Consider the following 57,671-nt stretch of genomic DNA (forward strand, 5'->3'; position numbering starts at 1 on the left):
TTTTTAGCGGTTTTTAATTTTGTTTAAATGAAGCATCTAGAGTGAATCAGCTTTAGCTACAAGTGTTTTAGCAAAGGCTTCAAGATTTTCAATGTCTTCTTCTTCGGCATTCAAGTCAACTTTAACATTTTCTGCCCCTTTTGTTGCGCCTGTTTTGGCAAAGACAGCATCAAAGTCATCGACGGATTTACAAAATTCATCATAGAATGTATCACCAGAACCACAAACACCATAAACTTTTCCTTCAAGATCAACATCTTCTAAATCTTCATAAAAATCAACGATCTCATCTGGTAGTTCACCATCACCATATGTATAGGTTGCGACAACACAAATGTCTGCATCTTCAAATTCATCTGCATCGACTTGTGTACATTCATTAATTTCTACATCAATATCTAAATTTTCAAAAGCTTCTGCTACAATATCAGCAATTTCTTCCGTATTGCCGGTCATGCTAGCATAAACGATTTTTGCTAAAGCCATGATTTGCCTCCTAATTTATCAACGATTTTAACTTAATACGTAAGAATTATACCAAACGATGATAAAAAAAGGAAATGGAACTCGATAAAATGATTACTGCAATTTGGCTAAACGTTGATAACTATGGTAAAATGAGAACGATTTGTAAAAAGGAGACGAGAGAATGATCACATTAAAATCAGCACGTGAAATTGAAACAATGGCAGAGTCTGGCGCCTTATTGGCAGACGTGCATAAAAACTTACGCAACTTTATCAAACCTGGTGTTACAAGCTGGGACATTGAAGTTTTTGTCAGAAATTATATTGAAAGTCATGGCGGAATTGCTGCCCAAATCGGTTTTGAAGGTTATGAATATGCAACTTGTATTAGTATCAACGATGAAATTTGTCATGGATTTCCTCGGAAAAAACCGCTAAAAAGCGGTGATTTAGTTAAAGTCGATATGTGTATCGATTTAAAAGGTGGCATTTCTGATTCTTGTTGGGCTTATGTTGTTGGGGAATCAACACCCGAAATCGATCGTTTAATGGAAGTAACGAAAAAAGCATTGTATCTTGGGATTGAACAAGCGAAAGTTGGCAATCGCATTGGAGATATTGGTCATGCAATCCAAACTTACGTTGAATCTGAAAACTTATCTGTCGTACGCGATTTTATCGGCCATGGTGTTGGCCCAACTATTCATGAAGAGCCAGCTGTCCCTCATTATGGTGAAGCAGGCAAAGGTCTTCGATTGAAAGAAGGCATGGTTATTACAATTGAACCAATGGTCAATACGGGAACTTGGAAGATGAAAATGGATCCAAATGGTTGGACTGCGTATACACGTGATGGCGGGCTATCTTGTCAATATGAACATACTTTAGCTATTACGAAAGAGGGTCCGAAAATTTTAACTTCACAAGGTGAAGAAGGCACATACTAATAATAAGAGTATAGGGGAAGTAAATGGGGATTTGGCAGAAAATTAAAGAAAATAAGGAATTGATGCGATTTATCGAAACAACTCAAAATCGAATGAATGATTCTGAAATTGGGACAACTTCTGTTGTTGTTGCTTATTATTTATTGTTATCGTTGTTTCCGCTGATTATTGCATTTGGCAATGTATTGCCTTTTTTGAATATTGATCCAAATACAGTGTTAACTTATGTTCGAGAGGTTATGCCTGAAACGATTTACCAATTTATTGGCCCTGCAGTCAAAGATCTGCTGACTGAAAGTTCTGGCAGCTTGCTTTCAATTTCTGCTTTAGCTGCACTTTGGTCAGCAAGTCAAAGTATCAATGCATTACAAATTGCAATGAATAAAGCCTATGGTGTGGACAATCGAAAGAATTTTTTGATTGTCCGCCTTGTTTCATTAGTTGTTATTGTCTTATTTATGGTCGCAATAGGTGGAGTGACCATTGTCTTAGGATTAGGTAACCTGATTCTGGAAGCAATTCAACCGATTTTTCAGTTTCCACTACAGTTGATCGATCAGTTTCAAGCGTTGAAGTGGCCTGTCACATTAGTTGCTTTATTCGTTATTTTGTTCTTGATTTACTTGATCGTGCCAAATGCTCAATTGAAATTAAAAACGATTTTGCCAGGGACGATCTTTGCTACAGTGGGCTGGATGTTGTTGTCGCAAGTTTTTGGAATTTATGCGAAATACTTTGCTTCACGCGTCAGCGGGTATCAAATTATCGGAAGTTTCATCGTTTTGATGCTGTGGTTGAATTTTGCTGCAACCATTGTCATTCTTGGTGGAATCATCAACGCTGTGGTCCAAGAATATGTATTGGGCAGTCAGGCAATACGTCGAAAAGGACCACTCAATCGTTGGGTTGAAAAAATAAAAAATAAAATTTCTAATAAAAAAGCGTAAAATTTTACGTTCTTTTACTCGACTTATTGTAAACTAATGATAGTGTTTTATAATAACGGGAAAACTCTCAAGTTAAAGTAGGTGTCCAGATGCTTGTTTCGTTTAGTATGGTCGTTAGATTTTTCCTAACGATAGTATTATCGTTGATTTTAACACCGATATTTAAAATAATTTCCGTCCAAACAGGAATGGTTGATAAACCGAACGCGCGAAGAATCAATAAAGTACCGATGCCAAGTGCGGGAGGGTTGCCGATTTTCATATCTTTTGTTATTTCAACGTTGATTTTGTTTCATGATATTATTCCAAGATTTTATATTGTACCTATTTTGTTAGCAGCGTTGATCATTATTATTACAGGAGTGCTAGATGATCGCTTCGAGCTAACGCCGAAGCAAAAAAGCATCGGAATTTTACTAGCCTCACTTGTCATCTACTTTCTAGCAGATATTCACATCGATTCGTTCACTTTACCCTTTTTTGGTCATTTTGAACTAGGATGGTTAAGCTTTCCAGTAACGATTTTTTGGATTTTCGGTATCACAAATGCGGTGAATTTGATTGATGGATTGGACGGTTTAGCTGCAGGAGTATCACTGATTGGATTGATTACAATTGGAATCATTGGGTATTTCTTTCTTCACTCATCCACTGTGTACATTCCTATCGTTATTTTCTGTTTAGTAGCAAGCATCATCGGCTTCTTTCCGTATAATTTTTATCCCGCCAAGATTTATTTGGGGGATACGGGTGCATTATTTTTAGGGTTTATGTTGGCTGTTTTATCTTTACAAGGGTTAAAAAATGTAACGTTTGTTTCATCAATTTCTTTATTGATTGTTTTAGGTGTTCCAGTGACGGATACTTTTTTTGCAATCGTTCGTCGAAAAGCAAATCGGGTATCTTTTTCGACTGCGGATAAAAAACATTTGCATCACCGCTTGTTGAGTCTAGGCTTCACACACAAAGGAGCAGTCTTGGCGATTTATGCGATGGCGTTAATGTTTTCTTTCACAGCAATGATCATGAATTATGCTGGTCAAGTCGGGACAATTGTTCTGGTACTGGTAATGTTATTTGCGATTATTTTGTTACTGGAGTTAATTGGATTGATTGGTGAAAAGCACCAATTTATTTTGAAAACTTTACGATTTTTGGGAAATAAAGAATATCGTACGCAAGTACTGCAGAAATATTTGAAGAAATGGGACCATCATTAGATGAATAAAAAATTAGAACAGCCGGTCCTAATCAGTATAGTGACCGCAAATAGTCAGAAGATTTTTCGTACATTAGATACCTTGATTGCAACGATTGGTGAAAAACCAGCAATTGAGATCGTTATTTTTGATAATAATTCCTTACCTGAATATCAGGCGAAATTGAAGGAGTATTTACAATATCCATATCTACACATTAACTTCCATCAGGAAAACAGTGGATTTGGTTATGGACATAATCAAAACTTATTGAATAGTAACTATCGTTATGCAGTTATTTTTAATCCTGATATTTTGGTAGACGAGCAAACAATCGTGGAAGTTGTTGAATTACTAATGGAACATCCCGAATGCGCGATGCTAGCCCCTAAGATTTTAAATGAGGATGGTTCTGCTCAATATTTGATTCGTGAACACCTAGACGTTTTTGATTATATGTTGCGATTCATTCCTTTTAAATGGGTGAAAAAAATGTTTGATAAACGCTTGGCTAAGTTTGAGTGTCGTGATCTTCCACTTGATAAAAATAGTTATGTTCGAATGATATCAGGGAGTTTTATGGTAATCGATACAGAAAAGTTTACTGAGGTCGCAGGTTTTGATTCTCGCTACTTTATGTACTTTGAGGACAATGATTTGTGTTTGAAGTTTGAACAAGCTGGATACAAATTGCTGTATACCCCAACTCATTCAGTCGTTCATTTATATGGGAAAGGCGCACATCGTAACTTTAAATTATTTCGAATTTTCATGTCTTCCATGGCAAAATTTTTCCATAAGTGGGGGTGGAGTTTCTTCTAATGAAGCCAACTAGTTTAGTTGTTGTTGTATTGTATCAGCAATCAATAGAAAAAACACCTTCTTTTGCTCTGTTATCACAAGCTGTGGTGGATCAAAAAATCCAACTCGTTATTTTTGATAACAGTCTAACAGAGCAATATCATTTATTGTTTGAAAATAGGTTAGTGAATTATTATCATGACGCGCAAAATCCGGGATTGGCGGCGGCCTACAATTATGCACTGTCGCAAGCTCTCCCCACGGTTCAGCAACTGATTACATTGGATCAAGACACTGTTTTAAATGAAAGTTATTTAGAACGAGTTCGTCAGCTTGAATTTTCAGATGACTGCGTTGTCGCTGTACCGATGATCTTTGATCAAGGAAAGCAAATCTCACCTGTCTATGCTGATCAGTATGTTAATCGTACCTATCAAGCAGTTTCTGAGGTAGGGATGACGGAGCAGCGAGTGATGGCAATCAATTCGGGAACAGTTTTTTCAATTTCATTTTTACAAACAATTGGCGGGTTTGATCCTGCTTTTTCTTTAGATTTTTTAGATCATTGGTTTTTTTGGAAAGTTCATCAGCTGCACAAAAAAATTGAAGTGTTGCCTATTCGTTTGGAGCATGACTTATCTGTGCTCAATTATGAAAAAGTGTCGACAACCAGATATGAGTCGATTTTAGCTGCTGAAACAAAATTTTATCGTGAGTATGATCGGATTCACTGGAAAAAGCATCGTAAACAATTACTTTTGAGAAGCGTTAAACAATTTTTGACAGTGAAAAATCGAAAAATTTGGCGTTTAACTTTACGCGCTTATGTTGAGATGGGGAAGGTGTAAATTTTTGCGATCTGTTTGCATGGCCACATTTAATGGCGAAAGATATCTTAGAGAACAATTAAATAGCATTCTACGACAGCTTTCTACAACAGATGAGCTAGTTATTTCTGATGATGGATCAGTTGACAACACTTGGAATATTTTGATGGAATATGCACAACAAGATTCACGTATCAAACTATTAAAGGGACCTCAACGTGGACTGATTCAAAATTTTTCCCATGCTATTGAAAAAGCAAATGGTGAAATCATTTTTTTGGCTGATCAAGATGATGTTTGGTTAGACAACAAGGTAAAAAGGATAACGGCTGATTTTGCAGCTCATCCGGAAAGACAAGTTGTCGTTTCGGACTTGGTGATCGTGGATGAGAATCTCGAAACGATTTATCCTTCCTATTTTACTTATCGTCATTCGAAAGAAGGATGGTTGAATAATTTTATTCGTAGTCATTACATTGGAGCTGGTATGGCTTTTCGTTCAAACCTGAAGCCAAAAATCTTACCCATTCCAGAAGATGTGCCTATGCATGACATGTGGATTGGTTTATTGGGTGGAAATCAGGTTGGATTTATCCGTGAACCGTTAACGTTATATCGGCGTCACGACTTGAATGCGAGCGAAATTCAAACACATTCTAATTTTCAACAAAAATTGACATGGCGATACCACCTATTAGTATCCTATTTAAAAAGAAAGTGGCGTCGACGCCAAGTTTAATAAAAAAGTATTAAATGCTAAATAGCTCATGACAAATCTCTAGATTGATGAGATAATAACAAAGTGAAATTTGAAAAAAGGAGCGCTTAAAAGCCATGAAGGGAATTATTCTTGCAGGGGGAAGCGGAACACGCTTGTACCCATTGACAAAGGCAACTTCAAAACAGTTGATGCCGATTTACGACAAACCAATGATTTACTATCCAATGTCAACTTTGATGTTGGCTGGAATCAAAGAGATCTTGATTATTTCAACACCACAAGATACACCTCGTTTCGAAGAACTATTTGGGGACGGCCATGACTTGGGAATCCATATTGAGTATGCTGTTCAAGAAAGTCCTGATGGTTTAGCACAAGCTTTTATCATTGGTGAAGAATTTATTGGTGATGACAGTGTCTGCTTAGTTTTAGGTGACAATATTTACTACGGTGGCGGTCTATCTAAAATGTTGCAACGCGCTGCAGCAAAAGAAAGTGGCGCAACTGTGTTCGGGTATCACGTAAATGACCCTGAACGTTTTGGTGTGGTTGAATTTGATGAGAACATGAATGCTTTATCCATCGAGGAAAAACCGGCTCAACCAAAATCAAACTATGCTGTTACAGGTCTTTATTTCTACGATAACGATGTCATCTCAATTGCAAAAGACATCAAGCCATCTGAACGTGGAGAATTAGAAATCACGGATGTCAATAAAGCATATTTAGAAAAAGGAAATTTATCTGTTGAATTGATGGGGCGCGGATTTGCTTGGTTAGATACAGGCACACATGAATCTCTGCTTGAAGCTTCAACTTTTATTGAAACAATTGAGAAACGTCAAAATTTAAAAGTAGCTTGTTTAGAAGAAATTGCTTATCGTATGGGTTACATTACGAAAGAACAATTGCTTGCATTAGCGCAACCATTGAAAAAAAATCAATACGGTCAATATTTATTAGCTTTGGCCGCTGAATAGGGAGTCTGACAAAATGAAAGTAACTGATACAAAATTAACAGATGTCAAGATTATCGAAATGGATGTTTTTGGTGATCACCGTGGTTTTTTTACTGAAAGCTATTCAAAAGCAAAATTTGAAGAACATGGTTTGACTTATGACTTTGTTCAAGATAATCACTCTTTATCTGCAGAAGCCGGGGTGTTACGAGGCTTACACTTCCAAAAAGGTAAATCTGCACAAACAAAATTGATTCGTGTAGTCACTGGAGCAGTACTAGATGTAGTTGTTGACATTCGTAAGGGTAGTCCAACTTATGGTCAATGGGATGGATTTATTTTATCTGAACATAATCATCGTCAATTACTTGTTCCTAAAGGATATGCACACGGATTCGTCACTTTGACGCCAAATGTTAACTTCCTTTACAAATGTGACAACTATTATGATGCTGCTGCAGATGGCGGGATCGCTTTTGATGATCCTGATTTAGCTATTGAATGGCCAATTGACATCAGTAAAGCAATCATGTCAGAAAAAGATCATAATCATCCAACGTTAAAAGAGTTTGAAGCAGAAAATCCATTCGTTTATGGCGAAATTTAAACTTTAAAGGAGAACCATTTTAATGAAAAATATCATTGTAACAGGTGGTGCCGGATTTATTGGTTCCAATTTTGTACATTATATCGTACAGAACCATCCGGAAGTCCATGTAACTGTTTTAGACAAACTAACTTATGCAGGAAACAAAGAAAATTTGGCGGGATTACCAAGTGATCGGGTAGAACTTGTAGTGGGCGATATTGCGGATGCACCATTAGTTGATCGTTTAGTTAAAGAAGCAGATGCAGTTGTTCATTATGCAGCTGAATCGCATAACGACAATTCACTTAAAGATCCATTTCCATTTGTTCAAACAAACATTATTGGTACGTATACATTATTAGAAGCTTGTCGGAAATATGATGTACGTTATCACCATGTGTCCACAGATGAAGTTTATGGTGATTTACCATTAGTTGAAGATCTTCCAGGTCATGGTGAGGGTCCAGGAGAAAAATTTACGGCTGAAACACCTTATAACCCTTCAAGTCCTTATTCTTCAACTAAAGCAGGTTCTGATTTATTAGTTAGAGCATGGGTACGTTCATTTGGTTTACGTGCAACTATTTCTAACTGTTCAAATAACTATGGTCCTTATCAACATATCGAAAAATTTATTCCACGCCAAATCACAAATGTTTTAAGTGGCATTCGTCCTAAATTATACGGTGATGGAAAGAACGTTCGTGACTGGATTCATACAAATGATCATTCTTCTGCTGTGTGGTTGGTTTTGACAAAAGGTAGAATTGGTGAAACTTATTTGATTGGTGCCGACGGCGAAGAAGATAATAAAACAGTAATGGAATTGATTTTAGAGATGATGGGTCAACCAAAAGACGCCTATGATCATGTGAAAGACCGTGCAGGCCATGATTTACGTTATGCTATTGATTCAACAAAATTACGTGAAGAACTTGGCTGGAAGCCAGAATTTACGAATTTCCGTGATGGATTAGCTGACACAATCAAGTGGTATGAAGAACATGAAGATTGGTGGAAAAAAGAAAAAGAAGCCGTTGAAGCAGCATACGCCCAAAATGGTCAATAATAATTATTGATGAGATAAAAGTGTGAGGCAGGCGCTAGCCTGTCTCTTTTTTCAAACAAAATTAAAGGAGCGATAATAATGTTTTTATTAACTGGAGGAAATGGTCAATTAGGTACAGAATTGCGCCATCTACTAGATGAAAAAAATCTGCCTTATGTTTCGACAGATGCCAAGGAATTAGATATTACAGATGAAAAAGGAACAATGGAATATATTACGGAATTAAAACCGGATGTGATTTTTCATTGTGCAGCCTATACTGCAGTTGATAAAGCAGAAGATGAGGGCAAAGAATTAGATGAAAAAATCAACGTCGATGGTACACGAAATGTTGCTCTCGCTGCCAAAGCTGTTCATGCGAAGCTTGTTTACATCAGTACGGATTATGTATTTGATGGAAAGAAAAAAGATGAAGAATATCAAGTGGATGATGAAACAAATCCATTAAATGAGTACGGTCGCACAAAACTTTTAGGTGAACAGGCTGTTCAAGAAATCTTGGAAGATTACTATATTATTCGGACTTCTTGGGTGTTCGGTATTTATGGCCATAATTTTGTGTTTACTATGCAACGTCTGGCAGAGACACATGACCGTTTGACAATCGTTAACGATCAATTTGGTCGTCCAACATGGACACGTACCTTAGCTGAATTCATGGTGTATGTTATCAATGAAAAAGCACCTTATGGCATTTATCAACTATCAAATGAAAATAGTTGTTCTTGGTATGAATTCGCAAAAGAAATTTTAAAAAATTCTGATGTAGAAGTGGCACCAGTTACATCAGCAGAATTCCCACAAAAAGCCTTACGGCCACAGTATGCTGTGATGAGTTTAGAAAAAGCAGAAAGTTTAGGTTTTTCTATTCCAACTTGGCAAGAAGCTTTGGCGCAGATGCTACTTGCTGCTGAAAACGCAAAAGCATAATTTATTTCTGCCATTTGAGAAACAAAAGAGAAATTGGGGAATTTTATGGAAAAACAAACACGAAGTGTACGACATGGTAATCATAAAACAAGTCATGCACCTCAGACAATTTTTGACTCATTACTTCGGCTCCGCTATTTGTTTGGCTTACTGGCAATCATCATAGTTGTCACACTTAATTTAAATGGTAGCTCAATTGGCATGTGGGATAAATACGTTTCGCAACGAGATGATGGAAAAGAAACAGATGTTTTGTTTGGCAAAGATCGTGAGGTTCGTTCAGATGAATGGCTGGTACAGACACCATTTTATCTTTCGCAAGCAGAAAATGATTATCCTGTAGTTAATGATGATTATTCCTTAAATGGTCAAAATATGATTATTGCTTATAATTCACCGGTGAAAGATATCACGGTTATCGGTAAACCATTTAACTGGGGATTTTTTTTCCTAGGACGTGATCGAGGGCTATCCTGGTATTGGGGAATGAAAATCGTCGGTATGCTCTTGCTATCTTTTGAATTATTGATGATCATCACTAAAAAACGAAAGGGATTATCATTGATTGGTTCGCTTGCACTAACTTTTGCTCCGGCTGTTCAATGGTGGTTCATGCAACATGTAGGGGATCTGATTTTCTTCACGATTGGTCTGATGGTGGCTTTTTATCACTACTTCTATCAACATGATCGCAAAGGGCTGCGAACCCTGATGATGTTACTGGTGGTTATTTTTGGCTTAGGATTTATTCTAGTCATTTACCCAGCGCATCAAGTAATGTTGGGTTATTTGCTCGTCTTTTATTTTATTGGTTTACTAATCCATTTCAGGAAAAAAATTGTTTGGGATTTGTTGGATGCTGTATTGATTGTCGGGGCGATTGCGATCATCGGTGGAATCATGGTTCATTTTTGGCTCGTTTCGAAGGATGCCTTGATGGCTTCACTAGAAACCTTGTATCCAGGGAAACGAATCAGTACCGGGGGAAAATTCACCTTTGGCAAATTCTTTTATTTTTTGACTAACTGGAAGATTCCATTTAAAGATATTACTTTTTCAAACAATTCAGAAGTGGCCTTTTTCTATCATTTCTTTCCAACAGTTCTTTTAGCTAGTCCATTTGTATTATTTGGTAAGAAAAATAGTGAGGAGAAATTATTAGGGCGAATATTGATGATTTTTTGTCTATTCGCGATTTTTTGGATTACGATTGGCTTGCCGAAAGGATTAGCTGAAATTACGCTTCTTTCCTATGTTCCAGCATCACGAGCATTTACGACGTTTGGTTTTGCAGCTTGTTTGTTAACCATTTGGTTCATTGCTTATGTTTGGCGAGAAGATGTTATTCCAACTTGGTATAAAGTTGTTTTATTAGTTGTTAACGCTGGAACGTTTGCTGTGGCAATTTTCACTTCTAGAATGATTAATTATTTTTCAGAGATTGAAATTGCAGGGATCGTTGTACTAGGTACATTGTTGCTAGGATTTGCTTTGTTTCGTCAAAGACAATTATTTTATGTTTCATTCACGGCATTAATTATAGCTTCTGGCTTTTTTGTCAATCCGATTGTTGAAGGAACGGGTGCCATTTTTGAAAAAACTTTAGCAAAAGAAATTCAAAAAATTAATGATGAAAATCCAGATCAATTGTGGCTATCTGAAGATGAACTATACAACTTTACGCCAACATTAGGAGTAAAATCATTCAATACGGTTCGATTTTATCCAGATATGAAAGCATGGGAAATCATTGATCCTGATGGAACCTATGAGAAATACTATAATCGTTATGCCCACACGCGTGCATTTATCGCGAAAGAAGATACAACGTTCATTCTTGATCGGCCAGATATGTTCTCTGTGACGTTGAATTTTGCTGATGCCGAAAAATTTGGCATACGTTATGTTGTGAGCAAGCGACCTTTAGCAGACTACAATGAATTAAATCAGGCTCAATTTACTCAATTATATGGTCCGGACAATGATGGCTATCGAATATTCGAAGTAGATTATCCGGTGAATGGACAAGTCATTAGTCAGCAATAACAAAGTTATGCAATTAAACAAAAGAGATAAGCTAGTACAGGAGAGTGGAGAAATGCAAAGAATCCTGCGAAAAATGATCAATGAGATGAGTGTTGCTTGGCTTCTCCTATTAGTAGGCTCATTGTATTTCATATGGACCGTTGGACTAAGCAACAACACTGCACTATTTTTATATGAAAATAGTTCGCAATTAATTTTGGGCGGCATAGCCGTTTTGTTTTTACTAAATGTTTACAAAGCAAGAGGAATTGATTTTCTCTTTATAGGGATAGGATTTTTCTTCTTTTTCTTCTTTTCATATTTCAGAGACGCGCGAAGTGCTTCGTTTTACACGGATATGATGATACCGTTGATTATTGCTTTTGTATTGTCGCTAAAATGGATTGAATTTGGGAAAATAGACCGAGCTGTTTTCTTATTGTTCTTTTCGTTCATTTTAACAGTGACGGTTTATCGTGTTTTTACAGAAATTCCGGTTCGAGAAGGACAAAGTATCTGGTCGCCAGGGAATAAGCTTTCTGATATTTGGATCAATACTAACACGATAGGTGCATCAGTGATGACGCTCGCTTTCTTGGTTAGTGGTTTTGCTAGTTCATTTGAAAAGTGGTATATTCGATTGTTAAGTGTGCTAGCGGTCGTTGCAGCGTTCGCTACGATTTGGGTTTGTCAATCAAGAGGTGCGTTAGTTGCATTGATTGTTTTTGTTCTTTTGAACTTGCTACCTAAATCATTTATGCGAGTGACTCGTGCGCCATTCATCATTTATACGGTGACCGCAGTATTTGCTTTGCCACTTTCATATTTTGCAGCAGCTTCAAAAGAAGTGAATCTTTTTACCGGAAGAGAAGAAATTTGGGCAGAGTTTTATCAAACTTTAGCTACTAAAACGCAACAAGTATTGGTAGGAATGAAGCCTTTTTTCTATACGAAACGAGCAAACCAAATTTTGGGTAACCATAATAGTTATAATTCTCTCTTAAATCTTTATGGAGTGATTGGATTAGCCATCGTGGTTACTTTGTTACTGATTTTTATTGGCCGAAGAACATTAAAAGGTGATTTAACAAATGGACAATTGACCTTTATTTGGGCTTTCTTTGGTATAATGACACAATCTTTTATGGAAGATACGTTGACATCCTTTGCTTGGCTTCCGATTATTTATCTTTTACTAGGAATGAGCGTTCATCGTTTTGACCAGCCGACAGAAATTCAGCAAGTACCTGATGAATTGGAAATAACGGATGAAGCAGTGGAACATCCGGAAGAAAATCATAATGAATATTCACGGATGAGCAAGTATCATCATTGATAAGTAATCAAAAAGAGGGTGAAACAGTTTTGTTTCACCCTCTTTTTTATAAAAATAATTATGTATCAGAGATAGAGTGATACCTCGCTTTATTGCAATTAGAAACTATCTTTTGTAGAATAGTAACGTTCGAGTATTTGTTACTTAATAGAAAATTAAGAAATAAATAATATCGCAGTCAGCTAGTAAAAATATGGTAAAATGGCAGTTGATTGTAATTAACAGAAATCGCTTGGAGGAACACAAATGTTTAAAGATCTGTTTTTATTTATGAAAGATATCTATCAGAACAGAAAATTATTGATTCAGTTTTCATTAAATGACTTTAAATCACGTTATGCTGGTTCTTTTTTAGGAATCATGTGGGCATTTATCAACCCAATATTTACTGTGTTGATTTACTGGTTAGTCTTTGGCTTCGGCTTGAAAGCTGCGATGACTGATGGTAAGTATCCATTCATTGTTTATCTGATTACAGGGATGGTTCCCTGGTTCTTCTTCTCAGATGCATTTACCTCAACGACGTTAGTCTTTCGAGAGTACACGTATTTAGTCAAGAAGGTCGTTTTCAACATTCGTATCTTACCAAGTACGAAAATTTTATCTAATTTATACACCCATCTCTTTTTTATCGTGATTGGTTTAGTTGTGACGATTGGACATGGAATCTTTCCAACTGTGATGACGCTACAATTGATTTACTATCTGTTTTGCATGTGTGCATTTTTAACAGGTATCACTTGGTTGACAGCATCTATCCAACCGTTTTTACCAGATATCGTCCAATTCATTACGATTTTGTTGCAATTGATTATGTGGACATTACCAATTCTTTGGAGTCCAAGTCAATTTAACCCGACAATTGTTCAAATTTTGAAATTAAACCCACTTTATTATATCGTTCAAGGCTATCGTGAATCTTTCTTGAGTCAAGCCTGGTTCTTTGAACATGGCATGTATACTTTATACTTTTGGGTAGTTACATTAGCATTCTTTGTGGTTGGTTCAGCAGTGTTCCGTAGATTGAAACCACATTTTTCAGATGTACTGTAAGGAGAATAGAAATGACAGAATATGCGATTAAATTAGAAAACATCACCAAATCATATAATATGTACGCAAAGCCGAGTGATCGTTTTCGTGAGGCACTGAATCCTTTCAAAAAATCTTATCATGACGTCTTTTATGCATTGAAAAACGTTAATATTGAAATTAAAAAAGGCGAGATGATTGGTTTTGTTGGTGAAAATGGTTCAGGTAAATCGACGATGCTCAAAATCATTACCGGTGTTTTGACACCTTCCTCTGGTACAATGGAAATCGATGGGAAAATTTCAGCATTGCTTGAGCTAGGTTCTGGATTCAACCCAGAATATTCTGGCTATGAAAATATCTTTTTAAATGGGATGGTGTTGGGCTTTTCACGAGAAGAAATTGAAGGCATGGTCGATGATATCATTGATTTTGCTGATATTGGGGATCATATTTATCAACCAGTAAAAACTTATTCAAGCGGGATGTTTGTCCGTTTGGCATTTGCGGTAGCAATCAATGTTAACCCTGATATTTTGATCGTTGATGAAGCCTTAGCAGTTGGCGACTTAGAGTTTCAACTGAAATGTATGGAAAAATTTACTGAAATCAAAAATTCTGGAAAAACGATTTTATTCGTTTCTCACGATATTAGCTCAATTCGTCGTTTTTGTGATCGTAGTTATTGGTTGAAAAACGGTGAAGTCGTAGAGTATGGGGACACGATGGACGTTACGACAAATTATGAAAACTTCTTGAAGAAAAAATCAGTAAAAACAGTTGACCGTAATAAGAGTCAAGTTGAACGTCACGCTGCACCAGACATCGTGGATGTGCTAAGCGCTGAGTTGCTTGATAAAGAGAAGAAACCAGTGGATATGATTGAACAAGGTGAGACACTCTTCGTAAAAGTTACCTACAATGTAAAAGATGATTCAATCAAAAAGCCAGTTTTAGGGATTGCGTTACGAACAGTCGATAATTTTTATGTTTGTGGTCTGAACACATTATTGGATGATATAACGATTCCTTGGAAAAAAGGAAAAAATGTTTTTTACCTTGAATATGAAAAGCTGGGCTTGTTAGCTGGTGAATATTATTTTGATGTGGCGATTTTTGAAGAAAATGCTACAGTTCCGTTAGTTTATAAGACGAAGTATATGAACTTATTTGTTAGCGGTTCTTATATCGGCGAAGGTATTGTCATCTTGGATCACAAATGGGAAGAAGGTAGTCAAAAAGATGAAATATGATTTTGAAATGGATTTAGATGAGCAAAGTAGTGTGGGAAAGATTGCAGCTCAAATTAAGCCAGGTAGCAAAGTATTAGAATTTGGCCCAGGAAATGGCCGATTGACAAAACATTTGATTGGTGCGAAGCAATGTGAAGTTAGCATTGTGGAACTCGATAAAGAACTATTCGATTTCGTAAGTGAATTTGCTCAGGATGGTTTCTATGGAGACATCGAAAGCTTTGAATGGGCGAACTATTTTGAAGGTCAAGCATTTGATTATATTTTGTTTGCAGATGTTTTGGAGCATTTGGTTGACCCGGGTGCAACTTTAAAAAAAGTCAGTGAATTTTTGAGTGAAGATGGAGAAATTTTAATTACGTTTCCTAACTTAGCACATAATTCAGTAATGATCGATTTGTTTAATAATCAACTTCCGTGGACTTCTTATGGGTTGTTAGATGAAACACATAATTCGTTTTATACGCATGATGGTTTTCAGAAAGTGTTTGAAAAAGCTGGTTTAATGATCAACATCGAAGACTATCTATACTTGGCGGTAGAGGACACTGAACTTTCTTCCCGCTATGAAGATTTGCCAGAAGCGGTTCGTTATGATTTCAAAATGCGTCCATTTGGAGAAGTTTATCAATACTTCTTTTCGTTGAAAAAACAGGCAGTACCTGAAATTGCACAGCCACAAAATTCAAATTACGTGAAAGTCTTTGACTTGATCCAACAAACGGTTGAAGGAGAAACTAGTCAACAGATTCCCATTAACAACTACACGGGCGAAAATCAACATTTGACATTTCCAATTGCTGAAAACGTCGAAACGGTGCTATTCCGTTTTGAAAAACAGCCAAGTTTTATTGAATTCACTGCCGAGGTTGTGGGAGAAAAAATTGATTTTATTCGGTCAAATGCCGCATTAAAAACAGATACGGATTGCTATCTGTTTGACGGTAAAAGCATACCAGAATTGGCAGTAAAAAATGTTGCTGGTCAGGAATTAACGGTAAATATCCACTATCGTTTTATTGGAGAGCTTACCCAAACTTTCTCAGAAGTGTTGGAAACTGTTCAACCAATGATGGCTGTTCAACAAGAATTGTCAGGAAAAATAACTGATTTAGAAAAGGATAACTATCAAATCAGAGAAGAAAATGCTAAGCTTGATCGTTACTTGCAAACTACGACCACGCGTTATTGTTCACTTTTAGATAGCGATGAATGGACAATTAAATCAAAGAAAATACGTCGAGCAAAAGAAACACCGAAAAAAATTCAAGCAAAAGAGTTAGCATTATGTATTGATGAAAAACATTGGGATGAAGAAACGAAAGTTTTAACAATTACTGGTTGGGGAATCTCACAAGTAGATCGAAATGCATTATCTTATCACTTATCTGTAGATCAATCACCGTTTTTCGATGCTAAACCGATTTATCGCAAAGAAGTGAATGAGGCTGAAAATCTTGCGGAAAATGTCTCTGCTGGGTTCGAATTACAAATTCTTTGTGAACAAGAACGTACATTTTTAATTGAAGTAATAGCAGAAAATGGTCAAACTTGGATTATTGAAATGTAATTCATTGGACCTACTTGATAAAGGAGTAACTGGACAGTGACAAAGAAAGAAATTGCTGTATTTATTGATACGATCACTCGGGAACGAGCTACTGGAGACTTGCTTATTGTTGGCTGGGCAATTGATGAAGTAACCAAAGAAATCCCCTCAGTCAAGGTAGAAAAGAACCAAGTTTCGATTGAAACAACCCCTGTAGTACGTTTAGACATTAACCATTTATATGAACTCGATGTCAAAACACAAAGTGGATTTAAAATTCGACTATCTGGAAAATTAAAAGGAAGAGCTATTTTAGATTTTCAAACGACTGCTCACCAAAATGGCATCGCAGTGAAGTTAAACGGGCACTATCCTTTTGATGATGGTTTTGAGACCTCTTGGCAAAAACAAAAACGTTTGCTTAAAAAAGGGATCAATTACACAAGAACACATGGTTTAAAAAAAGCCATCCGTCGCGTTAAGCTAGAATTAAAACCTGGTTCAGTTGATTATGCTGAATGGATTACTCGTCACGAAAAAGTAGATTTAGCAGGACAACGCAAAGCTGCTACTGACTTAGAATATCGTCCGTTGATTTCGATTGCTATGCCTGTTTACAATGTTGAAATCAAATGGTTAGAAAAATGTATCGATTCCGTCCTAGGACAAACTTATGAAAACTGGGAGCTGTGCATTAGTGATGACGCTTCAACAGATCCGGCTATTCGTAAATGTCTGGAAGCTTATCAAGCAAAAGACGAGCGAATAAAAGTCGTCTTTCGACAAGAAAATGGCCATATCAGCTTAGCCACTAATTCTGCTTTAGAATTAGCATCTGGGGAATTCTTAGCTTTGTTGGATAATGATGATGAATTGCCGCCTTCAGCACTTTACGAAGTAGCCAAGGTGTTGAATGAACGACCTGAGCTTGATCTGATTTATAGTGATGAAGATAAAATCGATTCTGATGGCAATCGTTTTGATCCTCATTTTAAAGCTGATTGGTCACCAGATACACTGATGGGAAACAATTATATCTCTCATCTAGGTGTTTATCGCACAAGTATCGTGAAAGAATTAGGTGGCTTTCGTAAAGGGTATGAAGGCTCACAAGATTATGATCTTGTTTTACGCGTGACAGAAAAAATCCCAGCAGATCACATTTATCATATTGATAAAATTCTTTATCATTGGCGAACAATTCCCGGTTCTACAGCAAGCAATGGCGAAGCGAAAAGTTATATTTATGATTCTGGTGTAAAGGCTCTGACCGATGCACTGAATCGTCGGGGAATCAAAGGACATGTGCGCCCAGGAAGAATCTCAGGTTTTTATGAAATCATGTATGACGTAATTGATGAAGACTTAGTGAGTGTAATTATTCCGACTAAAAATGGTTATGAAGATTTAAAAGTTTGTGTTGATTCCATTATTGAGAAGACAACGTATCCCAACTATGAAATTATTATTGCTGATAATGGCAGCACAGATCCAAAAATGCAAGAATTATTTGCAGACTATAAAGAACGCTTAAACGATCGATTCATCGTTGAGTTAATTGATATTCCTTTTAATTACTCACGAATTAATAATCTGGCGGCTGAAAAAGCTAGTGGAAAGTATTTCTTGTTTTTGAATAATGATACTGAAGTTATTGCGCCAGATTGGATGACGACAATGGTTTCTTACGCACAATTTGATCGAATTGGCTGTGTTGGAGCAAAATTGTATTATCCAGATGAAACAACACAACATGCTGGTGTCCTCGTCGGCATTGGTGGTGTGGCAGGTCATGCATTGAATAATTATGATAAAACACACTGTGGCTATTTTGGCCGCTTAGTGATTGATGTTGATTATCTAGCAGTTACTGCGGCTTGTATGATGGTTAAAGCGACTGATTTTCATGCCGTTTCAGGATTTGATGAAACATTAGAAGTTGCGTTTAATGATGTCGATTTATGCTTGAAAGTCTATGAATTAGGACGTAATAACGTGTATGCACATCAAGTAGAACTTTATCATTTTGAATCGAAATCTAGAGGATACGAAGATACACCGGAAAAACAAAAACGGTTTGCTGGTGAAATCAAAAAAATGCAAGATAAATGGCCAACTTACATTGCCCATGACCCTTTTTATAATGATAATTTGACTAAAGAAGGTATTGGTGATTTTTCTTTAAGACCAGATTAAATTAAAAGTGATCAAAGTATTGAAATGGAATACTTTGATCACTTTTTGTTATTTATCATGTCTATAAAAATAAAAACATTGAATATAGATTTTAGAAATAAAAATAAGAATATAAAGTAGAATAATTTATTGTCTAGAATATTTTAATTTCTTTTACATTTTGGTTACTCGCTAGGCTTTTAAGCCTTGCTATGGTAAGATGATAAAGGCATTATTCTGAGGTTAGGAGTGTATATATGAATAAAAATGGGGAGTGGAGCGCCGCTCGCAGAATATTTATTATTTTGATGGATGTTATTGTTTATAACGTTGCAATTTATTTAAGCTTTTTATTGAAGTTTCAAGGAGAAATACCGATGCGTAACTTTGAAACCTTTGAAAATTCAGCAATTTTTATTTCGATCATCTTTATCGTTCTTAATATTTTATTAGGAGCCTATGTCTTTTATAATCGAATGATCAGTGACATTATTTTTGTGACAGTTATTGGTCAAGTATTGATGACTTTTGGGATTATGATTGTCACTTTTGCTGGACGCTGGTTTGCTTTTCCACGTCTAGTCATCTTACTTTCTTTTATAATCGGAACCATTTTAATCAGTATGTATCGTATTTTTATTTATAAGCTTTATCTAAAATTCAGCAATGATAAAAAGGTGATCATTGTTGGTTTAGAAAAAGATGTTGCACCAGCTATCCAAAATTTTCAATCAAAGAAAAATAATAAACATAAAGTCGAAGCAGTTATTGTAGATCATTTCTATGAACATGCGAAACAACTGATTGATGAAATTGATATTGTGTACTTGGCTTCCGAAATTGATGAACAAGAAAAAATTAAAATCTACCAATTAGTGACAAAAAAAGAGAAAAAATTATTTTTAAATACAACATTTGAAAATTTGATCATGATCAATCCAAATATCATGAATTTTGAGGATGAAAGCATTATTGAATCGTCTGGTTTTAGAATCCCTTCAGAAGATGAACTTTTCAAACGATTATTTGATATTGTTGTTTCACTGGTTTTATTGATTTTAGCGTCACCATTTATGTTATTAACAGCGATTTTGGTAAAAGTGACTTCACCAGGTCCTGTTATCTATAAACAAGTACGTATCACAAAAAATCAAAAAGAATTTTCAATTTATAAGTTCCGCTCAATGAGTGTGACTGCTGAATCCAAATCGGGTCCAGTCCTTGCTAAAAGCAATGATGCACGTGTAACTCCAGTTGGTAAATTCATTCGTGCCGTAAGATTTGATGAGTTACCACAAATCTTTAATGTTTTAAAAGGAGATATGTCAATTGTGGGACCACGCCCAGAACGACCATTCTTTGTTGATCAATTTAATGAAGAAAATCCTTATTATTATTTACGTCATAATGTTCGCGCTGGTATCACTGGTTATGCGCAGGTCTATGGTAAGTATGTTTCTGACTACAATAGTAAGTTACGATTTGATTTGTTATATATCAAAAAGTACTCATTATTGTTGGATTTGAAAATCTTATTACAAACAATTAAAATCTTATTCGATAAAATGTCTTCTCAAGGTGTGGATGAAGAAGCTGTTTGTTCTTTAGCAGAACTGCATTTTCCAGAAGATAAGATTTATGGATAAAAGGTGAAAGGTGTAGGAAAGATGAAGACTCCTAAGTTTAGTATTATCATACCTGTTTATAATGCTGAAAAAACCATTTCTCATACCATTTCTTTATTGATGGAACTGGAATTTAACGATTATGAAGTGATTATTGTTAACGATGGATCAACAGACGCTACTGAACAAGTGATTAGCGAGCTAGTTCAAGGCAATGATTATTTTCATTTTATTACGACTGAAAATCAAGGTCCTGGAGCTGCTCGCAATGAAGGCCTTGTATATGCTCGCGGAGAATATGTTCTATTTTTTGATGCAGATGATACACCTAAAAAAGATGTACTAAAAAACTATGAACAAATACTTTCTACTCATCCAGCAACTGATTTGATTATCAGCTCATTTGTTTTTCGAACACTGAATGGAACTGAAATTATTTCTGAAAAAGAATACCTAGTTTCTGATTTTGTTTATCAAGATAATCAATGCTTTTTAAATGATATGTATGAATTGATGAGTAAGCAGTTGATGTATGTCGTTTGGAACAAATGTTATAAACGAGAGATACTAGAACAACATCAAATTCGTTTTAAAAATTATAGTAGTTGTGAAGATCGGATATTTAATTTGGATTATTATCAATATTGTCAACAAGTGGTTATGAATTCTTCGCTTGTATATACGTATGATTTTGAAGGTGGTAAGGGAATCACTAATCAGTATAAAGAAAATAAATTCGCAACATTCAAAGAATTTTATGAATTAACTAATTTTATTACCAAGAATCAAGATAAATCTGGAATGGCTGCTTTGTTGCTAAAAGGTGCAACATCGGTCATCTTCTCGATTTATGAAACTGAAACCTTAACAAAAAAGGAAAAGAAACAAGAAGCAGTTGAAATCTTGCATGATCCAGTGATCATTGAAGCGAAAGCAATTGCTTTGACAGATTCCACAGCAAAAAAGGTTACTAAATTTTTATATAATATGCCAATAACGCTTTTTTTATTGACTATAAAAATAGGTGCCTTTGTTGAAGTAAAACTACCTGGGTTGATGTCATTTTTGAAGAGGGTCTATTAAGAAGTTAAAAGATATTTTCTTAAGAAAATATCTTTTTTTATTGCTTTTAGAATGGTAGTTAGAAGAGTAATTGAAAAATGACCATCTTTATGAGAAAATGTACAAGATTAATAAAAATATTAACGGGGCGTAAATATGTATAGTAAGGACCAAAAATTAAAAAAAATTCAAAAAGTAAATCTTGAGATGGCACAATATTTTGTTAACTTTTGTAAGAAACACGATTTATTGTGTTATTTTTGTGGAGGAGGAGCAATCGGTGCTATACGACATCAGGGGTTTATTCCTTGGGATGATGATCTTGATTTTTTTATGCCACGAGAAGATTATCAAAAGCTTGGGGAATTGTGGGGAACGGATATACATCAGGATAAATACATTCTTTTAAAACCAAGTCGAGATAATAATGATCGTAATTCTTTTACAACAATTAGAAACGTACAAACCACATTTATAAAAACTTACCAAGCTGATTTGGATATTCCTCATGGAATTCAATTAGATATATTTCCACTTGACGTGGCACCAGATTCAGTAACAGATAGAAAAAAACAAAAAATGTGGGCATTGATTTATTCGCTTTATCGTAGTCAACAGGTTCCTAAAAATCATGGAAAAGTTTTAGAGTTGACTGGCAGGGTGTTATTGGGTATTTTTCCTAGAAAAATTAAATATACTATTTGGTCATATGCGGAAAAACAAATGACTAAGTATAACCAAAAACCAACTAAAAATATAACAGAGCTATGTGTGGGCCCCAAATATATGGGCAATGTTTATCCTGTTAAAGACTTTGCCTCAGCAATTTGGGTCCCTTTTGAAAATACGGAGATGCCTATTCCTGTTGGCTACGATGATTATTTACGAAAAGCGTTTGGTGATTATTTGAAGTTACCATCAAAGGAAAATCAAATTGCGCATCATGAAGCAATTTTTATAGATCCTGAAAATTCTTATACTAAATACAAAGGGATATATTTTAACTAAAGGAGAAGAAAAAAATGATTACAGCAATTATTATTGCCGGCGGAGTCGGTAAACGAATGGGACAAGATATCCCGAAACAATTTATAAATATTGAAGGTAAGCCAATCATTATTTATACACTTGAATCTTTTCAGAAGCATCCACAAATCAATCGCATTTTAGTAGTTTGTAAATCAGGATGGGAAGAAACGATGTGGGCTTATATTAAAGAATTTAATATAAGTAAAGTTCAATGGGTAATAACAGGTGGTTCAAAAGGACAAGAATCAATTAACAATGGTGTGCAGTTTTTGAAAGATTATTCTGATGAAGATGATACGATCATTATTCACGATGGTATCCGTCCACTGGTTGATGAACTTGTTTTATCTGATGTCATTGTGAAATGTAAGGAATATGGAAACGGCGTGACTTCATTACCATACAATGAACAAATTTTTATTAAAAAAACTGAGGACACAACGGTTGAATATGTGGACCGTAATACATTACGAAGAGTATCAACTCCACAAGCTTATCAATATGGTAAACTGCTAGCAGCTTATAATCGTGCAGTAGAAGAAAATATTGGAATGTCTGATTCCTCATACACAAATACAATGATGGTTGATCTTGGTGAAACATTGTATTTTGCAGCTGGTTCTGATAAAAATATCAAGCTAACAACAACCGATGACTTGGAGTTATTTAAGGCTTATTTAAAAATGAAGGATTAGGAGAGAGTATGATGACATTAGTTGAACAGCCTATGTATCAAGTTGATTTGGCCAAGGTAGTTGACAATTTACCTGAATTGAAAAAACTGGATGGTCAATCAATTTTAATGATTGGCGCTTCTGGAATGATTGGTTCATTTTTAATTGATACTCTGATGTTGGCAAACCAGCAATTAGGATTGAAAATCAAAATATGTGCAATGGGAAGAAATCGTAAAAAACTTGAGACTCGCTTTTCAATGTATCTGGATTCATCATTTTTTGAGATTGTGGAAGGTGACGTAACGGAACCTTTACCAGAAGATCTTGTGGTTGATTATATGATTCATGGGGCAAGTAATACGCATCCAAAGGCATATGCAACAGATCCAATTGGGACAATCATGACGAATCTGGCTGGAACAGATCAGGTGTTAAAGCATGCAGCAGCAACCAATGTTAAAAGAACACTCTTTTTGTCGACGGTTGAAATTTATGGTGAAAATCGTGGAGACGTTGAAAAATTTAATGAAGAATATTGTGGCTATATTGATTGCAATACATTACGCGCTGGCTATCCAGAAGGGAAACGAGTGAGCGAGTCACTTTGCCAAGCATATATTACAAAATACGACTTAGACATTGTCATTCCACGCTTATGTCGAACATTTGGTCCAACTATGTTGGCTTCTGACACAAAAGCTTCTTCTCAATTCATTCTAAATGCAGTGAATCATGAAGATATTGTATTAAAAAGTGAAGGAAATCAATATTTTTCATATGTGTATGTAGCAGATGCGGTTTCTGCAATTTTATATTTACTGTTACATGGTGAAAGTGGCCAAGCTTATAATGTTTCAAGTGAGAAATTTGATTTGTATTTGAAAGACTTAGCCAAAAAAATAGCAAATATCAGTGGGAAAACGGTTATTTTTGAACTACCAGACGAAGTTGAAAGCAAAGGCTTTTCGAAAGCAAATACAGCTATTTTGGATAATACGAAAATAAAAAACGTGGGCTGGATGCCCTTATTTGATTTAGAAGAGTCATTGGAACATACCGTTGAAATAATTAAGGGTGAAAAATAAATGTGTGAAATTAGTATTATTATGACGATATTTAATGCAGAAAAATATCTAGAAAGGGCTATTTCATCAGTGTTAATGCAAACATTTAAAGACTTTGAATTAATTCTGATAAATGATGGCTCAACTGACAGATCTGGCGAAATTTGCACAGCATACGCCGCAAAGGATTCTAGAATAAAGGCTATCCATCAAAAAAATATGGGGGTTAGCTCAGCGAGAAATGCTGGTATAGAAAATGCACAAGGCGAGTATATAGGATTTGTGGATAGTGATGACTATATTGAGGATGATATGTATGAGTTGCTACACTATAATTTAAAAAAAGAAGATGCGGATATTTCAATATGTGGTATTTATGATGTTTACGAAGGAAAAAAACCACAAGCAAAACCAGAAGGATATTATGTTTTAACCAGAGACGAAGCTGTAAAAATGATACTGGAAGCTAAGATTATTTCTGTTCATCCAATTAATAAGTTGTACAAAAGAAAACTATTTGAAAATGTCACATATCCCGAGGGAAAGATAACTGAGGATGGTGCAGTTATGTTTTTGTTATTAGAAAATGTTACAAAAGTGGTTGCGGATATGAAGCCAAAATATTATTATTACCATCGATCGAACAGTATTACAACGTCACCTTACTCTGAGAAAGACCTAGATACGATTGAAGCTTGGGTAGAAAATGAAAAATATATAAATAAGAATTATCCAAGCTATTCTTCAATTGCACATACAAGGGTCTGCTGGGCATATTTTGTTGTATTAGATAAAATAATGGCAAGTGGAAAAGAAGTTCCTAAATCAGTGCAAAATGAAATTAGTTGTTTTTTGAAAAATAACTTTTTATTTATTCTGAAAAATGAATACTTTACTAAAGCAAGAAAAATATCGATGATTGCTTTAATGATTCACCCTAATGTTTATCGCTATTTATCTTTATTAGAATCAAGAGTAAAAAAAACAAAAAATGATTAAAGATACGGAGTCAGAGTAAAAATGATATTGAATAATGTTAATAAAGTGCTTGATAAAGTAGAAATACCTTTTATTTTGTTCTGGGAGTTTATGCTGATTATTAGAATGGTCAGTTTGTATAGCGTAATACCCTCCGTTTTTGATAGCCTAATTTTTGGAATAATAGCTATTGTTGGTGGTTGCCTATTAGCTAGAAATGGAATTTTATGGATTTTAAAAAAGAAAAAATTAGATTTATTACTGATAATTTTTACATTGGCAATGATTATTTCATCTTTAGTAAGTAGAACTGGTTTATTGTCTAATATAAAAATAATTTTTTGGCAGATGCTATTTTTCTTTGTCGTATATGAGATGAGTAACAAGAAAAATACTAAGTTATTTGAGTGGTTTGAAAAATTATTAGTTGGTCTGTGGTTCTTGTTAGTTACAATTTCATTGGGAATGTTCTTGGTGAAATTTAGTTATACGATGCCACTGGATAAATTGTATTATGGTGTTCGTCTAGGATTTGTTGAAAATCGATTGTATGGTGTATTTGTGGATCCAAACTATGCTGCCACAATCTCAATGATTAGTTTGTTATTCTCAATTCATTTATATTTCCAAACAAATAATAAAATATTTAAATCTTTCTTGATTATTAGCTCATTATTCCAATACTTTTTTATTGTTTTATCAGGATCAAGAACTGCACAAATCGAATTATTCACTGTAATAGTGATTAGTGGTTTCTTTTTGACCTTTTACTTTAGAAAAAGTAATTCACTATTAAAAAGGACGATTCATTCTACAATTATGGCGTTTGTTTTATTCTTAATTAGCATGTTTTTATTTGTCGGTACACAAAAAACATCTGTCATATTAATCAATTCAATAGATCAACACACAATAATTAAAAAACACTCAAAGACTGAAAAAGCACTCAGCTTACAAAGAAAAGATGTTGGGGAAGATGCAGATATTTCAAACAGTAGATTTAAGTTGTGGAATAGTGCATTTGAAATATTTGAAAGTAAGAAATTGCTAGGAACATCACCCAAAAATATGTTTAGCTATGCAAAGGAAAATTTGCCTCAGACTTGGATTGCCCAGAAAGAACAGACACCACATAACTTTTTCTTTTATCTTTTAGCTACTACTGGTTTGTTGGGGACAATACCATTCACTTTATTTTTAGTGATAAAAATTGTTCAAACATTAATTAATTTGTGGAAGATGAAAATTAAACACTATACCAGATATCTTTACTGGACGAATATTGCATTAGTTGTGTTAATTTCAGCATGTTTAATCACAGATATAGTTTTGGTTAATAAATTAGGTGCAATGGTCTTTTTCTTATATTTAGGAAGGCTAACTTACAATAATCTGGAAAATCAAGAAATGAGTGAATCTGTAAATGAAAAAATTAACTAATAAAGATATCCAGGACATAAGTGTAGATATACTAGTTTACATTGATGAACTATGCAGAAAAAATAACATTGAGTATTCAATTTTTTACGGAAGTTTAATTGGGGTTGAACGACATAAAGGATATATTCCCTGGGATGATGATTTAGATATTGTACTAACCAGACCCAATTATGAAAAATTATTGACATTATTAAGAAAACAAGAAAAATATATTTTGTTAAGCCCAGAAGATACGAAGAACTACCGATACGCATTTGCTAAATTAGTAGACAGAAATACAAAGGCCATTAGTAAACAATATTACAATAGTGAAGATGAACAATTAGGCGTATATGTAGATATTTTTCCTATTGATGGGTTTCCAACAGATTTGGAAGAACGTAAAGAATTTGGTGATTTGTGTGAACTTTATCGAGCAAATATGGTTTTTTCTTTGAACAATTCTTATGCTATCTCAAGGTCTTGGATAAAGGCGAAAATGAAAAGAGTTTTATATTATCCCAAATATCGTAAACTTTTAAAACAAGGTGACTTTGATTATTGGCAAAAGAAATATGAAGAATTGGTAATTAAATATCCAATTAAAGATGCAGAGTACTGTGGATATATGGAATTTATCAATATCTATTGGGGTGTATTTCCAACATCTTGGTTTAAAGAATATGAGGACGTTGAATTTGAAGGACACACTTTTAGAGCAATCAAAGAAAGAGATAAGTTTTTAAGACTTAGATATGACGACTATATGATGCTTCCACCTGAGGAAGAAAGAGTGACACATCATCCATATGACTTCTACTTTAGAGATTAAGAAATGTGAAAAAGAGGTTCTATTTATATGCAGAATAATTTGACTACTGCTGTGGTTATGGCAACTTATAATGGTGAAAAGTATATAGTTGAACAGTTAGACTCATTGAAAAATCAGGAGCGAAAAATTGATGAAGTAATTATCTTTGACGATCGCTCTTCTGACAATACAGCAACTATCATTGAAGACTATATAAATAAAAATAATTTAGTAAATTGGCATCTTAAAGTTAACACTGTGAATAAAGGATGGAGAGAAAACTTCATGAGTCTCCTCTCTGAAGCTAGTAGTGATATTATTTTTACAAGTGACCAGGATGATATCTGGTTACCTAATAAAATAAAAGCTATGACAGATGAATTTGAAAAAAATGCCGATATTTCTGTGTTGGTTTCTGATTATGATGAACTGATTGAGAATACTGGAAGTTCAGCAAAGTTAAGAAAAATTGAGACAGTTGAAGGAACTAACAGAGTTAAGTTTATCAAAGAAAATGTGCTCTTGAAAAGGCCAGGATGTGTATTTGGAATTCGTAAGACTTTTGTTCCAGTAGTACAAGATTATTATAAACTAGCAGAAAAATCGGCTCATGATGTCGCAATGTGGGCTGCTGGTCTGCTTTACGATGAGTTATATTATTTACCTTTGCCAACAATTATGTTTAGACGTCATGCGAATAGCTCGTTTCAGAAAGAAGTTTCCAGTGCTAAACAACAGACTGGAATATACGATGCAAGAATAAATACGTTAAAAAGATTTAATGTTCGGATTGATTCTGCATTAAATTTTATGCGACAAAATGAAGAGATAAAACAGGTTGAATCAAAAGAAAAAATTTATCGCGAGATGGAAGCTGCCAATGAGTTTAGAATTAATATTTTAAGCAGCAAAAAGATCAATAAAATCATTATTAATACGTTTAATTATCCGGGCATCTTTAACTACTTTGCAGATTTATATCATGTCTTTAAAGTAAAAAATTTAAGGAGTAAAGCCAGTGAATGAAAAAGCAAAATCCGTGATAAAAAATTTATATTATACAGTGGCAGCTAATTTTGCTACTTTGGGAATTTCGGTTTTACTGAACTTATTTGTCCCCAAATTATTGGGTGTTACTGAATATAGTTATTGGCAGCTTTATATATTTTATTCTTCATACGTAGGATTTTTACATTTTGGATGGATTGACGGAATTTATTTGAAAATTGGTGGTGAGGAATACTCAGACTTAGACAAAAGAAATCTAGGTTCTCAGTTTTGGTACTTAGCTACTTTTGAGATTATCATGTCTTTTGCTGTCATACTTTGGGCAATTTTTATGATGCCTGCAAGTACAAAATCTACAATATTAATTTTGACAGCTGTGGTTTCCTTTATCACTATTATGAAAACTTTTATTCTCTATATATTCCAATCAACAAATAGAATAAAAGAGTATGCACAATTATCAAGAAACGATAGATATCTTTATGTCCTTTTTATTACGATTTACTTTTCTATGGGTGGACGCAATTTTATTTGGTTGATAATCATGGATATTTTATCCAAATTAATTGTTACAATCTGGGGAATGACTAGAGTAAAAGATATGTTAAGTATAAAAGTAATCCGCCTTAATGATCTATTCTTAGAAATATTTGATAATATTAATATTGGTAGTAAATTAATGTTATCCAGTATAGCTAGTATGTTGATCACAGGAACTATTCGCTTTTTTGTAGAGAAAAAATGGACAATTGAAGTATTCGGTAAATTATCTTTTACTTTAAGTATTTCTAATATGTTTTTGACATTTGTTAATGCAGTTGGAATTGTTATGTTTCCCTTGCTTAGAAGAACAAATCAGCAAAAGCTTCCTAGTCTTTTTGTTACGCTAAGAGGTCTATTTGTTCCATTAACATATGGTGTTTTGCTATTTTATGTCCCTGCAAAATATATATTAGGTGCTTGGCTACCAGAGTACAATGAAAGTTTGAAATTCATGGGTATTCTTTTCCCAATTATTATCTATGAAGGAAGAATGTCATTACTTATCAATACGTATCTTAAGACGTTACGAAAAGAAAAAACAATTCTATTAGTGAACGTTTTGACTTTAGTAATGACATTACTAGTGTCTTTATTGGTAATTTTTGTGATAGGCGACTTAACGCTTGCAGTAGGATTGATATTATTTAGTTTGGCTTTCCGTTGCAATTTAGCAGAATTCTTCTTATGTCGATCAATGAATATCCCCGTTGGATACAGTTTGGTACTTGAGACGACAGTTACAATATTGTTTATTATCAGCAATCAGCTTTTTGGTGGTAATTTTGTAAGCATGCTAGCATATTTAGTTGTTTATCTGATTTATTTCTTATTTGTTCATCGTTCATTTATCAGAAGCTTTAAAGAATTCAAAGCGTTGCTAATAGGAAACTAATGACAAAAAAACAGAATGTGGCTGTGTTAGACTGTAGACAAAGAAAAAAATCTTTGTTCTACAGTTTTTTTGTTATAATTATCATTGCTTTAATTTAAAACAAATGAAAAAAAAATTTATATTTAAAAAATGTTATAACTATAGTTTCTCATTTTTTAATGTTAAACTTAACGTGGATAATCAAAGGATCATTTAATTGAGGTGAAAAAGTGGACAACATATTAATCACTGGCGGAGCCGGATTTATTGGTTCTACGCTAGCAAATTATTTAAGTAAAGAAAATAAAATCATTGTTGTAGATGATTTATCCATGGGAAAACAAGAAAATTTGATTTCATCAAACAATATTAAGTTCGTAGAAGGCGATGTAGCAGATAAAGTGTTAATGGAACAGTTGCTTTCTGAATATTCATTTGCTTATATTTTTCATTTAGCTGCGGTTGCAAGTGTGGCTGATTCTGTGGAACGTCCTGTTGCAACACATCGTGTGAATTTTGAAAGTGTACTGATATTATTGGAATTGATTCGTCAGTATCAGCCTAATCTAAAACGTTTAGTCTTCAGTTCTTCGGCTGCTGTGTATGGAGATGAATTGACTTTGCCAAAACAAGAAGAGTCAGTGATTCGTCCGTTGACACCTTATGCCGTAGATAAATTTGCTGCGGAACAGTATGCTTTGGATTACTACCATTTGTACGATATACCAACTAGTGCGGTTCGTTTCTTCAATGTTTTTGGGCCAAATCAAAACCCTAACTCACCCTATAGCGGGGTTATCTCGATTTTAATCGATCGCTACAAGAAACAGTTAGCGGGCGAACCAGCTGTTTTCACTTTGTTCGGTGATGGGAGCCAATCAAGGGACTTCGTTTATATTGAAGACGTGATTCAAGCGTTGTTGCTGGTGGCAACGAAAGACGAAGCCTTAGGAAAACAGTTTAATGTAGGAACAGGTAATAGTACAACATTACTTGAACTTATTCAGGCAATTGACAAGATTTTGAATGTGAAGTTAGCGCTAAAATTTGAAGAAGAGCGTTCAGGTGATATTCATGATTCATTGGCAGATATTTCAAAAATCAAAATGTTAGGTTATCAACCAAAGTTTGATATTTTGGATGGTATGCAACGTTACATTGAAAGTGAGTTTACTGAATAAAGCTTTTATATTCTAAAAAAATAGCAAAGTGGTATTTTTATTTACCACTTTGCTATTTTTTTGTAGTTAAAATTATGAAGGAAGTTTTTTTCCTGTCAGCATTTCATAAAGTTGATTTCTAATAGCGACTGCACCGGGTTTTATTTTTGTGTCAGATTGGATATTACTTTGCATAACAATAGCGTTTTTTGTATCTTTTGTCATTGCAACAACAGAGTGAAACCGATTGATGTTTCCTTGTGCTAGAATGTAATCTTCTCCACTGTAAACACCACCACTATAGGGATTCTTTAACTGATTGTTTTGCCAAAGTGAAAAGAGTAGTTTTTTTGAAATAAGTTCTCCAGACAGCACCTTCGTGAAAAAGGCTGCTAGATCATACGTATTCATACTGATATTTCCTGTTCCTAGTTCATTATGAATCGCAGTTTCATTTTCATCTAATGCTTTCCAGTAGTCATCATCAGCTGTCATTTGATAAGATTTAGCGTGCTGAGGAGAATTTTTGACATTTTCATAAAAATCAGTATGGTGTAATTGTAGAGGCTGAATTAATGATTCCGATAACAATTCTTCATAACTTTTGTTCGTTAACTGCATTAGAATTCCTGCCAATAAAGTAAAGTTTAGTGGTTCATAATGGTAGGTTTGATAATCAGTCCATTTTAAATGCTCTACGGTGAATTGAACGATGTCACGATCATTCAGTGGGAGAGAAGGCTGTTCGGTTTTATGCAGACCAGATCGCATCACCAACAAGTCATGAATCGTGATTGTTTGACTACCTGGAATCTGTGGATAAAAGGTAGCTAGAGGTGTGGTAAAACTAATTTTTTTCTGTTCGATTTGCTTTAGGATGAGCAGAGCAGTCATCGCTTTTTGGATTGAACCAATCTGATAGTCAAGGGATAAAGAATTTAATTGATTTGTTTCTTTGTTTGCATAACCATAAGTTTTTTCTAAGATAATTCGATTATTTTTTCGAACGTAGATTGTGCCAATGTAATCCGACTTTTTTAAGAATTGATCCATTTGTGTTACTGTTTTTTCTTCGGAATCGGTCAATTTTACGACAGTTGTTGGCTCTGAATCCGTAACTGGCTTGATTGTGTCAGAAAGTAGGAGCAGATACCAACTTGTGGCTACGCCTAATCCCAGAAGAAGAGTTAAGATAGAAAGAAGAATTGTTTTCTTCCTAGCTTGCTTTTTTTGATGTTTTATAGTGTGCATAGGATTATCCTTTCTGATATTTTTAAAACACTTTTATTTTAATACGTGAGTAAAGGAGATTCCTACTAACAATTTTGCAATATAATATTTTATGAAAAGAATTCACTCTGAAAGAAATTTCATGTATAATAGATGGAGTTATGAACTTGAGAGTAAGGAGGAGTTGTTTTGTCAGAAAACAAACAACATCCAGAAGAAAATAATAAGAATGAACACACGACAACGCAAGAAGTTATAGTCAAACGTAAAAATTTGCGTAAAAAAGAAGATAAGATCGTCGGCAAGATCATTTTAGTGATTGTGATTACTTTATTGGCAATTGTAGGCGTATTTGGCTTTACTACTTACAAATATGTTGAAAGTGGCTTGCAACCGTTAGATAAATCGGATAGTCAATTAGTTCAAGTAGAAGTTCCAACTGGTTCTTCGAATAAACAAATTGGCGAAATCCTCGAAAAGAATCATGTTATCAAAAGCGGTATCGTTTTTAATTATTATACGAAATTTAAAAATTTAACTGGTTTTCAAGCAGGATTTTATCAAATGTCTCCAGACATGACTTTAGATGAGATTGGTAAATTATTGCAAGAAGGCGGAACTGCTGAAGCAAAAGCAGTTGCCGATGGAAAAATCACGATTCCTGAAGGTTATGATATTGACCAGATAGCGAGTCGAGTGGCTAAAATAACTGGGAAAGATAAGCAAGAATTTCTAGATTTAATGACGGATGAAGCTTTCTTAAAAGAGTTGTATGAAAAATTCCCAGAACTATTGGAAAGCACGTCTCAAGCTAAAGATGTAAAGTATCATTTAGAAGGTTATTTATTCCCAGCTACTTATGATTATTACAAGGATACGTCATTGAAAGATTTAGTTATCCAAATGGTTGAAAAAACAGACTCAGTTATGCAAGATTACTATACGACAATCAAACAACAAAATCATACTGTTCAAGAGGTGTTGACATTAGCTTCTTTAGTTGAAAAAGAAGGTGTCAAAGAGAACGACCGCAAGAATATTGCACGAGTTTTCTACAACCGAATTGAGTCAGATATGCCGTTGCAAACGGATATTTCCGTTTTATATGCGCTTGGCGAACACAAAGAAACCGTTAGTTATACAGATACTGCAGTTGACTCTCCATATAACTTATATACAAATACAGGGTTTGGCCCTGGACCATTTGATAGTCCTAGTGAGGAATCCATCAAAGCAGTCTTGTCTCCTGCAGATAATGATTATTACTATTTTGTAGCAGATATCAGTACAGGAAATGTATACTTTGCTAAAACATATGAAGAACACTTAGAATTAGTTGAAAAATATGTCAATAAATCATAAAATAAATTAGTGTTATTGATTCATTTTTAGAAAAACATTTACATTTTAGAAAAAGCATGGTAATCTTTTTTGGACTATAGTCCATAAAGGGTTACCTTTTGTGGTAGTTTATTGAGATGAAGGAGACGTTACGAATGGTAGAGAAAGTTTACCCAATGACGCTAGAAGGAAAAGAAAAGCTAGAACAAGAATTGGAAGAATTAAAAACAGTTAAACGCGGAGAAATTATTGAGCGTATCAAAATTGCTCGAAGCTTTGGCGATTTGTCAGAAAACTCAGAGTATGAATCAGCAAAAGACGAACAAGCTTTTGTAGAAGGACGTATCACGACGATTGAAACAATGATTCGTTTTGCACAGATCATTGATAATAACGGCGTTGATTCTGACGAAGTTTCAATCGGAAAAACAGTTACATTTGTTGAACTTCCGGACGGGGACGAAGAAGAATATACTATTGTTGGTAGTGCTGAAGCTGATCCATTTTCTGGTAAGATTTCAAATGACTCTCCAATTGCACAAGCGTTGATTGGAAAGTCAAAAGGCGATGAAGTAACAATCACTACACCGGGTGGAGATATGTTAGTTAAAATCGTTAAAGTTGAACAAGCTTAATTTGTTAACAGACCTAGAGCGTAATCAGTTGATTCGTCTAGGTCTTTCTTTTTGGTTTATTTGATAGAAAAATAAATTTTACAACCAGAGACCTATAGTAAAGCCTCAAAAAAATAGGTATGATGAAGAAAGTGAGTAGGAAAGGAGCAAGCTGATGAATAGTTCTTTACGATTTTTTTTCGTAGTCGAAACCTTATTGCTATTATTTGCTGTTTGGCAAATTGTTAATAATACAGAAATCTTGATCTTCGTGGTTTTTGGTATACTCAATATTTATTTGGCACTGCGCAAGAAACCACGCAAAAAATTTCAAAAATTTCAATTGATTTTAGGGAGCTTGATCCTCTTTTTCAGTTTGATTAGTAGTCCAGCACTTTGGTTGATGCTGATTTTTGCCGTGTTGTTTATTGGATTAAAAGGTGTTGAAATCTCTGGTATTGATTTAACCAAAAATGCTTTTTGGCGAAAAAAACAAATGATGATGATTCAAACGGAACAGCTGAAATCTCATAACAACGAACGTACTAAACAACAACTAATTGGAAATCAAAGAATTGGTTCAGATGTGTATGAATGGGATGACATCAATATTGCAATTGCCTCAGGTGACACAATCATTGATTTAGGAAATACCTTGTTACCTAAGGATGATAATATTGTGATTGTCCGAAAAGGTGTAGGTCGAACAAGAATTCTTGTTCCATTAGGGATAGCCATTAGTCTTGAGCACGCGACATTATTTGGAAATGTTTATTTTGAAGAGGAACAATTTTCATTGAAAAATGAGTCAATCAAAATCTATAGTAATGATTATGATGAAAACCCTCGGCGGTTGAAAATCATTACGAATACGTTGCTTGGTGATGTTGAGGTGATTCGTGTATGATTGGAAAAATCTCCCGATCAATGATTGCTTTTTATGCTTCACTAGGCACATTTATGGTTATTTTATTCGCTATGTTCACCTATTTTTATGCAAGCAAACAGACGCATTGGTGGGCGGAATTATTGCAAGCAAGATTGCTTTATGTACCACTGATTTTTCATTTATTTGCTCTTTCCTTAGGTGTAGGTTTATTGACTTTTTTGATCGTATCAGTTGTTCAAAAAGCAAGATATGGTAAAATCGAAGAAAAGTTACGAGCAGTTTCTTCCGGCAACTATGATGCGAAAATTTTGGATCAGCCAATCGTAGCACCAACCGATAATGAATACATCAAAGATATTGACCAAGAAATCATTAAAATCAAAGAAAAAATGATTGAAGTTTCAAGTGAGCTTCAGATCTTAACAAGTCGACCACAGTATGTAAATGGACAAACAAAAGAAGAAATCTTAGAATTAGAGAGACACCGGTTAGCCCGTGAGTTGCATGATTCTGTTTCACAACAGTTATTTGCTGCCATGATGATGATGTCTGCTTTGACCGAACAAGCAGAAAAAAGTGACACCCCAGAAGTTTTTCGTAAACAATTACGTATGGTCGCGGATATCATCAATGCTTCTCAATCCGAGATGCGCGCGTTATTGTTACACTTACGTCCTGTTAATTTGGAAGAGAAAAGCTTGAAACAAGGAATTGAACAATTATTAAAAGAGTTACAAAACAAAATTCAAATTTCGTTGAAGTGGGAGATTGAAGACGTTCAATTATCCAGTTCAATTGAAGACCACCTTTTCCGAATTGTGCAAGAGCTGCTTTCAAATACACTACGCCATGCAAAAGCAAATGAATTAGAGGTCTATTTACATCGGATCGATAATAATTTATTACTACGTGTTATTGATGATGGAACGGGATTCAATATGAACGAAACGAAAACGGGAAGTTACGGTCTAGTAAATATCAAAGAACGTGTGGCAGGAATTGGTGGCACAGTGAAGATTATTAGCTTTAAAGGACAGGGAACGAGTGTCGAGATCAAAGTTCCTTTAATTAAGGAGGTATAACGACGGATGATAAAAGTAATGCTCGTAGATGACCACGAGATGGTGCGTTTAGGTGTTTCTTCTTACTTATCTATTCAAGACGACATCGAAGTAGTTGGAGAGGCTGAGAATGGCTTAATTGGCTATGAAAAAGCAATGGAATTGCGACCAGATGTTATTCTAATGGATCTAGTGATGGAAGAAATGGATGGAATCGAGTCAACAAAAGCGATCTTAAAAGATTGGCCAGAGGCAAAAATTATTATTGTCACCAGCTTTATTGATGATGAAAAAGTATATCCTGCGATTGAGGCTGGCGCTGCAGGTTATTTATTAAAAACTTCGACTGCACATGAGATCGCAGATGCGATTCGTGCAACGCAACGTGGCGAGCGAGTGTTAGAACCAGAAGTAACAACGAAAATGATGGAAAAGATGAGTCGGCGAAACGAACCTATTTTGCATGAAGACCTGACGAAACGAGAAAATGAAATCTTGATGTTGATTTCTGAAGGAAAGAGTAATCAAGAAATTGCAGATGAGTTATTTATCACTTTAAAAACAGTCAAAACCCATGTTTCAAATATTTTAGCAAAACTTGAGGTTGAGGATCGTACTCAAGCAGCAATTTATGCATTCAAACATGGTTTGATCAAATAACGAATCGATAAATAAAAAGACAGCTGATCATAAACAACTGCTTAAAATCAAAAAGAATGTAGGGCAAGACTAATTGTGTTTTGTCCTGCTTTTTTGTTTTTGTGAAGTGAGACCAGAAAGTTTCGGAGGATAAGGCTTTGAATAAGTCTCGCCTCTTTTGTTTTTGAAAAGGCTTTGCTATACTTGAAAAGAAATAAGAATGAAGAGGAGTAATGACTTGAAACAGAATTTTGCAATCATCGGTCTTGGTCGATTTGGTGGCAGCATCTGTCGCACGTTGATTGAATCAGGACAAGAAGTTTTGGCAATTGACAGCAATGAAGATCGTGTAAATGAATATATGAATATTGCTACGCATGCAGTGGTGGCAAATGCACAAGATGAAATGACTTTACGTTCGTTAGGCATTCGTAACTTTGATCATGTGATTGTGGCAATTGGTGAAGATATCCAAGCCAGCATTTTAGTAACACTAATGGTCAAGGAGATGGGTGTGCCAAATATACTGGTGAAGGCACAAAATGAATATCATGCACGCGTTTTAGAAAAAATTGGCGCAGATCGCGTAGTACATCCGGAAAGAGACATGGGGGTTCGTATTGCGCATAATTTAGTTTCAAAAAATATTTTAGATTATTTAGAGTTGACGGATGCTTACTCATTAGCTGAGATTCGAGTATCCAATCCTAAATTTTTCAATAAAACACTTGGTGAACTAAATTTCCGACAACGGTTTGATTTAACTGTTGTAGCAATTCGTCGAGTTGATCGAACAGTCGTTGTTTCTCCAGCAGCGGATGAATTTGTCCGCCAAAATGACAATTTATTAGTAATCGGAGAAACAGAAGATGTAGAGATGCTTGACGATAAAATGAATCAATAATTATAGGGGTGAATGATTTTGACTAAATTAACAGTAACACCTGCAGCACAAGAATGGTTCAAAAAAGAAGTGAATCCACCTGAAAATCTTGGTATTCGCTTTTTCGGAAAAGTTTATGGTAAAACAGAGGTACACGAAGGATTTTCGATTGGATTATCAGTTGAAGAACCAGAAAATGTGATTGAAGAAGAATTGATTGATGGCATGAAATTTTTTATTGAAGAAGCAGATGAATGGTTTTTCAAAGGATATGATTTGGTTGTCGACTATGATGCCAAAAAAGATGAACCGGCCTATCATTTTGAAAAAAATGATTAAAAATAGAACAAAAAAAACGGCGAAATCATTGATTGGTTTCGCCGTTTTTTTGGATGAATGACTCTAATCTGTTTCGTTCGCAAAATAAAAATAACCTGATTACTGGATTTTAGGAAGTCAATGAATTTTTATTTTAATAACCAGAAAGTAACTGTACTTGATTAACTGTAAGAGCTTGATCTGAAAGATAACTTTCAAGATTCTTGAGAAAAATGTCCATAAATTTAGTTTGGAAATGGGGAGTCAATCCAGCAATATGTGGTGTGATTAGCACATTTTCCATTGACCAAAGCGGACTGTTTTCTGGTAATGGTTCCTCTTCAAAAACATCTAGCGCTGCAAAAGCTAGTTTCTTTTGATTCAGCGCGTCAATCAATTCGTCGGTCTTAACAGATGGTCCACGACCAACATTTATAAAGAGCGCTGTTGGTGAAAAGAAAGTGAACATTTCTTGATCAAATAGACCATTGGTTTGTTCGGTCAGCGGCAAGATGTTGATTACGATATCCATCGTTGGTAAGACCTCTTTAAGTTTTGCTAACGGAAAGGTCTCTTTAATATGTTCTACTGGTCGACCGGTCGTATTGATACCATAGATTTCCATTCCAAAAACTTCTGCTCTTTGAGCGACCATTTTACCGATATGCCCAGTACCGATAATCAGTAACTTTTTCTTTTGGATCGCTTGATAGTGAATGTCAGAACCAAGCCATTTTTGAGCAACTTGTGCTTTTTGTGCCTGAAAAAGACCACGAGAATACCCAAAAATGATGCCCATCAAATGTTCGGCAATTGATTCACTATGGATACCACTACCATTCGAAAGTAAGATATCATGTTTTGAAAATTCTTCTAAGGGCAAGGTGTCGACACCTGCAGAAATGGATTGAACCCATTTCAAATTATTGCTTGCTAGTAGTTCGGGTTGAAATTCACGATTCCAGCCCAAGCTGATTTCAACTTGTGAAAGTTCAGCAGTGGTTAGCTCTGTTTTGAATTGATAATTTGGTGCAAGCGTCTCGATTCTTTCGATAAATTCTTCACGAAAAGGACGAGTGGAGTAAATGATTGGCTGTTTCATAGATTTGACCACCTTTCTTGTCTTAAGTGTAGCGCAAAGTGCGCAAAGTTTGAAGTAAGTTGATGAGGAAGGAGAACAGCAAATAAAAAAAGAGCCATGACAGCTGTCATGGCTTAAAGTGAATTATTGTTTTGGTAATTGAAATCTTGGCCAACCTTTACATGCCTGAATGAAAATAAATAAGCCGACTAATGTGATGAAGATGCTTGTATCAAATGTTGGAACAAAAATTAAAATGACAGTGGAAAGTAGGGTTGGTAACGTAATCGCATAAATCATTGTTTTTAAACAGTCAAGGAATGTTGCCCTAGTTAAACGTAGACGAGCATAGATATAGCCTGCAAAGCTCGCAATGATCAATGTAATCAGTAGATTAAGAAAACTTGGATAAATTGTGATAATAAAAGTCACTGCTTTAATCCAGAATGGAATCGTTGAGTTTGCCAAAACTTCGCGCATTTGTTGCCCATTCAAGTTAGCTAATGCCTCATTTGAATAACTTAAGACCATCTCATTGCTACCTAACAAAGAAGTAGTCGTACCAGTATTTGGTAAGGCAATAACCATCTGATCTTTCAGCATGCCAACACTGATAAAATTCCCCATCAAATCAGTAGAAATATCATGTTCAGAACGTTTCCCATCAGGATCAAAAGTAAAAATGATGGAATTTGTCTGATAAATGAAACCTTTAGCGCCATGGGCATCTAATTGCCCATCTTTGATTTCAAAATCAGGGATTTTTTTGGCGATTTGTTGTCCGTCAGTCTTGATGTTATCCAAAACTTGAAAGACTTGGAATGAAATTGGTAAAGCCATGATCACACTTAGCACTAGGAGATAAAGAATCGATTTCCAAAAAGGAGTTTGTCGTGCCTCTTTGAGATTTTTGAATTTTGTAAATGAATTGAATATTAATTGTTTTGTTGTCATAATAGCTCCTCTTTAGTATTGTCTTCAACAGCAATTCTAGCGAAGTATAGCTGGAAATACAAGAGAAGGAGGCAAAATTACAAGATTGATTGGCTGTTAATCGGAAAAATGTTATCCTTACAGAAAGTAATTGTTTGTTTTTTTATGGATCAACAAAACTGTTTACTAATTTTTTAATAATCTGGCTGAAAGTTTTTTGAAAATAGCGTATGATAAATAAGAATTTTAATAAGGGTAGGTTCAAAAATGAAAGTATATTTGCAAATCAAAGAATTTTTAGAAGAAAAAGGGTACTGGGAAATTTTTGTGTATATTTTTTTTGGTGGGTTAGCAACAGTGGTAAACTTTGTGACCTTTGCGTTAGCATTACAAGTATTTGGTTTAAGCATGGTCGTTTCAAATACGATTTCCTGGATTTGTTCGGTGTTGTTTGCTTTTGTAACAAATAAAATTTGGGTTTTTCATTCTAAATCACCAAGTTTTTGGCATATGGTAGGAGAATTTGCAAAATTTCTTTTCTATCGAATTGTTTCCTATGGACTGGACATGGGCGCTATGATTTTACTCATTCAGGGGTTAAATAGTAACGAGTATGTGGCTAAAATCATTACACAAATCTTAGTTGTTTTGGCTAACTATATATTCAGCAAGTTATTTATTTTCAAAAAAACTGAGGTAATTGATGAAATCAAAGAAACCAAATAATCGAATCGAAAAACAATAACAAAAATCGTAGGCATAACTTTTGAAGAATTCTCAACTCTTTGTTACTCTTTTGAGTGTAAAGACTAACAGGATTATTGAGGAGGAAGATTTTCAATGACTTACACATTACCTGATTTACCATATGCATATGATGCTTTGGAACCTTATATCGATGAAGAAACAATGCACCTTCATCATGACAAGCACCATCACACTTACGTGACTAATCTAAATGCAGCGATCGAAAAACATCCAGAACTCGGAGAAAAATCAATAGAAGAATTAATTTCTGATATGGATGCTATTCCTGAAGATATCAAAACTGCAGTTCGCAATAATGGTGGCGGACATGCAAACCATTCATTCTTCTGGAAGATCATGGCACCAAATGCTGGTGGCGAACCAACAGGAGCAATCAAAGAAGCAATTGATGCTGCTTTTGGTGACTTTGCTTCATTTAAATCAGAATTCAAAACTGCAGCAACTGGTCGTTTTGGTTCTGGTTGGGCTTGGCTGGCTGTTGATAATGGTAAATTAGTTATTACTTCAACTGCTAATCAAGATTCACCTTTGATGGAAGGTCAAACGCCTGTATTAGGTTTAGACGTGTGGGAACATGCCTATTATTTGAAATATAAAAATGTACGTCCTGATTACATCGAAGCGTTCTGGAATCTTGTGAACTGGGATGAAGTAAATAAACAGTTTGAACAAGCAAAATAACGTGTTCATATGTTAGTTCCATCTTTAGTTGTTTCCGGAAAAAGTAAAAAACAGCCTTGCGAGCGTTTTCTAAATTCGGTATAATATTTTTGTAAGAGGAATTCTTACAAGAACATTTTTTGGAGGCTATACACTTATGGAACACGGAACAGTTAAATGGTTCAACAATGAAAAAGGATTTGGGTTTATTACAGTAGATGGCGGAGATGACGTATTCGTACACTTCTCAGCAATTCAAGGAGATGGCTTTAAGAGCTTAGAAGAAGGTCAAGAAGTTGAATTCACAATTGTTGAAGGTTCACGCGGACCTCAAGCTGCTGAAGTGACTAAATTATAATATTTGTTGAATAAACGATCTTATCAAAAATAAATCCCTTTGAAAAAAGTTAGATTTGTTTCACGAGATCATACAAAAAAGGAGTTGTGGCTTGTGCTACGACTCCTTTTTTAGTTTGTATAAATGAATGAGTTACAGAAGGAAATGTTCTTTAATAAAGTGAACCAGTGAATGGATTTGTTTTTCAATATCTTGGATGGAAATTGTGACAACTATAGGTTCTTCCTCAAATGTGGGCATAGTAAGTAACGTATCGGTTGTTCGGATGATCAAATCTGGTTGAATGGAAAGGTCATTGGTCATAAATAGATTGATGTAAGGACGTAAAGAATCATTGATCTTTTTCATGGCTGCTAGTTCTAGCGAATGCGGAAGGTCACTTTCAAATTTGACATTGAGCTGCTTGTCAAAATACGTTGGAGGAGCGATAATCAAAAATGCTTCCGTTAAGATCCAAGGACGTAACCAATAAAGCGCTTCCTCTTGATGCTTGAATTCAGTACAGACTCGAGACATTTCTTCCAAGTAACTTGGATTTTGGTGAACATGTTATTCAAACGCAAATGGATGAGTTACTGATTGCTAAAGAAAATCAACAAGTAACGACAGGTGTTGTTCAAATCAGTGATACGCGATTGGTAGAAAAATTTTGGCAGTTAAAAGTGGAGCAGTTAACTTCATGGAACCAAGGTACGAATGAACTTTTGGCACAATTACAAATTAAGAACGCTGACCTGATTTCAACTTTTCCTGCAGGTTCAGTTAGTAGCACCGCCAACCAGATTGTTGGATTAAATGTTGGTGTTCAACAACCACTTATCCAGTTAAATGGAACGACGCAACCAGGTGATGTTTTGTTAAATCTTAGTGAATTTCAATTATTTGTTCCGAAAGAGGCTGTGAAATCGACGGGAACTTACCAAACCGTTTTGGAGTGGGTGTTGTCAGATACACCTAGTTAGATTGCTAAAGGAGGAAGAATGGTTATGAAAAAGAAAATATTTACAAGCTTAACGATGTTAGGTCTGTGCTTACTTTCTAGTCAATTTGTTTTTGCAGACGCACAGACACAAGGAGAAGTGAATTATCTTCCGGGGACATTAGAATTTGATTATACGAGTGAGATTCCGACTGATTTAAATTTTGGTGAACACCCAATTCAAACTGTAACGGCAGAAAATTGGAGTGCAACGACAACAGGTGAACAGGCAGCACCAGCGACAACTGGAGCGGTCGACGTCCGAGATAACCGAGGAAATCTTACTGGAACTTGGTTGGTGAAAGTAGCACAAGTCGAACAATTTCAAACGAGTGACGAAGTAGAATTGACAGATGCAGTGTTAAGTTTGTCGTTTGGCTCAGTTACAAATAACTTATCTTTAAGCCCAACGAGCACTTATGAAAATGATGAATTAGCTATTCAGGTATTTAACCAGGAATTTACGGTCTTAAGTGCAACGGCTGGGGAGAATTCTGGAGATACTTCCTTGGCAATCAATCAGTTTTCTTTAGCGGTACCAGCTAATACGAATAAAGTTGCAGCAGAGTATATGACAACCTTGAATTGGACATTTTCTTCAACACCCGAACCATAAAAAGTTGAGTAGATGAAAAAAGGAGGGATAATTGTGAAATGGTTGATTGGAATATTGGGAATAGTCGGATTAGGATTGGGATTTGTGGTGCCGATTCAGGGAGAATCACTCCAAAGTTTTGATGCGCAAATTCAACCGAATCAAGAAATAACTACCCAAAATGATGCCTATTTTGATTTACAACTAGCACCTGAACAAGAAGTACAGTTAAAAGTAGTTGTGACGAATTTAAAAGAGACACCAGTCACAATTATTTCTTCTTTTAATCGCGCAAGAACGAATCAACTTGGTGTTGTCGAGTATTCTGGAAAAAATCAGGATACAACACAAGCGTTACCAGCCGATATTGAACAAGTAGTCCAATTGTCACAAAAAGAATTTCTTTTAAAAGGACATGAGCAAAAAATTCTTGCGTTAACTGTCAAAATGCCAAATAAACCATTTGAAGGTGTGCTTGCTGGTGGAATTTATCTTCAAGAAAAGCCACGAGAAAAAGCAGAAGGTAACATTCAAAATGTTTTTTCTCGAGAAATCGCTGTTTTGCTACAAAATGAACGAGAAAAAATGGCGCCTGTTCTGGAAATGAAGGAAGCTTCCCCAACTCAAGTTAACGGTAGAAATGCTGTGAAAGTAGGGTTACAAAATACGAAGGCAACGTATTTATCAACAGCAGATATTCAGTATGAGTTATTTAAAGAAAAAGAAGAAACTCCTCGATTAAGTGGAAATCAAGCGATTGGATTTGCTCCTAATAGCGGTATGACATACTTGATCTTTTTAGAGGGGCAAAAGTTCGAGGAGGGAACATACCGCTTAAAAACAACGGTTAGTAAAGAAGAGTTTCATTGGAGTGAGGAAACATTATTTAGGGTGACTAAGAAGACATCTGACTCTTACAATAGAAAAGATGTTTCAATTGAAGAACCCAAAAATCCGTTTCCATGGTTGATGTGGCTAGGGATTGGAATAATTTTCGGATTGATTGCAGTAATTGTCTGGTTGTTAAACAAGTTACGAAATAAACAAAATGAATAAAGTTTGAATCAGAAAGCTGGGACAGTGTGGTGTTCCAGTTTTTTTGTGTGGCGTTTAGAAAGTTCTTTAAAATAAAAGTGTTCTTGCTTAAGATAGGATAAAAAGAGAAAGTGTTTTGTATGATAGTGCGCATTTAGTAGAAGCTGACAACTTGGCACTATAACTTTTATTCAAAAAAAGCATAAATTTTTCATTTTATGCAATTTATCACTCATTTATACACAATTCTGCCTTTTCTCGAAAGTAGTGCTATGGTATGATAATGAAGAATTTTGAAAATTTACATAATTTCTGATCTGTTCTTTAAAGTTTTATTATGATTAAAGTGGGGAATTGCTGAATAAATTGTTGTATGAGAAAATATTTTAGAAAATGTGAAACAGAGGTGTACTATGAAGCGGTGGCAAAAAGTAGTTTTAGCTTTTCTCGGAGTTTTTGTTCTTTTGATTGTCGGACTTTCGGCATATGGAATCAAATTTATGGGTGAAGCAAATCAAACAGTCAACAAAATTTCAAAGAATTTAAATCGAGTTTCAACTAAACGATCGGACAAAGTCAGTATTGACGATCGAGAACCATTTTCCGTTTTATTACTCGGACTAGACACTGGTGGCTTAGGACGGACAGAACAAGGTCGTTCAGATACCATGATGGTTGTAACAGTTAATCCAGAAAAGAAAACTTCAACAATTGTCAGCTTGGATCGTGATATTTATACGAATATCGTTGGTTATGGAACAGTGGACAAATTAAATCACGCCTATGCATTTGGTGGGGTCGAAATGGCAATGGATTCGATTGAGCAATTGTTGGATATACCACTTGATCATTATGTGACGATCAACTTGGATGGAATGAAAGATTTGATTGATGCAGTTGGTGGGATTGAAGTTAATAATAAAATTGACTTCACACTAGATGGAGTCCACGTACCTGTTGGCAAACAAAAGCTAGACGGTGAGACAGGATTAGCCTATGCCAGAATGCGCCATGAAGATCCAGAAGGGGACATCGGTCGTCAACGCCGTCAACGTGAAGTTGTCACGAAAATCGTCAATAAAGTTCTAAGTCTAGATGGTGTAAGCAATTATCAAAAGATTTTAAAAGCAGTTGAAAACAATGTGAAGACGGACTTGGAATGGGACGATATGTTAGATGTTGCAACGAATTATACTGCAGCATTCAATAAAATCGACCAAGGACAGCTACAAGGGGAAAGCACAACAATTAATGAAATTTATTATCAAATTCTTGGTCAAAATGAGTTATTGAAAGTTCAAAACAAATTGAAAAAACAATTAGATTTGAAAACAAGTAGCACGTTGCCTAATTTGAAAAATGATAATGCGTATCAAATGTTCTATGATGACTCAGAAGATGGGACGGGTCTAACTTCAAGTAGCACTGTCACCGATGGTAATGACTATTCAAATAATTATTCAAATGACTATTCCAACAGTTATTCAGACAATTATTCATCCACCTACTCAGATGGTAATGGGGATTATAACCAAGACTACAATCAAGACAATGGATATGGTACTGAAAATAACTACGATCAAAACAATAATCAAGAAAATTATGAACAATATACACCGGAAGATACGAATCAATACAATTATAATGGAAATTATTAAATAAAAATGAATCACCCCACTAAAAGTCGTCAGCCGATTTTTAGTAGGGTGATTCATTTTTATTAATAGATCGTAAATGAGACAATTTTTATCTGTTTATTTTTTAGTTAATTTGACAACGACTTCACAGCGAGCAGTTTGTGGAAACATGTCGACTGATTGCAAGTAGTCGACTTCATAACATTTGGTTAATTCAACTAAGTCACGAGCCAAGGTTGAAACATTACAAGAGATATAAACTAATTTTTTGGCTGGATGTTTCAATAAAGATTGAATTAATTTAGCATCCAAACCAGTTCGGGGTGGATCAACGATAATTCCATCAGGAGTAAATCCTTCTTCGAGCCATTTAGGTAAAAGTTCTTCTGCCGTTCCGACTTCATAACGAGTATTGTCGTAGCCCAAACGTGTTGCATTTTTTTTCGCATCCTCAATTGCTTGGGGAACAACATCCATTCCGCGAACTTCTTTTGCATATTTTGCAACGCTTAACCCAATTGTTCCCACACCACAATACGCATCCACAACTGTTTCATCTTTTTCGATGGCTAACGCTTTGATTCCTTCTTGATAAAGAATTTTTGTTTGTTCTGGATTCAGTTGGAAAAAGGCGCGCGGTGATAAATCAAAAGTGACTTCGTTGATTCGTTCTTCGATTGCTTCTTTTCCCCAAAGATGAATCGTTTCGTCACCCATTACTAAAGAAGTTTTTTGAGGTTGAACATTTTGCATAATGGAAACTACTTCAGGCAACCGTTCGTTGATTTCACGAATCAGTGCATTTTTTTGTGGAAACTTTTGACTTCGAGTAATAAAAACAACTTGCAGTTCTCCTGTCTGGATCCCTACACGAACCATGATTGTCCGAAAAATACCGCTATTTGTTCGTTCATCATAAATAGGTAGATCATATTTATTTAACAAGCGAACGACTGTATTCATCACTTTTTGTGTTCGAGGTTCTTGAACCAAACAATCAGTCAGTGGAACTAAATTATGTGAATTCGCTTGATATAAACCAGCCTCGATTTGGTTGGTTTTTTTGTTTTTTCTTAACTGAAATTGAGCTTTATTCCGATAGCGCCAAGGGTCTTCCATGCCAATCGTTGGTAATAAAGGAAAATGACGGAAGCCAGCAGGTTTGAATTTTTCAAGTGCTTGTAAAAGCAAATCTTTTTTGAAATCGAGTTGTGCATGGTAGGCTAAATGTTGTAATTGACAACCACCACATTCGTAATAAACAGGACAGGGAGCGACGACGCGTTGGCTACTTGATTTTTTTACTTTCACAAGTTCTGCTTCTGCATAACGAGATGTCGCCTTGGTGATTTTCACAAGTACTTCTTCCTTTGGTAAAGCATAGGGAACAAAAATAATCAATCGTTTGAAGTAGCCAATGCCTTCACCATTGATACCAAGTCGTTTAATTTTTAAAGGAACTGTTTGTCCGGTTTTGACAATTGTTTCTGCCATAGGTATCTCCTTTTTTTCGTTTGATGTGGGTCTATTCTATCACAAAATCGCTGTCGGCGGGGAGTTTCTATGATATGATAGAGAATATATGTTCGAGGAGGAGTTTCATGATAACAGTGACGAGGATCAGCAAAGGCAAGGGCCCTTTTTACCAAGTCGATTTATCTGTTGGCGAGCCACTACATGTTTCAGAAGATGTTTTAATTCGTTATCGTTTACTAAAAGGACGAGAGTTAGATGAGGAACTAATCAAAGAAATCAAAAAAAGTAGTGGAGAAGACTTTGGTTTTCAGCAAGCATTGAATTATTTGAGTTACCAATTACGCTCAGAAAAAGAAATTCGTACTTATTTAAAAGAAAAAGAAATCGTTCAAGAAGATCGAAATAAAATCGTTGCACGATTGAAAGAATTAGATTTGATCAATGATCTTGTTTATGGGGAAAGCTACGTCCGAACGCAGATGCGTCTGAGTGACAAAGGACCCAGAAAGTTGAACCAGCAGCTACAGCAAAAAGGGCTAAAACCAGAAATCATCGAGCAAGCATTGAGCCAATATCTTTTTGAAGACCAAGTGGAAGTTGCCAGTATCGCCGCACAAAAAGCATACAAAAAAAATCATGGAAAAAGCCAGAAAGAGCTCTTACGAAAAATTCAACAAAATTTAATGACCAAAGGCTTCAACTCAGAAGTGATCCAGCAGGCAATTGCCCAATTGCCACAAGAAGTGGATGAGGAAGCAGAGTATGGATTGTTGGTAAACCAAGGCGAAAAATTATGGCGAAAGAATGCACGTTTTGATTTAACAAAACGTAGGATGAAAGTCAAACAGAGTCTTTATCAAAAGGGATTTAATCTGGACTTGATTCAACGATTTATTTCAGAAAAGGAAGCAGAAATCAGTGAATAAAGAGTGGGAAAACTGGTCAACAGAACAGACAAAAGAATTTCAGAAAAAATTTATTGAGTGGTATGAAAGAGAAAAAAGAAATTTACCTTGGCGCTATAATCGCGACCCATACCGTATCTGGATCTCAGAGATTATGTTACAGCAAACGCGCGTCGATACAGTCATCGATTATTTTTATCGGTTTATGGAGTGGTTTCCAACAATTGAAGCGCTAGCTAATGCACCAGAAGAAAAATTATTGAAGGCTTGGGAAGGACTAGGGTATTACTCTCGTGCTCGAAATATTCAAGCAGCAGCGAAACAAATCATGAGTGAATTTGGCGGGGAAATGCCGCAAACAGTTGCTGAAATCAGCTCTTTAAAAGGAATTGGTCCTTATACGACGGGAGCGATTGCTAGTATTGCCTTCGATTTGCCTGAGCCCGCAATTGATGGCAATGTGATGCGAGTTGTGAGTCGTTTGTTTTGTATTGAAGACGACATTGCAAAGGCGTCTAGTAGAAAAGTTTTCGATGAAGCAGTTCGAAGTATTATTGACGAAGAACATCCGGGAGAATTCAATCAGGCATTCATGGATTTAGGTTCAGCTATTTGTACACCAACTTCTCCAAAATGTGAGAGTTGCCCCATCCAATCTTTTTGTTTAGCAAATGAGCGTGGAATTCAAACTAACTTTCCTGTGAAAACAAAAAAAGCTAAGCCAAAAGATGTGTATTACGTGGCAGCAGCAATTCAAGATCAAGCAGGAAGCTTTTATTTGGAAAAACGGACAAGCCAAAAGTTATTGGCAGACATGTGGACGTTTCCGTTAGTTGAAGTCACACTTGAACGGTATCAGGAACTTCAGCAGGAATGGGCATCAGCCATTGACAATCAACCGAGTTTATTTGATGAGTTGCTGATTGCAGAAGAACAGAGGAATTTACCTTTTGCTCACCAGGAGACAGTTGTTTGGCAAAAGCGACATTTAGGTGAGGTAGTTCATGTGTTCAGTCACTTAAAATGGCATGTCCTTTTGTTTTACGGACGAGCAACAAACGTGACCACTCAACTGTTGCCAGAATCAGAAGCCACTTTGTGGATCGAGGAAGCAAAGTTTGCTCAATTTGTTTTTCCAAAAGTTCAAATGAAATTGGTAGACCAACTTGAGAAAAATCGAAACAATAGTAATCCTTCCTAGGCAAAGAGAAAGTTTATTGATATAATAATTACGATGTCGGTGTAATGAACACCCAAACACAAAGCACAAGATGCTGCTTAAGGAAGGGTTGCTATGGGAGTTCCAAAAGAAGGAGAGTTTGTCACGATCCAAAGTTACAAACACGACGGCAAATTGCATCGAACGTGGCGTGATACCATGGTATTAAAAACAAGCGAACACTCAATGATTGGCGTGAACGATCACACTTTAGTTACCGAGTCTGACGGTCGGCGTTGGGTAACGCGAGAACCAGCAATTGTGTATTTCCACAAAAAATACTGGTTTAATGTAATAGCAATGATTCGTGAAAAGGGGGTTTCCTATTATTGTAATCTAGCTTCACCTTTTTTATTAGACGATGAAGCCTTGAAGTATATCGACTATGATTTAGATATCAAGGTATTTCCTGATGGAGAAAAACGTTTGTTAGATGTTGATGAATATGAAATGCACAGTAAAATCATGCATTATCCTAATGACATCGACTTCATTTTAAAAGAGAATGTGAAGATTTTAGTTGACTGGATCAATAATGAACAAGGACCTTTTTCTGAAGGCTATATTGATATTTGGTATGATCGTTATAAGCAATTGTCGCGAAAGTAAAACAAAAAAGAACAGCAGGCTAGAGAAAAAATTCTTAAGCCCGCTGTTTTTTTATTGCTGTGACATTTTCTTTCGCATATGTAGATGAGGCATTCCTGCATCTTCAAATGGTTCGCCATAAATTTCATAGCCTAGCTTGGAATAAAAATTCACAGCAGTTTCTTGAGCACCTAAAAGAATGGTGTTGTAGCCTTGATTTTTAGTGAATTCTTCTGCTTCCTTCACTAAGTAATTTCCTAAACCTTGTTGGCGAAAATTTTGAAGGATCGCCATTCGTTGCAACTTCATTTTTCCATTGTCTAATGGCAGTAAACGAACTGTCCCACATGGTTCTTTTTTTTCAGAATAAAGGACAAAATGAATACATCTTGCCTCATCTTTATCGATTTCTCGTTCAAGCGGAACGCCTTGCTCAACGACAAATACCTGATGTCGAATGCGAACAGCATCTAAATAAATCCCACTTAACGTATCTCTTGTTTGTACGATTTTCATTCTACAATCACCTCTTATTGTTTTTTAGTATACTGGAAAGCTTCTGAAATGAAAAGTCGTGATAATCATTCCAGAAAAAAGAAAAGTTAGAGAAGAATTTTCAAACGAGATGCGCTATACTATAAAAAAGAGAAAAGGAGGAAATCGATTGTTTGAAAAACTGAGAAATTCCAAATTGATGTTTTGGTCTTTTGAATTATTGATCTTGGCTACATTGATTTTGGTTTCTTCAAAAATCAATTTTATATTTGAACCCATTGGGACATTTTTTTCAACTTTATTTGCGCCAGTTTTAATTGCTGGATTCTTGTATTATATTTTGAATCCTATTGTTAAACTGCTGATGCGAATAAAAATCAAACGAACCTGGGCAGTCGTGCTTGTATTGCTGATGCTACTGACAGCAATTATTTGGATTTTACTGAGTGTGATCCCAAATCTGGTACAACAAATTTCTTCATTGGCTTCAAACATGCCTGACTTCATCAAACAAGTTGAAAGCTGGTTAAGAGAAATGGCAGAATGGCCGATTTTTAAAGAAGTGAATATCAGCAAATATTTAGACCAGTTAGATATTTCTTATGGTCAGATCATTCAACAATTTTTAAGTGGAATTTCTTCTAGCCTAGGCTCGATTGTTGGAACAATTGCTTCAGCAACGATTGTGATCGTGACGGCACCATTTATTTTGTTCTATATGCTAAAAGATGGCGAAAAACTAGTACCCAATATTGAGCGCTTTTTCCCAGAAAAACGGAGAAGTCAAATCGTCGAGTTACTAGGTCAATTGAACCAGACATTAGCCAACTATATTAGTGGTCAAGCAATAGAATGTTTATTTGTTGGTACGTTTACCTTCCTAGGATATTTTATTTTGGGTATTGATTATGCCTTTTTATTCGGGGTGATTGCAGGTTTGACCAATTTGATTCCTTACTTGGGTCCTTATTTAGGATTAGCTCCGGCCTTCTTAGTGACGGTTTTCAATGAACCATTTAAAGCATTGCTTTGTTGTATTGTTGTGCTCGTCGTTCAACAACTAGATGGAAATATCATTTATCCAAACGTTATTGGAAAATCATTGAAGATTCATCCATTAACAATTATTATTGTTTTGTTAGTTGCCGGAAATATTGCTGGACTACTAGGAATCTTCTTAGGTGTACCTTTTTATGCGATTTGTAAAACAATTATTTCTTATGTTATCAAAATCGTTAAGGAAGATCAGCGAAACGAAAGTACGAAGAAAATCGCAACGACACCATAAGACCTGCACTACTGTTTTTATTGCAAAGAAAATTGCTTTGTGATACCATTTTAACGTGGCTACCTAGCCACGTTTTTTTCTATCGTAAACTAAAAAAAAATTTAACTTAACAAGGAGAGAATGCGATTATGAATGCTGACCCTGAGAGTCAGTCGCTGTTAGCGCAGATTTTATTATTGATCGTTTTGACATTGATCAATGCTTTTTTAGCTGCTTCAGAGATTGCGGTTGTATCTATCAATAAAAACCGGGTTGAACAAAAAGCTGAAGAAGGAGATACAAAATCACAAAAACTTTTGAAAATATTGCAAGACCCTACCAACTTTTTATCTACGATCCAAGTTGGGATCACGTTGGTCAACATTTTATCTGGTGCTTCTTTGGCCAATACGTTGTCTGAGAAACTTGCGCCAGTATTGGGTGGCAGTGCAGCAGCAAAAAATCTTGCTAGTGTGATTGTTTTGGCAATTTTAACTTATGTATCGATTGTTTTTGGTGAACTTTATCCAAAACGAATCGCTTTGAATAAATCTGAAGAAGTGGCACAATTAACTTCTGGTTTTATTCGAGCAATCGGTGTGGTAGCAAAACCATTTGTGTGGTTGTTGTCTGCTTCAACTAGTTTGTTAGCCCGAATCACTCCGATGACATTTGACGACGAAGACTCAAAGATGACTCGAGACGAAATGCGTTATATGTTGGAAACAGAAGGTGTCTTGGATAATGAAGAGCTAGAAATGTTGCAAGGTGTTTTTTCTTTAGATACGAAAGTTGCGCGAGAAGTGATGGTACCTCGAACGGATGCTTTTATGATCGACATCAATGATTCCGTTGAAGATAATATCAATGAAGTTTTGTCCGAAAACTATTCTCGAATACCTGTCTACAACGAAGATAAGGATAAAGTAATCGGGATTCTTCATACGAAAAACTTATTAAAAGCTGCTCATAGATTTGGCTTTGCTAACTTAGAGATTCGTAAAATCATGCAAGAACCATTGTTTGTTCCGGAAACGATTTTTATTGATGATTTGTTGTATGAATTGAAGAAAACACAAAATCAAATGGCCATTTTACTTGACGAATATGGTGGCGTAGTAGGTTTAGCAACTTTAGAAGACTTGCTAGAAGAAATCGTCGGTGAAATCGATGATGAATCAGATGAAGTCGAAAACCTTTATGAAAAAGTAGCAGAACATGAATATATCATTCAAGGACGGATGCTGATCGACGAATTCAATGAAGCGTTTGACACAGATCTTCACATGAGCGATGTCGACACGATGGCTGGTTACTTGATTACAGCGTTAGGATTGATTCCTGATGAAGGTGAAAAGCTTTCATTTGATGTGGATAACGTGACTTTGATTTCAGAAGAAATGGAAGGATCAAGAATTTTAAAAATTCGTGTGCAATTCCATGATCCAGAAGAAGTCGAAATAGAGCCAGAAGAGGAACGTCGTTATTTTAGAAAAGAGTTCGAAGATGACGAGCTTAGAAGATAAAATGAAGGGAAGCTGTGATGAAAGTCACGGCTTCTTTTTGAATTTATCCACTCACTGACTGTTTCATTCAAGAAATACATGATATACTAATCTAGTTGTAAGACGAGACTATTAGGTATTCGCAGAAACAGTAAATAAATGATGAAGAAACGGAGTTAATCTATGAACAAGGAATTAAAACAACAAGTTGATAATCGCCGAACATTTGCGATTATTTCCCATCCGGATGCGGGGAAAACGACGATTACTGAACAATTACTTTTGTTTGGTGGTGCAATTCGCCAAGCCGGTACGGTCAAAGGGAAAAAAACAGGGAACTTTGCTAAATCTGACTGGATGGAAATCGAAAAGCAACGTGGGATCTCAGTTACCAGTTCAGTGATGCAACTGGATTACAAAGGAAAACGTGTCAATATTTTGGATACACCGGGACACGAAGACTTCTCTGAAGATACTTATCGAACATTGATGGCTGTCGATAGTGCAGTGATGGTAATTGATAGTGCAAAGGGGATCGAAGCACAAACAAAAAAATTATTTAAAGTTGTCAAAAAACGTGGTATTCCGATTTTTACTTTTATCAATAAACTCGATCGCGATGGTCGCGAACCACTTGAACTACTTGAGGAACTAGAAGAATTATTAGATATCGAGTCTTACCCAATGAACTGGCCAATTGGGATGGGAAAAGGATTGGAAGGCTTGTATGATATCTACCATAATCGTGTAGAATTTTACCGTCCTGAAAACTATAACGATGAGCGTTTAGTTGAACTAGATGAAGATGGCTTATTGCCAGACAATCATCCATTGACTCAAAATTCAATCTATTCACAAGTATTAGAAGAAGTCGAGTTAGTTAAAGAAGCTGGCGATGCTTTCAATGCGGAAAAAATTGCACGTGGTGATCAAACACCTGTCTTCTTTGGTTCAGCGTTAACGAACTTCGGTGTGCAGACATTTTTGGAAACATTTGTAGACTTAGCACCCTCACCCCATGGACATAAAACTCGGGATGAACAAGTCATTAGTCCCTATGAAGAAGAATTTTCAGGGTTTGTCTTTAAGATTCAAGCAAATATGAATCCTGCACATCGTGATAGAATTGCTTTTGTGCGAATTTGTTCAGGAACATTTGAACGTGGGATGGATGTTTTTTTAGAACGTACAAGTAAAAAACTAAAATTAAGTAATGTTACCCAGTTTATGGCAGATGCACGGGAAAACGTCGAAAATGCAGTAGCAGGTGATATCATTGGGGTTTACGACACCGGAAATTACCAAATTGGAGATACTTTGTATGAAGGAAAATTGAAAGTTGCTTATGAAGAACTACCTTCATTTACACCAGAATTGTTTATGAAAGTCACAGCGAAAAATGTGATGAAACAAAAATCTTTCCACAAAGGAATCCAACAATTGGTTCAAGAAGGTGCGATCCAGTTATACAAAACTTATTTGACTGAAGAATATATTATTGGAGCTGTAGGACAACTTCAATTTGAGGTTTTCCAATACCGGATGATGAATGAATACAATTCAGAAGTTATCATGACACCTATGGGGAACAAAATTGCTCGTTGGATCAATCCAGAAGATTTGGATGAAAAGATGAGTTCCAGTCGAAATATTTTAGCACGTGATCGTTTTGATCAACCGTTATTCTTGTTCGAAAATCAATTTGCGATGCGTTGGTTCAGTGATAAATATCCAGATGTTGAACTGAAAAGTTTACTATAAAAATTGCTGATAAATCAGCTTTAAATAATAGAAATGCTACACCAATAAAAAGTCCTTCTTCATCATGTTTTGATGAAGAAGGACTTTTTTGTTTGAACTAACCGAAACATTCCCGTGCTAGAATGAAATAAATAATCAAAGTATAAAAGAACTGCGTTTTGATTGGATACACAGAATAAAAATGTGTGAGGTGCTCAAATATGATTCGGAAAAGAGATCATTTTTTTTAGAAATCGCCAATTTATAGAATGATCGTAGTTGTTACGATAGTCGCAGCAGGTGAAGCTTTGTTCGACCTGATTAATCATCGCTTTTTATTTCGTAACATGCGAACAACATACACATTTTTATTGCTCTTTGCAGGGATGTCGCTTGTTTCAAAACTCCGTTTGCCAAACTGGCTACTGTTCATCTTGGTCTATTTGATTTTCTTTAGTATTTTTAGTATTGAAATGTTTTTCGATCATAGTTATGTTGACTATACTTCTTTCATGGTCATTGGTGGAATCACTCTGTTGATAGCAACGATCGTAACGATTGGTGCAGTAAAAATCAAAAGTCGGGGACACCGCTAATATAAGTGATTGAAAAAGCCTTAACTTAATGGATCAAAAGAAATATTTAACTAAAAGTTGTTATAAAAAAGTCCAATTATGATGGGCTTTTTTTGTGTAATTGAAATGGTCACAAGCAATCTTTTTTTTAGAATATAAAATGAGCAAATGAAAAACAACTTTCGCTTATGATTCAACTTTTTGTAGTTGACGTCTAAAAGAAATTCTAGTATCATCAATATGAACGTTGTTCATGTTGAAGGAGGAAGAGTAATGAATAATGCTGTTAGCTCAAAAGAAGCACTGATCAGCTATTGCAAAGAAATTGTGAAAGAGCAAGGAATTCAGGCGGTCAATATCCGTTCTTTAGCAAAAAAAAGCGGCATCTCTGTTGGCGCTGTTTATAATTATTTCCCTTCAAAAAGTCATTTACTGTCTGCAACAATTGGAAGCATTTGGGCGGAAATCTTTCATTTGTCTGAAACATCTTTCGACTTTGATAACTTTCTTGACTGTTTAGCAGCTTTGTTAAAAAGTATCGAAGAAGGGAAAAAAACGTATCCTAATTTTTTTACGGCACATGCGTTAGTTATGCCCGTGGAAGATCAAGCAATGGGTTCAGAATTGATGGAAACTTATTGGAACCATATCAAGCAAGGCATGCTCCAGGCATTACAAAAAGATTCACAGGTTCGAGGCAATGTGTTCAATCATCACTTATCGATGGAAGAATATGTTGATTATATATTTGAGCTATTTCTTTATACGATGATTAGCGAAAAACAACACGAAAATTTATTACAACTCATCCGCAACTCAATTTATTAGTAAAAAATTTAAAGCAAAATGAACGTTGTTCACAAGGAGTACTTATGGTAAAAAAAACACAATTATTATTAATTGCAAGTTTAGTTTGGCTATTTGCAGGTTTTAATGTCGCAAAGATTGGAATAGATGCTTATCAAAGTTATGTTGAAATAGTGAATATAAGTGTATCCACTTTTGTTTTTTTGATCTTTTGGTTCATGGTATTTGGACCTTTGGTAAAAAAACATACCCAAAGAATCAGCGAACTGAACGAAGAAAAGCAGTTCTTTTTAAATTTTTTTGATGCCAAATCATTTAGTATCATGGCAATCATGATTCTTGGAGGCCTTGGTATCCGAAAGTTTCAGCTATTACCTGAGCAATTTATTGCTATTTTTTATAGTGGTCTGGGATCTGCATTGTTTTTGGCAGGTATCGTTTTTGGGTATAACTACTTTAATACAAATAGAAAGTGAGCAGAAAATATGAAAAAAGTGATGAATACAGCAATTGTTTATTTTGTTCTAGCAATGAGTAGCGGTGTTTTTTATCGAGAAATTACCAAGTTGAATGATTTTACGGGGCAAACTGTTTTGGCAGTTGTCCATACTCATTTATTTGCTTTGGGAACAGGACTCTTTTTATTGATGGCAGTTTTTTTAAAACTGACACATATGGAAGAAAATAAACTGTACAAAAAGTTCTATCTATTGTATAACATTTCTTTTCCTTTGATGATTGTAATGATGGTTGTTAGAGGGATGCTCCAAGTTCAGCAACGAGTGATTTCTACGAGTATGGATGCAATGATTTCTGGAGTTGCAGGCTTATCGCATATTGGAGTCGCAGTGGCATTGTTGATGGTGTTATTAGCAATAAAAAAAGAAATACTTAATGAAATGTAGGAAGAAGGAGAAATGTAGATGTCAACTTTATTAATTGCCGCAATTAGTTGTATGGTTTTAGCCTTAACATTTTATACGATTGGAGTATTTGCCGA

The 57,671-nt window shown here is 35.2% G+C and carries 58 protein-coding genes and 1 pseudogene (1 of these 59 running past the window's edge); 52 read left to right on the forward strand and 7 right to left on the reverse strand.

Annotation, left to right across the window (positions count from 1 at the left end; translation table 11 throughout):
* Positions 1 to 36 precede the first annotated feature (36 nt).
* Positions 37 to 486, reverse strand: coding sequence for a flavodoxin (locus DOK81_RS05060; RefSeq protein ID WP_206909033.1), 450 nt, complete (start codon positions 484 to 486; stop codon positions 37 to 39).
* Between the two features lie 163 nt (positions 487 to 649).
* Between DOK81_RS05060 and map the strand changes: the two genes are divergently transcribed.
* The 27 genes and pseudogenes from map (at position 650) to DOK81_RS05195 (ending at position 31,094) form a co-directional block, all read left to right on the forward strand.
* Positions 650 to 1,414 (forward strand): type I methionyl aminopeptidase, encoded by a 765-nt coding sequence (gene map, locus DOK81_RS05065; protein ID WP_206909034.1) that lies wholly within the window; start codon positions 650 to 652, stop codon positions 1,412 to 1,414.
* 23 nt (positions 1,415 to 1,437) lie between these two features.
* Positions 1,438 to 2,361: a YihY/virulence factor BrkB family protein gene (locus DOK81_RS05070; protein WP_206909036.1), complete on the forward strand. Its 924-nt coding sequence runs from the start codon at positions 1,438 to 1,440 to the stop codon at positions 2,359 to 2,361.
* An 89-nt stretch (positions 2,362 to 2,450) separates the two neighbouring features.
* Complete coding sequence (locus DOK81_RS05075) at positions 2,451 to 3,581, forward strand: MraY family glycosyltransferase (protein ID WP_206909038.1); 1,131 nt, start codon at positions 2,451 to 2,453, stop codon at positions 3,579 to 3,581.
* Positions 3,582 to 4,382 (forward strand): glycosyltransferase, encoded by an 801-nt coding sequence (locus DOK81_RS05080; RefSeq protein ID WP_206909040.1) that lies wholly within the window; start codon positions 3,582 to 3,584, stop codon positions 4,380 to 4,382. It begins immediately after the preceding gene.
* On the forward strand, positions 4,382 to 5,209 hold the full coding sequence (locus DOK81_RS05085) for a glycosyltransferase (protein WP_206909042.1): 828 nt from the start codon (positions 4,382 to 4,384) through the stop codon (positions 5,207 to 5,209). The genes DOK81_RS05080 and DOK81_RS05085 overlap by 1 nt, the downstream gene beginning before the upstream one ends.
* Positions 5,210 to 5,213: 4 nt before the next feature.
* Positions 5,214 to 5,927, forward strand: a complete 714-nt coding sequence (locus DOK81_RS05090; RefSeq protein WP_206909044.1) for a glycosyltransferase family 2 protein — start codon at positions 5,214 to 5,216, stop codon at positions 5,925 to 5,927.
* Between the two features lie 95 nt (positions 5,928 to 6,022).
* The gene (gene rfbA / locus DOK81_RS05095; RefSeq protein ID WP_206909046.1) at positions 6,023 to 6,889 is read left to right on the forward strand and encodes a glucose-1-phosphate thymidylyltransferase RfbA; all 867 of its coding nucleotides are present in this window, start codon (positions 6,023 to 6,025) and stop codon (positions 6,887 to 6,889) included.
* 13 nt (positions 6,890 to 6,902) lie between these two features.
* Positions 6,903 to 7,475 (forward strand): dTDP-4-dehydrorhamnose 3,5-epimerase, encoded by a 573-nt coding sequence (rfbC, locus tag DOK81_RS05100; RefSeq protein WP_206909047.1) that lies wholly within the window; start codon positions 6,903 to 6,905, stop codon positions 7,473 to 7,475.
* Between the two features lie 22 nt (positions 7,476 to 7,497).
* The gene (rfbB, locus tag DOK81_RS05105) at positions 7,498 to 8,526 is read left to right on the forward strand and encodes a dTDP-glucose 4,6-dehydratase (protein ID WP_206909049.1); all 1,029 of its coding nucleotides are present in this window, start codon (positions 7,498 to 7,500) and stop codon (positions 8,524 to 8,526) included.
* 78 nt (positions 8,527 to 8,604) lie between these two features.
* Complete coding sequence (gene rfbD, locus DOK81_RS05110) at positions 8,605 to 9,456, forward strand: dTDP-4-dehydrorhamnose reductase (protein WP_206909052.1); 852 nt, start codon at positions 8,605 to 8,607, stop codon at positions 9,454 to 9,456.
* 45 nt (positions 9,457 to 9,501) lie between these two features.
* Complete coding sequence (locus DOK81_RS05115; protein ID WP_206909054.1) at positions 9,502 to 11,502, forward strand: hypothetical protein; 2,001 nt, start codon at positions 9,502 to 9,504, stop codon at positions 11,500 to 11,502.
* A gap of 52 nt (positions 11,503 to 11,554) precedes the next feature.
* Positions 11,555 to 12,817 (forward strand): EpaQ family protein, encoded by a 1,263-nt coding sequence (locus DOK81_RS05120; RefSeq protein WP_206909056.1) that lies wholly within the window; start codon positions 11,555 to 11,557, stop codon positions 12,815 to 12,817.
* Between the two features lie 246 nt (positions 12,818 to 13,063).
* On the forward strand, positions 13,064 to 13,870 hold the full coding sequence (locus tag DOK81_RS05125; RefSeq protein ID WP_206899868.1) for an ABC transporter permease: 807 nt from the start codon (positions 13,064 to 13,066) through the stop codon (positions 13,868 to 13,870).
* An 11-nt stretch (positions 13,871 to 13,881) separates the two neighbouring features.
* Positions 13,882 to 15,102, forward strand: a complete 1,221-nt coding sequence (locus tag DOK81_RS05130) for an ABC transporter ATP-binding protein (protein WP_206909059.1) — start codon at positions 13,882 to 13,884, stop codon at positions 15,100 to 15,102.
* Positions 15,092 to 16,672, forward strand: coding sequence for a class I SAM-dependent methyltransferase (locus DOK81_RS05135; protein WP_206909061.1), 1,581 nt, complete (start codon positions 15,092 to 15,094; stop codon positions 16,670 to 16,672). Before DOK81_RS05130 ends, DOK81_RS05135 begins: the two co-directional genes overlap by 11 nt.
* A gap of 36 nt (positions 16,673 to 16,708) precedes the next feature.
* Complete coding sequence (locus DOK81_RS05140; protein ID WP_206909062.1) at positions 16,709 to 18,847, forward strand: glycosyltransferase family 2 protein; 2,139 nt, start codon at positions 16,709 to 16,711, stop codon at positions 18,845 to 18,847.
* Positions 18,848 to 19,083: 236 nt separating this feature from the next.
* Positions 19,084 to 20,472 carry a sugar transferase gene (locus tag DOK81_RS05145; RefSeq protein WP_206909065.1) on the forward strand — a complete coding sequence of 463 codons (1,389 nt, stop codon included), beginning with the start codon at positions 19,084 to 19,086 and terminating at the stop codon, positions 20,470 to 20,472.
* A 21-nt stretch (positions 20,473 to 20,493) separates the two neighbouring features.
* Entirely contained in the window at positions 20,494 to 21,534 is a 1,041-nt protein-coding gene (locus tag DOK81_RS05150; protein WP_206909066.1) for a glycosyltransferase family A protein, read from the forward strand.
* Between the two features lie 135 nt (positions 21,535 to 21,669).
* Positions 21,670 to 22,573 (forward strand): annotated as a pseudogene (locus DOK81_RS05155) (LicD family protein).
* On the forward strand, positions 22,536 to 23,237 hold the full coding sequence (locus tag DOK81_RS05160; RefSeq protein WP_206909068.1) for an IspD/TarI family cytidylyltransferase: 702 nt from the start codon (positions 22,536 to 22,538) through the stop codon (positions 23,235 to 23,237). The pseudogene DOK81_RS05155 and the gene DOK81_RS05160 overlap by 38 nt, the downstream one beginning before the upstream one ends.
* A gap of 8 nt (positions 23,238 to 23,245) precedes the next feature.
* Entirely contained in the window at positions 23,246 to 24,304 is a 1,059-nt protein-coding gene (locus DOK81_RS05165) for an NAD-dependent epimerase/dehydratase family protein (protein WP_206909069.1), read from the forward strand.
* Positions 24,305 to 25,282: a glycosyltransferase family 2 protein gene (locus tag DOK81_RS05170; RefSeq protein ID WP_206909070.1), complete on the forward strand. Its 978-nt coding sequence runs from the start codon at positions 24,305 to 24,307 to the stop codon at positions 25,280 to 25,282.
* Positions 25,283 to 25,303: 21 nt separating this feature from the next.
* A complete protein-coding gene (locus tag DOK81_RS05175; RefSeq protein ID WP_206909071.1) occupies positions 25,304 to 26,701 on the forward strand; it encodes an O-antigen ligase family protein in 1,398 nt (465 codons plus the stop codon).
* Positions 26,685 to 27,512: a LicD family protein gene (locus DOK81_RS05180; RefSeq protein WP_206909072.1), complete on the forward strand. Its 828-nt coding sequence runs from the start codon at positions 26,685 to 26,687 to the stop codon at positions 27,510 to 27,512. The genes DOK81_RS05175 and DOK81_RS05180 overlap by 17 nt, the downstream gene beginning before the upstream one ends.
* 27 nt (positions 27,513 to 27,539) lie before the next feature.
* Entirely contained in the window at positions 27,540 to 28,517 is a 978-nt protein-coding gene (locus DOK81_RS05185; RefSeq protein ID WP_206909073.1) for a glycosyltransferase, read from the forward strand.
* Positions 28,510 to 29,934 carry a hypothetical protein gene (locus DOK81_RS05190; RefSeq protein ID WP_206909074.1) on the forward strand — a complete coding sequence of 475 codons (1,425 nt, stop codon included), beginning with the start codon at positions 28,510 to 28,512 and terminating at the stop codon, positions 29,932 to 29,934. The genes DOK81_RS05185 and DOK81_RS05190 overlap by 8 nt, the downstream gene beginning before the upstream one ends.
* A gap of 209 nt (positions 29,935 to 30,143) precedes the next feature.
* Positions 30,144 to 31,094 carry an NAD-dependent epimerase/dehydratase family protein gene (locus tag DOK81_RS05195; protein WP_206909076.1) on the forward strand — a complete coding sequence of 317 codons (951 nt, stop codon included), beginning with the start codon at positions 30,144 to 30,146 and terminating at the stop codon, positions 31,092 to 31,094.
* A 72-nt stretch (positions 31,095 to 31,166) separates the two neighbouring features.
* On the opposite strand, the gene DOK81_RS05200 is transcribed toward DOK81_RS05195, so the two are convergent.
* On the reverse strand, positions 31,167 to 32,324 hold the full coding sequence (locus DOK81_RS05200; protein WP_206909077.1) for a serine hydrolase domain-containing protein: 1,158 nt from the start codon (positions 32,322 to 32,324) through the stop codon (positions 31,167 to 31,169).
* A gap of 168 nt (positions 32,325 to 32,492) precedes the next feature.
* Here DOK81_RS05200 and mltG point away from each other — a divergent pair, with 168 nt between their 5' ends.
* From mltG to DOK81_RS05235, 7 genes are all read left to right on the forward strand, one after another.
* A complete protein-coding gene (gene mltG / locus DOK81_RS05205) occupies positions 32,493 to 33,665 on the forward strand; it encodes an endolytic transglycosylase MltG (RefSeq protein ID WP_206909078.1) in 1,173 nt (390 codons plus the stop codon).
* Positions 33,666 to 33,799: 134 nt separating this feature from the next.
* Positions 33,800 to 34,279, forward strand: coding sequence for a transcription elongation factor GreA (gene greA, locus DOK81_RS05210; RefSeq protein ID WP_206909079.1), 480 nt, complete (start codon positions 33,800 to 33,802; stop codon positions 34,277 to 34,279).
* A 154-nt stretch (positions 34,280 to 34,433) separates the two neighbouring features.
* Entirely contained in the window at positions 34,434 to 35,165 is a 732-nt protein-coding gene (gene liaF, locus DOK81_RS05215; protein WP_206909080.1) for a cell wall-active antibiotics response protein LiaF, read from the forward strand.
* Positions 35,162 to 36,229, forward strand: coding sequence for a sensor histidine kinase (locus DOK81_RS05220; RefSeq protein WP_206909081.1), 1,068 nt, complete (start codon positions 35,162 to 35,164; stop codon positions 36,227 to 36,229). Before liaF ends, DOK81_RS05220 begins: the two co-directional genes overlap by 4 nt.
* 6 nt (positions 36,230 to 36,235) lie before the next feature.
* A complete protein-coding gene (locus tag DOK81_RS05225) occupies positions 36,236 to 36,868 on the forward strand; it encodes a response regulator transcription factor (RefSeq protein WP_206909082.1) in 633 nt (210 codons plus the stop codon).
* 217 nt (positions 36,869 to 37,085) lie between these two features.
* Positions 37,086 to 37,751, forward strand: a complete 666-nt coding sequence (locus DOK81_RS05230) for a TrkA family potassium uptake protein (protein ID WP_206909083.1) — start codon at positions 37,086 to 37,088, stop codon at positions 37,749 to 37,751.
* Positions 37,752 to 37,763: 12 nt separating this feature from the next.
* Positions 37,764 to 38,069, forward strand: a complete 306-nt coding sequence (locus tag DOK81_RS05235) for an iron-sulfur cluster biosynthesis protein (RefSeq protein WP_206899916.1) — start codon at positions 37,764 to 37,766, stop codon at positions 38,067 to 38,069.
* A 133-nt stretch (positions 38,070 to 38,202) separates the two neighbouring features.
* Here DOK81_RS05235 and DOK81_RS05240 read toward each other — a convergent pair whose 3' ends face one another.
* Positions 38,203 to 39,150 (reverse strand): phosphoglycerate dehydrogenase, encoded by a 948-nt coding sequence (locus DOK81_RS05240; RefSeq protein ID WP_206909085.1) that lies wholly within the window; start codon positions 39,148 to 39,150, stop codon positions 38,203 to 38,205.
* Positions 39,151 to 39,273: 123 nt separating this feature from the next.
* Entirely contained in the window at positions 39,274 to 40,083 is an 810-nt protein-coding gene (locus DOK81_RS05245) for a DUF1189 domain-containing protein (protein ID WP_206909086.1), read from the reverse strand.
* A gap of 246 nt (positions 40,084 to 40,329) precedes the next feature.
* Between DOK81_RS05245 and DOK81_RS05250 the strand changes: the two genes are divergently transcribed.
* From DOK81_RS05250 to DOK81_RS05260, 3 genes are all read left to right on the forward strand, one after another.
* Positions 40,330 to 40,788, forward strand: coding sequence for a GtrA family protein (locus tag DOK81_RS05250; RefSeq protein ID WP_206909088.1), 459 nt, complete (start codon positions 40,330 to 40,332; stop codon positions 40,786 to 40,788).
* 114 nt (positions 40,789 to 40,902) lie between these two features.
* On the forward strand, positions 40,903 to 41,511 hold the full coding sequence (locus DOK81_RS05255) for a superoxide dismutase (RefSeq protein WP_206909089.1): 609 nt from the start codon (positions 40,903 to 40,905) through the stop codon (positions 41,509 to 41,511).
* A gap of 136 nt (positions 41,512 to 41,647) precedes the next feature.
* Complete coding sequence (locus tag DOK81_RS05260; RefSeq protein WP_067480755.1) at positions 41,648 to 41,848, forward strand: cold-shock protein; 201 nt, start codon at positions 41,648 to 41,650, stop codon at positions 41,846 to 41,848.
* Positions 41,849 to 41,980: 132 nt separating this feature from the next.
* Here DOK81_RS05260 and DOK81_RS05265 read toward each other — a convergent pair whose 3' ends face one another.
* Complete coding sequence (locus DOK81_RS05265) at positions 41,981 to 42,364, reverse strand: hypothetical protein (protein WP_206909092.1); 384 nt, start codon at positions 42,362 to 42,364, stop codon at positions 41,981 to 41,983.
* Positions 42,365 to 42,378: 14 nt separating this feature from the next.
* Here DOK81_RS05265 and DOK81_RS05270 point away from each other — a divergent pair, with 14 nt between their 5' ends.
* The 4 genes from DOK81_RS05270 (at position 42,379) to DOK81_RS05285 (ending at position 46,115) form a co-directional block, all read left to right on the forward strand.
* Positions 42,379 to 42,810: a WxL domain-containing protein gene (locus DOK81_RS05270; protein WP_206909094.1), complete on the forward strand. Its 432-nt coding sequence runs from the start codon at positions 42,379 to 42,381 to the stop codon at positions 42,808 to 42,810.
* A 24-nt stretch (positions 42,811 to 42,834) separates the two neighbouring features.
* Positions 42,835 to 43,443 (forward strand): WxL domain-containing protein, encoded by a 609-nt coding sequence (locus tag DOK81_RS05275; protein ID WP_206909095.1) that lies wholly within the window; start codon positions 42,835 to 42,837, stop codon positions 43,441 to 43,443.
* A 33-nt stretch (positions 43,444 to 43,476) separates the two neighbouring features.
* Complete coding sequence (locus tag DOK81_RS05280; protein ID WP_347401437.1) at positions 43,477 to 44,478, forward strand: DUF916 and DUF3324 domain-containing protein; 1,002 nt, start codon at positions 43,477 to 43,479, stop codon at positions 44,476 to 44,478.
* Positions 44,479 to 44,870: 392 nt separating this feature from the next.
* Positions 44,871 to 46,115: an LCP family protein gene (locus DOK81_RS05285; protein ID WP_206909099.1), complete on the forward strand. Its 1,245-nt coding sequence runs from the start codon at positions 44,871 to 44,873 to the stop codon at positions 46,113 to 46,115.
* A 96-nt stretch (positions 46,116 to 46,211) separates the two neighbouring features.
* Here DOK81_RS05285 and rlmD read toward each other — a convergent pair whose 3' ends face one another.
* Complete coding sequence (gene rlmD / locus DOK81_RS05290) at positions 46,212 to 47,588, reverse strand: 23S rRNA (uracil(1939)-C(5))-methyltransferase RlmD (protein ID WP_206909101.1); 1,377 nt, start codon at positions 47,586 to 47,588, stop codon at positions 46,212 to 46,214.
* Positions 47,589 to 47,695: 107 nt separating this feature from the next.
* On the opposite strand from rlmD, the gene recX reads away from it, so the two are divergent.
* From recX to DOK81_RS05305, 3 genes are all read left to right on the forward strand, one after another.
* Positions 47,696 to 48,496: a recombination regulator RecX gene (recX, locus tag DOK81_RS05295; protein ID WP_206909103.1), complete on the forward strand. Its 801-nt coding sequence runs from the start codon at positions 47,696 to 47,698 to the stop codon at positions 48,494 to 48,496.
* Positions 48,489 to 49,676 carry an A/G-specific adenine glycosylase gene (mutY, locus tag DOK81_RS05300; protein ID WP_206909105.1) on the forward strand — a complete coding sequence of 396 codons (1,188 nt, stop codon included), beginning with the start codon at positions 48,489 to 48,491 and terminating at the stop codon, positions 49,674 to 49,676. Before recX ends, mutY begins: the two co-directional genes overlap by 8 nt.
* Before the next feature lie 93 nt (positions 49,677 to 49,769).
* The gene (locus DOK81_RS05305; RefSeq protein ID WP_206899103.1) at positions 49,770 to 50,303 is read left to right on the forward strand and encodes a DUF402 domain-containing protein; all 534 of its coding nucleotides are present in this window, start codon (positions 49,770 to 49,772) and stop codon (positions 50,301 to 50,303) included.
* A 51-nt stretch (positions 50,304 to 50,354) separates the two neighbouring features.
* Here DOK81_RS05305 and DOK81_RS05310 read toward each other — a convergent pair whose 3' ends face one another.
* Positions 50,355 to 50,798 (reverse strand): GNAT family N-acetyltransferase, encoded by a 444-nt coding sequence (locus tag DOK81_RS05310; protein ID WP_206909107.1) that lies wholly within the window; start codon positions 50,796 to 50,798, stop codon positions 50,355 to 50,357.
* Positions 50,799 to 50,946: 148 nt separating this feature from the next.
* Here DOK81_RS05310 and DOK81_RS05315 point away from each other — a divergent pair, with 148 nt between their 5' ends.
* The 8 genes from DOK81_RS05315 to DOK81_RS05350 form a co-directional block, all read left to right on the forward strand.
* Positions 50,947 to 52,065, forward strand: coding sequence for an AI-2E family transporter (locus DOK81_RS05315; protein WP_242589908.1), 1,119 nt, complete (start codon positions 50,947 to 50,949; stop codon positions 52,063 to 52,065).
* 128 nt (positions 52,066 to 52,193) lie between these two features.
* The gene (locus DOK81_RS05320; protein ID WP_206909109.1) at positions 52,194 to 53,570 is read left to right on the forward strand and encodes a hemolysin family protein; all 1,377 of its coding nucleotides are present in this window, start codon (positions 52,194 to 52,196) and stop codon (positions 53,568 to 53,570) included.
* Positions 53,571 to 53,732: 162 nt separating this feature from the next.
* Entirely contained in the window at positions 53,733 to 55,310 is a 1,578-nt protein-coding gene (locus DOK81_RS05325) for a peptide chain release factor 3 (protein ID WP_206909111.1), read from the forward strand.
* A 248-nt stretch (positions 55,311 to 55,558) separates the two neighbouring features.
* Entirely contained in the window at positions 55,559 to 55,885 is a 327-nt protein-coding gene (locus DOK81_RS05330) for a hypothetical protein (RefSeq protein WP_206909113.1), read from the forward strand.
* A 252-nt stretch (positions 55,886 to 56,137) separates the two neighbouring features.
* Positions 56,138 to 56,692 carry a TetR/AcrR family transcriptional regulator gene (locus tag DOK81_RS05335; protein ID WP_206909115.1) on the forward strand — a complete coding sequence of 185 codons (555 nt, stop codon included), beginning with the start codon at positions 56,138 to 56,140 and terminating at the stop codon, positions 56,690 to 56,692.
* A gap of 44 nt (positions 56,693 to 56,736) precedes the next feature.
* Entirely contained in the window at positions 56,737 to 57,147 is a 411-nt protein-coding gene (locus DOK81_RS05340) for a hypothetical protein (RefSeq protein WP_206909117.1), read from the forward strand.
* Positions 57,148 to 57,156: 9 nt separating this feature from the next.
* On the forward strand, positions 57,157 to 57,576 hold the full coding sequence (locus tag DOK81_RS05345; RefSeq protein ID WP_206909119.1) for a DUF2871 domain-containing protein: 420 nt from the start codon (positions 57,157 to 57,159) through the stop codon (positions 57,574 to 57,576).
* A gap of 18 nt (positions 57,577 to 57,594) precedes the next feature.
* Positions 57,595 to 57,671, forward strand: partial view of an HsmA family protein gene (locus DOK81_RS05350; RefSeq protein ID WP_206909121.1) — the 5' portion only. 301 nt of this gene lie beyond the right edge of the window; only the first 77 of its 378 coding nucleotides appear in the window; it begins with the start codon at positions 57,595 to 57,597; the stop codon falls past the right edge of the window.

Source organism: Enterococcus sp. DIV0660C (assembly GCF_017316125.1).
Classification (GTDB): Bacteria; Bacillota; Bacilli; order Lactobacillales; family Enterococcaceae; genus Enterococcus_B.

What these genes read in the sequence shown, in the direction of transcription:
- DOK81_RS05060 (WP_206909033.1), bottom strand. Translation starts at nt 486, where the DNA reads ATGGCTTTAGCAAAAATCGTTTATGCTAGCATGACCGGCAATACGGAA.
- map (WP_206909034.1), top strand. Translation starts at nt 650, where the DNA reads ATGATCACATTAAAATCAGCACGTGAAATTGAAACAATGGCAGAGTCT.
- DOK81_RS05070 (WP_206909036.1), top strand. Translation starts at nt 1,438, where the DNA reads ATGGGGATTTGGCAGAAAATTAAAGAAAATAAGGAATTGATGCGATTT.
- DOK81_RS05075 (WP_206909038.1), top strand. Translation starts at nt 2,451, where the DNA reads ATGCTTGTTTCGTTTAGTATGGTCGTTAGATTTTTCCTAACGATAGTA.
- DOK81_RS05080 (WP_206909040.1), top strand. Translation starts at nt 3,582, where the DNA reads ATGAATAAAAAATTAGAACAGCCGGTCCTAATCAGTATAGTGACCGCA.
- DOK81_RS05085 (WP_206909042.1), top strand. Translation starts at nt 4,382, where the DNA reads ATGAAGCCAACTAGTTTAGTTGTTGTTGTATTGTATCAGCAATCAATA.
- rfbA (WP_206909046.1), top strand. Translation starts at nt 6,023, where the DNA reads ATGAAGGGAATTATTCTTGCAGGGGGAAGCGGAACACGCTTGTACCCA.
- rfbC (WP_206909047.1), top strand. Translation starts at nt 6,903, where the DNA reads ATGAAAGTAACTGATACAAAATTAACAGATGTCAAGATTATCGAAATG.
- rfbB (WP_206909049.1), top strand. Translation starts at nt 7,498, where the DNA reads ATGAAAAATATCATTGTAACAGGTGGTGCCGGATTTATTGGTTCCAAT.
- rfbD (WP_206909052.1), top strand. Translation starts at nt 8,605, where the DNA reads ATGTTTTTATTAACTGGAGGAAATGGTCAATTAGGTACAGAATTGCGC.
- DOK81_RS05115 (WP_206909054.1), top strand. Translation starts at nt 9,502, where the DNA reads ATGGAAAAACAAACACGAAGTGTACGACATGGTAATCATAAAACAAGT.
- DOK81_RS05120 (WP_206909056.1), top strand. Translation starts at nt 11,555, where the DNA reads ATGCAAAGAATCCTGCGAAAAATGATCAATGAGATGAGTGTTGCTTGG.
- DOK81_RS05125 (WP_206899868.1), top strand. Translation starts at nt 13,064, where the DNA reads ATGTTTAAAGATCTGTTTTTATTTATGAAAGATATCTATCAGAACAGA.
- DOK81_RS05130 (WP_206909059.1), top strand. Translation starts at nt 13,882, where the DNA reads ATGACAGAATATGCGATTAAATTAGAAAACATCACCAAATCATATAAT.
- DOK81_RS05135 (WP_206909061.1), top strand. Translation starts at nt 15,092, where the DNA reads ATGAAATATGATTTTGAAATGGATTTAGATGAGCAAAGTAGTGTGGGA.
- DOK81_RS05145 (WP_206909065.1), top strand. Translation starts at nt 19,084, where the DNA reads ATGAATAAAAATGGGGAGTGGAGCGCCGCTCGCAGAATATTTATTATT.
- DOK81_RS05150 (WP_206909066.1), top strand. Translation starts at nt 20,494, where the DNA reads ATGAAGACTCCTAAGTTTAGTATTATCATACCTGTTTATAATGCTGAA.
- DOK81_RS05160 (WP_206909068.1), top strand. Translation starts at nt 22,536, where the DNA reads ATGATTACAGCAATTATTATTGCCGGCGGAGTCGGTAAACGAATGGGA.
- DOK81_RS05165 (WP_206909069.1), top strand. Translation starts at nt 23,246, where the DNA reads ATGATGACATTAGTTGAACAGCCTATGTATCAAGTTGATTTGGCCAAG.
- DOK81_RS05170 (WP_206909070.1), top strand. Translation starts at nt 24,305, where the DNA reads ATGTGTGAAATTAGTATTATTATGACGATATTTAATGCAGAAAAATAT.
- DOK81_RS05175 (WP_206909071.1), top strand. Translation starts at nt 25,304, where the DNA reads ATGATATTGAATAATGTTAATAAAGTGCTTGATAAAGTAGAAATACCT.
- DOK81_RS05180 (WP_206909072.1), top strand. Translation starts at nt 26,685, where the DNA reads ATGAAAAAATTAACTAATAAAGATATCCAGGACATAAGTGTAGATATA.
- DOK81_RS05185 (WP_206909073.1), top strand. Translation starts at nt 27,540, where the DNA reads ATGCAGAATAATTTGACTACTGCTGTGGTTATGGCAACTTATAATGGT.
- DOK81_RS05200 (WP_206909077.1), bottom strand. Translation starts at nt 32,324, where the DNA reads ATGCACACTATAAAACATCAAAAAAAGCAAGCTAGGAAGAAAACAATT.
- greA (WP_206909079.1), top strand. Translation starts at nt 33,800, where the DNA reads ATGGTAGAGAAAGTTTACCCAATGACGCTAGAAGGAAAAGAAAAGCTA.
- liaF (WP_206909080.1), top strand. Translation starts at nt 34,434, where the DNA reads ATGAATAGTTCTTTACGATTTTTTTTCGTAGTCGAAACCTTATTGCTA.
- DOK81_RS05220 (WP_206909081.1), top strand. Translation starts at nt 35,162, where the DNA reads ATGATTGGAAAAATCTCCCGATCAATGATTGCTTTTTATGCTTCACTA.
- DOK81_RS05225 (WP_206909082.1), top strand. Translation starts at nt 36,236, where the DNA reads ATGATAAAAGTAATGCTCGTAGATGACCACGAGATGGTGCGTTTAGGT.
- DOK81_RS05235 (WP_206899916.1), top strand. Translation starts at nt 37,764, where the DNA reads ATGATTTTGACTAAATTAACAGTAACACCTGCAGCACAAGAATGGTTC.
- DOK81_RS05240 (WP_206909085.1), bottom strand. Translation starts at nt 39,150, where the DNA reads ATGAAACAGCCAATCATTTACTCCACTCGTCCTTTTCGTGAAGAATTT.
- DOK81_RS05245 (WP_206909086.1), bottom strand. Translation starts at nt 40,083, where the DNA reads ATGACAACAAAACAATTAATATTCAATTCATTTACAAAATTCAAAAAT.
- DOK81_RS05250 (WP_206909088.1), top strand. Translation starts at nt 40,330, where the DNA reads ATGAAAGTATATTTGCAAATCAAAGAATTTTTAGAAGAAAAAGGGTAC.
- DOK81_RS05255 (WP_206909089.1), top strand. Translation starts at nt 40,903, where the DNA reads ATGACTTACACATTACCTGATTTACCATATGCATATGATGCTTTGGAA.
- DOK81_RS05260 (WP_067480755.1), top strand. Translation starts at nt 41,648, where the DNA reads ATGGAACACGGAACAGTTAAATGGTTCAACAATGAAAAAGGATTTGGG.
- DOK81_RS05265 (WP_206909092.1), bottom strand. Translation starts at nt 42,364, where the DNA reads ATGTCTCGAGTCTGTACTGAATTCAAGCATCAAGAGGAAGCGCTTTAT.
- DOK81_RS05275 (WP_206909095.1), top strand. Translation starts at nt 42,835, where the DNA reads ATGAAAAAGAAAATATTTACAAGCTTAACGATGTTAGGTCTGTGCTTA.
- DOK81_RS05285 (WP_206909099.1), top strand. Translation starts at nt 44,871, where the DNA reads ATGAAGCGGTGGCAAAAAGTAGTTTTAGCTTTTCTCGGAGTTTTTGTT.
- rlmD (WP_206909101.1), bottom strand. Translation starts at nt 47,588, where the DNA reads ATGGCAGAAACAATTGTCAAAACCGGACAAACAGTTCCTTTAAAAATT.
- recX (WP_206909103.1), top strand. Translation starts at nt 47,696, where the DNA reads ATGATAACAGTGACGAGGATCAGCAAAGGCAAGGGCCCTTTTTACCAA.
- DOK81_RS05305 (WP_206899103.1), top strand. Translation starts at nt 49,770, where the DNA reads ATGGGAGTTCCAAAAGAAGGAGAGTTTGTCACGATCCAAAGTTACAAA.
- DOK81_RS05310 (WP_206909107.1), bottom strand. Translation starts at nt 50,798, where the DNA reads ATGAAAATCGTACAAACAAGAGATACGTTAAGTGGGATTTATTTAGAT.
- DOK81_RS05320 (WP_206909109.1), top strand. Translation starts at nt 52,194, where the DNA reads ATGAATGCTGACCCTGAGAGTCAGTCGCTGTTAGCGCAGATTTTATTA.
- DOK81_RS05325 (WP_206909111.1), top strand. Translation starts at nt 53,733, where the DNA reads ATGAACAAGGAATTAAAACAACAAGTTGATAATCGCCGAACATTTGCG.
- DOK81_RS05330 (WP_206909113.1), top strand. Translation starts at nt 55,559, where the DNA reads ATGATCGTAGTTGTTACGATAGTCGCAGCAGGTGAAGCTTTGTTCGAC.
- DOK81_RS05335 (WP_206909115.1), top strand. Translation starts at nt 56,138, where the DNA reads ATGAATAATGCTGTTAGCTCAAAAGAAGCACTGATCAGCTATTGCAAA.
- DOK81_RS05340 (WP_206909117.1), top strand. Translation starts at nt 56,737, where the DNA reads ATGGTAAAAAAAACACAATTATTATTAATTGCAAGTTTAGTTTGGCTA.
- DOK81_RS05345 (WP_206909119.1), top strand. Translation starts at nt 57,157, where the DNA reads ATGAAAAAAGTGATGAATACAGCAATTGTTTATTTTGTTCTAGCAATG.